The sequence below is a fragment of the Actinopolyspora mortivallis genome, assembly GCF_003001495.1.
GTDB classification, from domain to species: domain Bacteria; phylum Actinomycetota; class Actinomycetes; order Mycobacteriales; family Pseudonocardiaceae; genus Actinopolyspora; species Actinopolyspora mortivallis_A.
The window spans coordinates 1-48,843 of record NZ_PVSR01000032.1 but is presented as its reverse complement, the minus strand read 5'-3'; the positions used below and the strand labels follow the sequence as shown (position 1 = coordinate 48,843).

Sequence of the window (48,843 nt, the reverse complement as noted above, 5' to 3'; positions counted from 1 at the left end):
CCCCACGGGACCGCCGGCGCGCGGTGCGGGGGCGGCCTCGGAGGGCTGGGGCGCGGCCCACGCCTGGTGCATCGCCCCGGGCGTGGTCCGCGGATCCCCTCCGGAGGGAGCACCGCCCCGGCCGCCGACGGCGGGGATCGGTCCCGTGTCGGGATCGGCCTCGTCCCTCCCCTGTTCGGCCGCCTGCACGGTCTCCGGCGCCACCGGCCCCGTCGTCTCCCGAACGGGAGACTCCGGCGACCGGTCGAACCCGGCAGCGGGCGCCTGTTCGGCCGCCTCGGCCGGAGCGGGACGAGCCTGGTCGTCCCGTACGAGTGGCGGCTGGACCCCGGTTTCCTCCGCCGGGGACTCGGGGGAGGGCACCTCGGGCGGCGACCCGGCGGCCTCCCCGACCGTCCGCACGGCCGCCGCACCGGCGGGGTGGTCGGCCCCCGCCGAGGACGGAGCTTCGAGGTCGCCCCGAACCGCCTCGGGAACCCCCGGATCCGGGACACCGCCCTCGGCCCCCGCCCGTCCGGACAGCGGCGAGTCCACCGCCTCCACCGTCACCCCACCCTCACGGTCCACCGCTCGGACCAGGGTGTGGTTGAGTTCGGCGACGTTGGTGGCCGTGGCGTCGGTGAGCGCCCGCACCTCCGCCTCGGCCACCGGTCCCGCAGTCGTGTTCTCCGCGACGTCGAGGTGCTTGGCCAGCGCGACCAGCTCCCGCACGATCCGAACCTTGGCCGCACCCACCTGTCCCGCCGCGTGTTCCAGGCGGTCCGCTGCGGCGGTGCACTCGCGCACGCACACCGGCAGACGCCCGGAGTCCGGGTCCACGAAACCGTCCCACTCCCGGCGGGCCGCCCGACTCGCCTCACCCTCGAAGGCGGCCAGGGCCCGCTGGGCGGAGGCGTCCGAGGCCCGCGCCAGCGCCGCCAGCGACTCGGCCGCCGCGCGCCAGGCACGAGCGGCCTCCCGCATGGCGTCCTCGTCGGCCTCCGGCCAGTGCGTTCCGGTGCGCTCGGCGACCTCGCGCAGTTCGGCGGGCAGTTCGATCCCCAACCGGCTCACTCCCGTCCCCGCTGAGCGCCGTCCACGGCCCGCAGCCGGGCCGAGGCGTCCTCGTCGGCCCGGTCGTACTCCTCGGCGGTGTGGGCGAACTTCCCGCCCAGCGCACCGAGCCGTTCGGACAGCTCGTCCACAGTGTCCAGGGCACGTCGCGCTCCCGGAAGGTGGAGCTCGGCGAACCGGGTGCCCGCCTCGTCGGTTCCCCAACAGTCCCCGGTGCGTTCGAGCGCCTCGCGCAGTTCGGCCGCGATCCCGCGCGCGGTCGCCGCGTGTTCCTCGAAGGCCCCGGACTGCTCCGTGAGCCGCCGGAGATCGCCACGGAATCCGTTCATCACCGCTCCGTTCCGTTCTCGCTCAGTCCCGCAACCAGCTGCGCTGATGGTGCTCCTCCGGCTCCTCGGCGTCCTCGTCCCCGCCCGGCCGTGTGCTCCGCCGCTCCACGGGCGCGGCGGGGATCTCCGGGAGGTGTCCGCGCAGGGCCGCCGGATCGGATCCGGGGGGCAGTGTCTCGGCGACGACCTCGTCGGCACGGCGGGCCACCCGTTCCGCCGCCGTGCCGGACAGGCGCACGATCAGCTCGGCCAGTTCGGCGGGGCGGTGCTGCTGGTAGGCCCGGTCGGACAGCCACAGGTCACGCAACGCTCCACCGGAGCCGACGGTGACCGACACCGTGGCCCGCTCACTGCTCACCGTCTCCTCCAACGTGGCCAGTTCCGCCCTCAGCTCGGCGGCGCGTTCACGGCTCCTGCGGTAGTCGGCGACCAGCTCCTCGACCCGCGCCCGGTGCTCGGTGCTCACGGGCACTCACCTTCCTCCCACGACCCTGCCACCCGGTGGCGGCACGACGGGTGCGACGTGTCGCTTCTCGGACGTGCCCGAGGCCGCACGCGGTTCCACGGCTTCCCCGGGCCCGTCCGGAAAAGGGATTCGCTCAGCGTCCCCCGGGACCGTCGACACGCAGTCCCTCGCTCACCGCACGGTGCACGGCCCGCGCCAGCGGGGCTCCCACCGCCGAACGCGGACCTCCGTACGGTTCCGGGTCGCCGTCGGCCGGGCACACCACCACGGTGGCGTCGGTACAGGTTCCCGTGCCGGGGACCCCGGCCTCCACCAGCGCCTGGGTCTTGGCCTCGGCCACGGTGGACACCAGGTTGACCAGCGCCGACTCCTTCAGACGCACGGGGCAGAAACACACCGCGTTGATGGTGCCCGGCACGTGGACCTCGGAGGGCGTGTCCGCCCCCTCGTGGGCCGCCCAGACCGGCTGGCCCACGCCGGTGGTCACGCCGGCCCGGATCCCGGACTCCGTGGCCGTCACCTCGTGGCGCACGTCCACCGCGGTCAGCAGACCGCTGCCCACGCCGTCCAGTCCCAGTTCCCCGGCGAGCTCGGCCACGTGCCCCTCCGGGTCGGACCGGTCGTAACCGCTGGGCACGGTCGCGTTGAGCACCCAGTGCCGCGTTCCCAGCCCGCCGCCGTACACCGCCGAGGAGACCGCCAACAACGGAGCGGGAAACCGCCACAGCAGCAGCGGTGCCCCCTCAACCGTGTGCAGCGTCGCGGCGGGCGGGCGCGCCCGTCCCTCCGAACTCACAGCGCCAGTGCCCTGACCACGGCGGAAGGACTGGGTTTGCCGAGCCGTTCCGCCATCCACGTGCTGGTGTCCACCAGCATCTTCAGGTCGACACCGTGCTTGATACCCAGCCCGTCCAGCATCCACACCAGGTCTTCGGTGGCCAGGTTCCCGGTGGCCGAGGCGGCGTAGGGGCATCCGCCGAGACCGCCTGCCGAGGCGTCGACGGTGGACACCCCCTGGCGCAGCGCGGCGTAGGTGTTCGCCAGGGCCTGGCCGTAGGTGTCGTGGAAGTGCACCGCGAGCCGGTCGACGGACACGCCCGCAGCGACGAAGGCCCGCAGCACGGTCTCCACCTGGCCCGGGGTGGCCACCCCGATGGTGTCGCCGAGCGAGAGCTGGTCACACCCCATCTCCAGCAGCCGTCTGCCCGCGTTGACCACCTGGTCGACGGCCACGGGCCCCTCCCATGGGTCCCCGAAGACCATCGAGAGGTAGCCGCGCACGCGCAGTCCGGCCGAGACGGCCCTGCGGACGACGGGGTGGAACATCTCGAACTGCTCCTCGACCCGTCTGTTGAGGTTGCGGCGGGCGAAACTGTCGGTGGCCGAGGCGAAGATCGCCACGTCCTCCACACCCGCCTGCAGGGCCCGGTGCAGGCCGCGTTCGTTGGGGACCAGAACCGGGTAACGCACCCCCGGTTTGCGGGACAGTCCGTCGAGCACCTCGGCGGCGTCCGCCAGCTGCGGCACCCACTCCGGGTGGACGAAACTCGTGGTCTCGATGACCGGAAGCCCCGCCGCGTTGAGCCGGTTGAGGAATTCGAGCTTGGTCTCCGAGGGCACCACGTCGCTCTCGTTCTGCAACCCGTCCCTGGGACCGACCTCCCAGATGGTCACCCGTTCCGGAACACCGGGTTCCGGGGAGCGTGTGACCTCGGGAAGACCGATTTCGCGCACACCCATACAACTCTCCTTCCGCCGCCGGCAGTGCCCTGTCGGGCCGTGGGGTACTCGGGCGAACGGGCACCCGGCTGGTGTTCTTCGGCCTCTGCGCCCGCAGCGAGGGCCGGCTCGACCGGACCGGGGCGTTCAGCCACCGAACCGCTCGCCGTGGGACTCGTCGTCGACCGCGCCGTGGAGCAGGGACTGGAACCGGTCGATCCCGGGCACGTCCTCGAACTCCAGCGGTTCGTCCGAAGCCGACTCGACGATCAGCGTCCCGCTGCCCAGGATCCGGTCCAGCAGACTCCGGCGGGACTGCACGCTGTTGATCCGCGCCACCGGGATGTGCACCCCGGAGCGGGTGAGCACTCCCTCACGGATCATCAGCCGGTGGCTGGTGACGACGAAGTGGGTCGTCGCCCAGCGCAACAGCGGAGCCAGCACCAGCCAGAGCAGCAGCACCCCGCCGAGGCCGAGCACCACCCACGGCAGCGGGAACCACCACGAGCCGGGCGCGGCCGCCACGGCGAGCCATCCGCCCGCACCGACGAGGAGCACGAGCGCGGCGAGCGGGCCGCACAGTGTCTTCCAGTGCGGGTGCCGGTGCAGCAGCACGTGCTCCCCCTCGCCGAGGAGATCGTCGGGGTAGGCCATGGGTCCCCTCCCTGTCGGGTCCGCAGCGAGCACCGATCACCGTACCGGTCCTCCCCCGGGGTTCCCGAGTCGTACGGGTCTTCGCCACCGATCAGCTCTCCGCCGGGCGCAGGTGCACCACGTCACCGGCCGAGAGGGGGGTGCGCACTCCGTCCCTGCCGCGCACCACGAGCCTTCCGTGTTCGTCCACGTCCCGTGCCGTGCCTTCGAGCACCCGACTTCCTCCCAGTTCCACCCGCACCCGCATCCCGAGCGTGGAGCACAGTGCCCTGTAGCGTTCGAGCAGTCCGCGCTCCACTCCGTCGGTGGCCCCGGTCCGCCACTGGTACTCGGCCCGGGAGAGCCGTTCCAGCAGGGTGGCCAGCAGTTCCGTCCGGTCGACCTTCACGCCCTCGGCCGCCAGCGAGGTCGCGGGAAGCCCTCCCGCGCTCTCGGGCAGGTCGGCGGACTCGTGGTGCACGTTGACCCCCATGCCGAGCACCACGGCCATTCCGTCCATGGTGGACACGGCGTCGGCCAGGATGCCGGCGGCCTTGCGCTGGTGACCGAGCAGCAGGTCGTTGGGCCACTTGAGCACCGCGTCCAGCCCGGTGGTCTCGCGCACCGTCTCGGCCAGCGCCGTGCCCGCCAGCAGCGGCACCCAGGACAACGCCGAGTGGGCGGCCACCACCGGCCGCAGCAGCACACTCACGTGCAAGCCGTAGTGCCGCGGCGAGACCCAGGAGCGCCGCATCCTGCCCCGCCCGGCCTGCTGTTCCTCGGCGACCAGCACCGTCCGGTCGGCCGCGCCGGAGTTGGCCGCGGCGACCAGGTCAGTGTTGGTCGAACCGGTCACGGTCACCACGTCGAGCGCGGTGTACGGTCCGTTCTCGACCAGACGCGCGCGCAGCGCGTCGGCGTCCAGCGGGGGCGGGCTCGTCATGCGACCAGGTTAGGTGCTCGCGCAGCCTTCCCGAACGGGAGACCGCCCCGCCGCTCAGCACGGGTGACACGTGTCACCGGCCACCTCTTCGTGGGACGCCACCGCCCCTGGCTAGGCTGCCGGGCATGAGCAGTGCGACCGAACCGATCGGTGAACCGCCCACCGGCGAGCCGGACATCCACACCACGGCCGGGAAACTGGCCGACCTGTATCGACGCAACGTCGAGGCCGTACACGCCGGCTCCGAACGCGCGGTGGAGAAACAACACGCCAAAGGCAAGAAGACCGCGCGCGAACGGATCGACATGCTGCTCGACGAGGGTTCCTTCGTCGAGCTGGACGAGCACGCCAGGCACAGGTCGACGAACTTCGGAATGGACGCCTCCCGCCCCTACGGTGACGGGGTCGTGACCGGATACGGCACCGTGGACGGACGTCGGGTGTGCGTGTTCTCGCAGGACTTCACCGTGTTCGGCGGTTCGCTCGGCGAGGTCTTCGGCGAGAAGATCGTCAAGGTCATGGACCTCGCCCTCAAGACGGGGTGCCCCTTGATCGGGATCAACGACTCCGGAGGGGCCCGCATCCAGGAGGGGGTCGTCGCGCTGGGCCTCTACGCCGAGATCTTCAAGCGCAACACCCACGCCTCCGGGGTCATCCCGCAGATTTCGCTGATCATGGGCCCCTGCGCGGGCGGGGCGGTGTACTCACCGGCGATCACCGACTTCACCGTCATGGTCAACGAGACCTCGCACATGTTCATCACCGGTCCCGACGTGATCAAAACCGTCACCGGCGAGGACGTCAGCTTCGAGGAGCTCGGGGGCGCACACTCGCACAACTCCAAGTCCGGCAACGCGCACTACATGGCCTCCGACGAGGAGGACGCCATCTCCTACGTGCAGGAGCTGCTGTCCTTCCTGCCCTCCAACAACCTCACCGAGCCGCCGGTGCTGGACACCCCGGCCGAGCAGGGCTCGGTCACCGACGGGCTCACCGACTCCGACCACGAGCTGGACACCCTGATCCCCGACTCCCCGAACCAGCCCTACGACATCCACGAGGTCCTCACCCGGGTGTTGGACGACGGGGAGTTCTGCGAGGTGCACAAGCTGTTCGCCCCGAACATCGTGGTCGGCTACGGCCGCATCGAGGGCCACAGCGTGGGGATCGTCGCCAACCAGCCCACCCAGCTGGCGGGAACCCTGGACATCGACGCCAGCGAGAAGGCGGCCAGGTTCGTCCGCACCTGCGACTCCTTCAACATCCCCGTGGTGACCTTCGTCGACGTCCCGGGCTTCCTCCCTGGCACCGACCAGGAGTGGAACGGGATCATCCGTCGCGGCGCCAAGCTGCTGTACGCCTACGCCGAAGCCACCGTCCCGCTGGCCACCGTGATCACCCGCAAGGCCTACGGCGGGGCCTACGACGTGATGGGCTCCAAGCACCTGGGAGCCGACATCAACCTCGCCTGGCCCACCGCCGAGATCGCCGTGATGGGCGCGCAGGGAGCCACCAACATCCTCTACCGGCGTCAGCTCTCCGAGGCCGCCGAGCGCGGGGAGGACGTCGAGGCGGTGCGGGCGCGGTTGCAGCAGGAGTACGAGGACACCCTGTGCAACCCCTACGTGGCGGCCGAGCGCGGCTATGTGGACTCGGTCATCCCCCCTTCGCACACCAGGGGGTATCTGGCACGTTCGCTGCGGATGCTGCGTGACAAGCGGGAGTCGTTGCCCGCGAAGAAACACGGCAACATCCCGCTGTGAACCGCGGAGAATCCGCGACGCCCGTGACCGCCGGCGTGGCCCACGGGCGTCGCCGCTCCCCGTTCCCGGCGGGCGCGTCCGACGGGAGAACCCGCACACGGAGGTACGCGATGACAGAGGATGGTTCCGCCGCCCCGGAGATCGAGGGCGTCGCCGAGTCCCCGGAGCTCGGTGCGGCACGACCGTGGCTGCGGATCGAACGGGGCAACCCGGACGAGGCCGAACTCGCGGCGCTGACGGTGACGCTGGCGGGTCTGGCCGCTGCCGGACAACAGCGGCCCACTCGGGAGCCGGCCCGGATGTCGGTGTGGGCCGACCGGGCGAGCGCGCTGCGTTACCCGGGTGGGCGTCGCCCGCTGCGTCCGGGGCCGCACGCGTGGCGGGCCTCGGCACTGCCCGGCTGAGGAGTGTGCTCCCGGCCGGCGACACCGTTCCTCACGCGGGAGGGGTCAGCCCGTCCAACCGCCCCGAACCACGGCAGGCGGGGCAGGTTCTCCACTCCCCGAGGGTCATCCCCGCGCGGGTGTCCTCGGTCGCCTGGATCATGTACAGGCGGGGTGCGTTGACCTTCCGGAAGCCGCCGCACCGAAAGCACAGTGTGTTCGGACCGGAGGCCCGTCCCCCGGACGGATACTGCCGCATACCCACCTCGCGTCCGTGACGCCGTTCCCACGGGAACCGGCCGGTTCCGGGCGGAACGGTACACGCCCCGGTGGGGCGCCGCGCACTCGCGGGCCCCACCGGTTTCCGTGCGACACCGTCCGCCGTCACGCGCGCGGGCCGTCCCCTTCGCGTCGACTCACTCCTCGACCCAGCCGAAGGTCTTGGTGACGGCCTTCTGCCACTCGTGGTACTGCTGCTCACGCAGCTGCTCGGACATCTTCGGCTCCCAGACCTTGTCCTCGGCCCAGTTGGCCCGGATGTCCTTCTCCCCGGACCAGAAGCCCACGGCCAGTCCCGCCGCGTAGGCCGCTCCCAGCGCCGTGGTCTCGTTGACCTTCGGGCGGATGACCGAGACACCGAGGATGTCGGCCTGGAACTGCATCAGCAGCTCGTTGTTGACCATGCCGCCGTCGACCTTCAGCGCCTTCAGGTCCACGCCGGAGTCGACGTTCATCGCCTCGGCCACCTCGCGGGTCTGGAAGGCGGTGGCCTCCAGCACGGCCCGAGCCAGGTGTCCGCGGTTGACGAAGCGGGTCAGTCCGGCGATCACACCGCGGGCGTCCGAGCGCCAGTGCGGGGCGAACAGTCCGGAGAAGGCGGGCACGAAGTAGGCTCCCCCGTTGTCCTCGACCTCGGAGGCCAGCTGTTCGATCTCGGGGGCGCTGCCGATCAGCCCGATGTTGTCCCGCAGCCACTGCACCAGCGAGCCGGTCACGGCGATCGAGCCCTCCAGGCAGTACACGGTGGGCTTGTCGTCGATCTTGTACCCGACCGTGGTGACCAGCCCGTTCTCGCTGAGCACCGGCTCGGTCCCGGTGTTGAGCAGCAGGAAGTTGCCGGTTCCGTAGGTGTTCTTGGCCTCGCCGGGGGTCAGGCAGGCCTGGCCGAAGGTGGCGGCCTGCTGGTCGCCCAGGATTCCCGAGATCGGCAGCCCGCCGAGCACACCCCTGCTCCTGAAGTGGCCGTAGACCTCGGAGGAGGAGCGTATCTCCGGCAGCATCGACATGGGCACGCCGAACTCGGCGCAGATGTCCGGATCCCAGCTCAGGGTCCGCAGGTCCATGAGCATGGTGCGGGAGGCGTTGGTCGGGTCGGTGACGTGCAGCCCGCCGTCGGTGCCTCCGGTGCAGTTCCACAGCACCCAGGTGTCCATGGTGCCGAACATCAGCTCGCCCCGCTCGGCCCTGTCCCGGGCACCGTCCACGTTGTCCAGGATCCAGCGGATCTTGGGCCCGGAGAAGTAGGTGGCCAGCGGCAGGCCGGTCCGGGACTGGTAGCGGTTCTGCCCGCCCTCGCCCCGGGCCAGCTCGCTGACGATGCCGTCGGTGCGGGTGTCCTGCCACACGATCGCGTTGTAGACCGGTTCTCCGGTGTGACGGTCCCAGACCACGGTGGTCTCCCGCTGGTTGGTGATCCCGACGGCGGCTATGTCGGACAGCACCAGATCGGCCTTGGCCAGGGCGCCCGCGCACACCTGCCTGGTGTTGGTCCAGATCTCCATCGGATCGTGTTCGACCCATCCGGCCCGGGGCAGGATCTGCCGGTGTTCCACCTGGTCGACCGCGACCACCTGTCCGGCGTGGTCGAAGACGATGCACCGGGTCGAGGTGGTCCCCTGGTCGATGGCTGCGATGTAGGAGGCCATGCTCTTCACTACCTTCCAGACGCGTGTCGGACGGATACGACGGTGTCGGATCCGAGAATGCCCGTTCCTCGACGGGCGGGCAGAACGTGCTTCCGGGGTTCCCTGCCGGATCCCCGACCACCCGGAGCAGCGCGGTCTCCGGTGCCACCGGCTCCCGCGCTCGCGCGATCAGACGGCGGGCAGCGCCAGCGCCAGCCCTCCGGCCAGTGCCCCACCCACGAGGGGGCCGACGATCGGCACCCAGGCATAGCCCCAGTCCGCGGAGCCCTTGCCCCGGATGGGCAGCAGGGAGTAGGCCACGCGCGGTCCGAGATCCCGCGCGGGGTTGATCGCGTACCCGGTGGGTCCACCGAGCGAGCTTCCGATACCGATCACGATGAACGCCACGGCGGCGTAGCCCAGCGCGGCGTTGCCGAACTCGGGGATCCCGTTCGGTCCGGCGGAGGCACCGGGGCTGAGCAGGATCCAGAACACCAGCACGAAGGTGCCGATGATCTCGGTGACCAGGTTCCACGGACCGCTGCGGACCGTGGGGCCGGTGGAGAAGATGCCCAGCGTGTTCGCCGGGTCGTCGTGCGTGTCGAACTGCAGTTTGTAGGCCAGCCAGCAGACCACGGCACCGAGAGCACCACCGATCACCTGTGCCGCCAGGTAGACCGGCACGTCGGCCCAGTCGAGCTGCCCGTTCACGGCCAGTCCGAAGGTCACGGCCGGGTTGATGTGCGCCCCGGTGGGGGCGGCGATGCTCGCACCCGCGAACACGGCGAAGCCCCAGCCGAAGTTGACCAGCAGCCACCCCCCGCTGTTGCCGAGGGTGTTGCGCAGGGTCACGTTCGCGACGACCCCGCAGCCGAGCAGGGTCAACGTGGCGGTGCCGAGCAGCTCGTAGATGAAGATCGTGCCCGCGTTCATCTCGAACCTCCAACGCTGTCACCCGACACCCCGCCGGGTGCCGGTCTCCGCTCCCGCCGGGCGGGAGTTCCGTGTGTTTCGTACCACCGCACCGCTACTACCTCCTTCGGGTGATAACTGCGGGTGCAGCTTGACGGAAGATTGGGTCACACTAGACCTGTGAAAATAAACATTGCAATAACCTCTCATTGATGTTTTTATCGGTTCAGGTGATTCAATCGGGGTGTCCGGCGGAACTCCCCGGCCTCGGGCGGGTCGAGCCACACGGCGGAAGGGCACTTCGGAGGCGGTAGAGGATGGCAGCTGTCCGTGTAGCAGGAGTGGCACGAGAGGGATGACGATGGCCACGCAGGGCAGGCGACCGTCCGGACGCCAACAGGACCGCAGACGCAGGATCACCGAGCTGGTCATGGCCGAGGGAACCCTGCGCATCGACGACCTGATCACGACCGTGGACGCCAGCGCGATGACCGTGTACCGGGACCTGGCGGAACTGGAGTCCCAGGGACTCGTCCACCGCAACCGGGGATACGTCTCGGCCGCGTCCTCGCTGCTGTACGAGGCCGCCTCCGAGTACCGGATGCAGCAGAACGAAGCCGAGAAGACCGAACTCGCCAAAACCGCGATCGACCTCGTCGAACCCGGCCAGGCACTGATGCTCGACGACTCCACCACGGGCGTGTACCTGGCCAGGCTGCTTCCGGACCGCGCACCGCTGACCGTGGTGACCAACCACCGCGGAGTGTTCGGAGAGCTCGCCGGACAGCAGGGAATTCACCTGATCTGCGTCGGAGGCGACTTCCTGCCGTGGGCGGACGCCTTCGTCGGGGGCATGGCGCTGGACGCGCTCCGCGGAATGCGGGTGGATCTGGCGATCATGTCCGTCTCCGCCGTGACAGACGGTGTCTGTTTCTATCCGCAACAGGAAATGGTGCAGCTCAAAAAGGCCATGCTCGCCTCGGCAAGCCGGTGCGTGCTCTACGTCGACCACACCAAGTTCCGCAGACGCGCCCTGCACGCGGTGGCACCGGCGGAGCGCTTCGACACGGTGATCGTCGACTCGAAAACCCCGGAGGCCGAGGTCGAGGTGCTGCGCAACAGAGGGGCCACGGTGCGCCGAGCAGGCTGACCCCTCCGGCCGCCGGACGGCGCACACCACGCGCGCGGCGTGTTCATCCGGCATCATGACCGCTGTCGGGTGCACTCGCGGTGAGCCGTTCCGCCTTCCTCGGCGGTGGGCTGCGAAACGAGCGAGGAGGACACAGGTGTCCAGTGACAAACCGGAAACCGCCGGACAGCAGGGCAAGATCGGCCCCGAGGAGCACGAGGAGAACTGGCGCCGACTCGGCAACGAGGAGTTCGACGTCGTCGTCATCGGTGGCGGAGTCACCGGAGCCGGCGTCGCGCTGGACGCCGCCACGCGGGGACTGCGCGTGGCGCTGGTCGAAGCGCGCGACCTGGCCTCGGGAACGTCCAGCCGGTCCAGCAAACTCTTCCACGGCGGGCTGCGCTACCTGGAACAACTCGAGTTCTCCCTGGTGCGCGAGGCCCTGCACGAACGGGAACTGATGCTCAACCGGCTGGCGCCGCACCTGGTCAAACCGGTGAGCTTCCTCTACCCGCTGACCCACCGGATCTGGGAACGCCCCTACACCGCCGCCGGGCTGCTGCTCTACGACCGCATGGGCGGGGCGCGCTCCGTGCCCGGGCAGAAGCACCTCACCCGCGCCGGGGCACAGCGGATGGTGCCCGCGCTCAAGCGGGACGCCATGATCGGGGGGATCCGCTACTACGACGCCCAGGCCGACGACGCCAGGCACACCATGACCGTGGCCCGCACCGCCGCCCGCTACGGGGCCGTGGTCCGCACCTCGACCCAGGTGGTCGACTTCCTGCACGAGGCCGACCGGGTGGCCGGGGCGCGGCTGCGCGACGTCGATGACGGCAGGGAGACCGAGGTCCGCGCCCAGGCGGTGATCAACGCGACCGGGGTGTGGACCGACGAGCTGCAACGGCTCTCCGGAGGCCGGGGACGTTTCCGGGTGCGGGCCAGCAAGGGTGTGCACGTGGTCGTCTCCCGCGACCGCATCGTCTCCGACAGCGGCCTCATCCTGCGCACCGAGAAGTCCGTGCTGTTCGTCATCCCGTGGGGCAACCACTGGATCATCGGAACCACCGACACCGACTGGAACCTCGACCTGGCGCACCCGGCCGCCACCAAGAAGGACATCGACTACATACTCGAACACGTCAACACCGTGCTGGCCACGCCGCTGACTCACTCGGACATCGAGGGGGTCTACGCGGGCCTGCGTCCCCTGCTCGCCGGGGAGAGCGACGACACCTCGAAGCTCTCCAGGGAGCACGCCGTGGCCAGGGTGGTCCCCGGACTGGTCGCGATCGCGGGCGGCAAGTACACCACCTACCGGGTCATGGCCAAGGACGCGGTGGACGCCGTCGCCAACGACGTCTCGGGCCGGATGGCCGAGTCCATCACCGACAAGGTGCCGCTGCTGGGGGCCGACGGCTACCACGCGCTGGTCAACCAGATCGACCAGATCGCGGCCGCCCACGGTCTGCACCCCCACCGGGTGCGTCATCTGCTCGACCGGTACGGCTCGATGGTCCACGAGGTGCTCGCGCTGGGCGAGCAACGCCCCGAGCTGCTGAAGCCGATCGACGAGGCTCCCAACTACCTCAGGGCCGAGGTGGTCTACGCGGTGCGCAACGAGGCGGCGCTGCACCTGGAGGACGTGCTGACCCGTCGGACCCGGATCTCGTTCGAGTACCCACACCGGGGGACGGAGTGCGCCGAGCAGGTGGCGCGACTGATCGGGGAGGAGCTGGACTGGGACGAGCAGCGCGTCTCCGACGAGGTGCAGCGCTACTGCGCTCGGGTGCGGGCCGAGCGCGAGTCGCAGAACCAGCCCGACGACCAGGCCGCCGACGCCACCCGGGTCGCCGCACCCGAGGCACGGGAGGAACTCGTCGAGCCGGTGAGTTGATCCGTCCGACGGGCGCCCGCCCGGCGCGGAGTCGTCTTCGCGCCGGGTACGGGCCGCTCGGGGGCTCCTTCAGTGCCCGGCCAGGGCCCGCTCGGCCGTGGTCAGCAGCAGCTCCTCCACCCGAGCGAGCAGCCCCCGGTGCCCGACGGGTGTGATCGTGCTCCAGGGTTCCCCGGAGGGAGCCGGGGTGCGCAACTGGGCGTAGCGCCCCCCGGCGGAGTCGAAGAAGCCCACCACGTGGTCCCCCCGCCGCCTTCCGGAGCGTCCCCGGACGGCGACCCCGAACTGGCCCCGGTGGTTCACGCCGTCGAGCATCCCGGTCAGCATCTCCGCGTCCTCGGCACGCACCCCCCGCCGGTACAGCGCGTCCCGCAGGGCCATCGGATCGTCGGCGGCCTCCTCCGCCGCCGCGTCCAGCGCCTCGCTGGGCAGGGTGACCGAACGCCCCTCCCCGGCCGGGAGATCGGGAAGCACCGTCAGCGCCTCCCGGGGCATACCGGTGGTCGCCGCCGGGCGCACCCGCACCCGGTCCTCCTCCTTGACCACCAGCACGGCCTCGTCCGACTCGGAACACCCCGTTCCCGCGACGAGCACGCGGACACTCCGCCCCAACCAGCAGCGTCCGTCCACCTCGCGGCGGGGGGAGTCGAGCAGCCGCAGCACACGCCCCAGTTCCTCGTCCAGTTCGCCATTCGCCCCCAGCTTCCGTTCCTCGACACTCCGCCAGACGCCTTCGACGAGCTCACGGCGCTCGGTGTGGGTCCTGCCCGGCGAGGGTGTCCTGAGCACCAGGGGAACCGCGCCCAGGCCCAGGTGCTCGACGAGCACGTCGAACTCCAGCAGGGACAGTTCGACGGGTTCGCCGGTGGTGGCAGCGTCGAGCGGCACGCTCAACCGAGATCACCGCCGATCACGGGACGCACCGGGGCACGCGGTTCGTCGAAGGGACCGCTCCCGCCGGGCGCGTCCGTCACCTCCACGAACGACTCCTCCCGCTCGTCCTCCACATCCCGGGAGGACGTCTTCGCGCCGGTGTTCCGACCCGCGTTGCCGGTCCCGTGTCCGTGCGGGCCGCCGACGGCACCCGCCGGACGACCCGGCACCGTGGTACGCGCTCCGCCGGGGGAACGTGTCCCCGTGCCGGAGGTCGAGGCCCCCGGCACCGCGGAAGCCCCACCCCTGCCGGAGTGTCCCCAGGAGAGGGTGATCTCCCCGGTGGGAGCACTCCCGGAGGTGGTGCGCGGAACGTCCACGACCACCCCGGGCGGTTGTTCGAAGGAGGCCAGCGCGGTCGTGTTGGCTTCGGAGGAGTCCTGGTACTTCCGCATCACGTCGAAGGCGCGCTGCTCGGCCGCCTCCTGTTCGCGCTCCTGCTGTTCGTAGTCGGTCTGCCCACCGAACAGGTGAACCAGGGTGGAGGTGACCGGATTCGGCCTCTCGGTGGTGATCTCCACCGGTGCCGGCATCTCCGCACGTGCCCGGGCGACGAAGTCGGCCTGCTGTTCCGAGCAGAACCGCATCCACTCGGCCGCCTGCCGTGCGCGCTGCGCCCAGTTCTCCAGTGGGGTCAGCGCCCGGCGCGCGCTCTCGGCCGCCTCGCCCTGCCACTCCGCGCCGGAGCCGCGCAGGGCCGCGAGCAGGTCGTCGTCGATCTCCTCCAGTGCCCGGCCGAGCTCGCTCCATCGCCGGGCACAGGTCCCGGAAGCGGACGGGCCCGGCCCCTGGTGCAGCAGTTCGAACAGCTCGGCGTGGGTGTATCCCTGCCAGCGGTGGTCCGTCATTCCGCCTTCCCCGCCACGACTCAGCATCCGGTGTGCAACCGGGTCACATTGGACTCCTCGGTTCCCCGGTATTCGCGCTCCACCGAACGCAGGGCGTCCACAGCCTCCTGCAACCGGTCGCGATAGCCGCACAACGCCGTGAGCGCCGCCTGCTCTCCGCCGACCGAACGCTCGTTGAACTTCTCGGCGGTGCCGGTGCTGACGGGGTCGCCGGCCCAGGGACGTATGCGGAGCTCGGTGACGGCGTGTCCGATCTGGACTCCCACCGAGTCCAGCGAGGACTGCAGAGCTTCGATCAGGTTCGGAACGGCTGACGGCTCGACACTCATGGAACCGGCGCGTCCGGCAGCTTCCGTGGGCGGAAGTGCACCGGTCACACCGTCCCGAGGGGAACTGTCCGGCACGAACACCCTCCACTGTCGGGTACCTACCGTCCCACCTTAATGGCTCGGAAGGGCCGCAGGGAGTACTCCGATCGCGGGCATTATTGGTCACAGGCGGTGAAAAACCCGTTCGTGGGACGGTTGCCCGCCGGAGTCAGTCCGGAGGTGTCCCGGTGGAGACGGTGTACAGACTCCGCACGGCGGCCTCGGCGACACGACGGGCCCCGGCGCACAACCGGTCCAGCGGCGGTGGCGGGCTGGCCCCGTCGTCCCGGTAAAGCACGTCCAAGTGCTGCCCCTCGGCCACGTCGACGGCGACGTTGCAGGCCAGATCCAGCCCCGGTGTCCTGATGACCAGGGCGGGCATTCCCTCCACGGTCACCGGGCTCGCCCGCACCTGCGCGGTGTCACTGGTCCAGACGTGAACCCCCTCGCCGGTGACCAGAGCCAACCGCGCGCCCACCTTGGCCCTGCTGTTGCGGTAACTACAGGTTCCCGCGTCCGCGAACCCCCGCTCCACGCCGGGCAACGGGTCCCGGTCGAACCCCAACGCGGCACGCTGCCGCTGACTCAGCACACCGCACGGTTCCAGCCCCCGCAGGGACAGCTCCACCGGACGGGTGGGCAACGAGACCGTGCTCTCGGCGGGCACCGGAACCGGCTCGGGAGGCACGGGCCCCTCCTCGGCGCTCCGCTGGGGAGCCAGCACCGCACAGCCACCGAGCAGCAGAACTCCGAGCAGCCCCGGCAGACAACACCGGATGACCCTTGTCCGGGCACGCATGTGGTTCACCGTAGTGGAGAACACACGGCGGACGCGCCCCGGTCACTCCCGCGTGGCGAACCAGAAGAACCAGAACCCCACCAGCGGAAGCACGATCCAGACCTGCTTGGTGAACCACAGCAGAGCCAGCATGACCAGCAACACGGAGCCCGCCACCACACCCGCCCCCACGCGACGGCGGGCGGGCCTGCCGGACTCCGACGAACCGGTCGGGGCGGGAGAGGCGAGCACCTCCGGGTAGGGCTCGGGCAGATCGGCGAACAGGGCGGCTATCTCCGAGCGGTACCGTGCCCGTGCGGCACGCCCGCACCGCTCGTCGAACTCGTCGACCTCCAGACGCCCCGCGGAGAAGTGCTCGCCGAGCAGGGCGACCGCGCGGTCCCGGTCCCGGTCGCCGACACGAAACTCGTTGCCCTGCCCGGCCACGAACCTAGTCCTTGATCTCGCAGAGGGTGCTCTCCTGGCTGATGGAGTCACCCGGCTGCGCCTTCAGCCCGGTGACGGTCCCGCTCTTGTGGGCGGTAACCGGATTCTCCATCTTCATCGCCTCCAACACCAGGAGCTTGTCCCCGGCATCCACCCACTGGCCGTCCTCGACGGCCACGGTGACCACCGTGCCCTGCATCGGGGCGGTGACGGCGTCCCCGGAGGGAGCCGCTCCCCCGCCCGAGGCGCGGCGTTTGCGCGGCTTGCCCGCACCCTGTTTCTCACCGCCACCACCAGCGGCGGGGGCGGCGGTGGCGAAGGAGGCGGGCAACGAGACCTCCAGCCTACGTCCCCCGACCTCCACGGTGTACCGGTTGCGCTGTTCCTCCTCGGCGGGCTCGGTCCCGCCGGTGTGGGGCTCGATCGTGTTCTCGAACTCGGTCTCGATCCAGCGGGTGTGCACCGCGAAACCGTCGGTGCCGGTGAAGGCCGGATCACGCAGCACCACCCGGTGGAAGGGCAGCACCGTGGCGATGCCCTCCACCCGCATCTCGTCCAGGGCCCGGCGGGAACGCTGCACCGCCTCGGCCCGGTCGGCACCGGTGACGATCACCTTCGCCAACAGCGAGTCGAACTGTCCCCCGATGACACTGCCGCTGTCGACACCCCCGTCGACCCGGACACCGGGTCCGGCCGGCGGCACGAACTCGCTCACCGTGCCCGGGGTGGGCAGGAAGTTGCGCCCGGCGTCCTCCCCGTTGATCCGGAACTCGATGGAGTGTCCCCGGGGTTCCGGATCCGAGGTGATCTCCAGCGGCCTGCCCTCGGCGATCAGGAACTGCTGGCGCACCAGGTCGATCCCCGTGGTCTCCTCGGAGACCGGGTGCTCGACCTGCAGGCGCGTGTTGACCTCCAGGAAGGAGATGGTCCCGTCGGCGCCCACCAGGAACTCCACCGTTCCGGCACCGTGGTAGCCGGCCTCCGAGCAGATCCCCTTGGCGGCCTCGTGGATCCGGGCCCGCTGCTCCTCGGACAGGAACGGGGCGGGGGCCTCCTCGACCAGCTTCTGGTGCCGACGCTGCAACGAGCAGTCCCGCGTACCGACCACGATCACGTTGCCGTGCTGGTCGGCCAGCACCTGAGCCTCCACGTGGCGCGGCTTGTCCAGGTAGCGCTCCACGAAGCACTCGCCACGGCCGAAGGCCCCCTCGGCCTCCCGCACGGCCGAGTCGTACAGTTCGGGGATCTCCTCCAGGGTGCGGGCCACCTTGAGCCCACGTCCCCCGCCGCCGAAGGCTGCCTTGATCGCCACCGGCAGTCCGTGCTCCTCGGCGAAGGCCACCACCTCGTCCGAGCCGGACACCGGATCCTGGGTGCCGGGCACCAGCGGGGCGCCGGCCCTGGTGGCGATGTGCCTGGCGGTGACCTTGTCCCCGAGATCACGGATGGCGCGCGGGGACGGGCCGATCCACACCAGGCCCGCGTCGAGCACCGCCTGGGCGAAGTCGGCGTTCTCCGACAGGAAGCCGTATCCGGGGTGCACCGCGTCGGCGCCGCTGCGCCGGGCGGCCTCGATCACCTTGCCGATGTCGAGGTAGCTGTCGGCCGCCGTGGACCCACCCAACGCGAAGGCCTCGTCGGCGAGACGGACAAACGGGGCCTCGGCGTCCGGGGCGGCGTAGACCGCCACACTCGCGATCCCCGCATCGGCACACGCCCGCGCGACACGAACAGCGATCTCCCCGCGGTTCGCTATCAGTACCTTGCGCAACCGGTTCTGTGTGGTCGAGTCCTGCTCGGGCACCCCGTACCTCCTGTCACGACAACGTAGACCTTCAGAGAGTCTAGGAGCTTCCCCCTTCATCCGGACAGGTGGTGGCGAGTACGCGTCCCCATCCCCCGATTCCCACCGCCGGGGAAGCGCTCCGAGGACGAGCGGAACACGCGGTGCGGGGCCCCGGCTCGGCACCCCGCACCACAACGCTCTCCTCCCCCGGTGGGTTTCGCCCCGCCGGGGGAGTCCTCGTCACGCCTTGGCGAGAACGGGCTCCTCCCGGGAGCTCTGCCCGGCCTCCGGGTCCTCCGGACTCCCGTCCACCAGCAGCGGGGAGGAGGGAGCGTTGAGCACCTCGTCGTCCAGTATCCCCTCAGTCCGGGCCACGACGGTCGGAACCGTGATCTGCCCCGCGACGTTGGTCATCGTGCGCATCATGTCCATGATCGGGTCCACCGCGTAGGCGATCGCGATTCCCGTGGCGATAATGGCGGGCGGGAAGTCCAGCGCCCCCACCGTCAGGGTCAGCATGGTGAACCAGCCGGTGACCCCAGCGGTGGCGATCGCGCCGAACACCGCCACGGCCACGATCGTCAGGTACTGCACGAGTCCCATCTCGATCCCGAACAGGTTCGCGATGAACAGCGACCCCACTGCCGGGTACACGGCCGCGCAGCCGTCCATCTTCGTCGTCGTGGCCAGCGGGACGGCGAAACTCGCGTAGGAGCGGTCCACCCCGAGGTTGACGGCCGCCTGCCTGCTCAACGGCAGACTGGCCCCGGAGGACCGGGACACGAAGGCGAACTGCAGCACGGTCCAGGCCTTGCCGAAGAACCGGGCCGGGCTGACGCGGGCCACGAACCACAGCAGCAACGGGTAGAGACCGAACAGCACCAGCGCGCAGCCGAGGTAGGTGGCTCCGGTGAGTTTCAGCAACGGGGTGAAGAACTCGTTGCCGTAGGTGGCCACGGCGTTGCCGATCAGCCCCAGCGTGCCGAGCGGGGCGAGCCGGATGATCCAGCCCAGCACCCGCTGGATGATCTCGAAGACGGCCTTGTTGAACTCGACGAAGGGCTTGGCCTTGTCCCCCAGGCTGTAGGCCGCCGCACCCACCAGCAGCGACACGAAGACGACCTGGAGGGTCTCGCCCTCGGCGAAGGCCCCGACCAGGTGTTCCGGCACGAGCCCCTGCACGAGGTCGAGCCAGGAGCCACCGCTCATCTCACTGACCTCGTCCACCCGCTGTTGGTCGGGGGTGATGTCGACCCCCTGTCCCGGGCGCAGCAGGGAGGCCACTCCGATACCGATCAGCACGGACACCAGCGAGGTCAGCGCGAACCACAGGGCCGTCTTGCCCCCGAGCCTGGCCGCCGTACGCCCCCCACCGATGGTGCGCAGGCTGGTGATGCCGACCACGATGGCCGTGAAGATCAACGGCAGCACCGTGAAGGTGAGCAGTTTGGTGAACGTGGACCCGACGGTGTCCAGGGTCGTCACGAGCCATTCCGCCCCGGTGGAGTCGGCCACCCAACCGAGCAGGGCTCCGAGCAGGAGGGAGGCGATCACCGCCAGGGCGAACACCTTCGGGTTGAAACGTAAGAAGGAACCGCGTCGACGTGAGGATGCGACCTGTGTCTCGGACACTTGTTGTCTCCCGGAAAGCAGGTTTTACCGGGGCACGTCACCACGCGCCCCGATGGGCTCGAAATACGAGTACTGGGAATTTCGTCCGGGTGACGGGAGTCCGCTACTGCCCGAGTCGCAGGGCGACCACCCACGGTGGGCGGACTCTACCTGTCCCGGAGGTTCACCGGCGACAAATACAACTGGCCTGCCGTCGCAGATCGACGTGCAGGCGCTGCGTGAGATACCGGGCGGGGCTCCGGTTCGTTCGGGGTGTCATCGCGTCCGTGGTCAACAACCCCACGATCGGGTTTGTTCCCGTCTGCCCGACGGGGTGGTCACGATCACACGACGGAGCCGGAGTCGGCCCGGGAGGGAGCCTGCTCGACACTCTCCGCGCGGTTCCACAGCGAGACCACCTCGACGCCCACCCGGGCCAGCAGGGAACGGGTGAGCGGAAGGCTGATACCGATCACGCTGGAGGGATCCCCGTCCACCCCGTTGACGAACCAACCGCCGAGTCCGTCCAGGGTGAACCCCCCGGCCACCCGAAGTGGCTCCCCGGTGGCGATGTAGCGGTCCAGCTCGTGCGCGGAGGGCTCCCCGAAACGCACCCCGGTGGAGAGGTGGTCGCCGACGCGGTCGACGACGGTGCCCCCGCTCAGCCGCAGGACCGCGTGCCCGGTGAGCAGTTCACCGGAACCACCGGCCATCCGTTCCCAGCGCCGCGCCGCCAGCTCGGCGGTCGCCGGTTTGCCGACCAGCTCGTCCCCCTCCTCTCCGGGGACCCACAGCATCGAGTCACAACCGACGATCACCGCCTCGTCGAAGTCGGCGGCCACCCGCTCGACGACGGCCTCGGCCTTCGCCGTGGCCAGAGCCGTCACCAGCTCGGCCGGAGCGGGATCGGACAACGACTCCTGCACGGCTCGCTCGTCCACGCCGGAGACCCGGACGACCGGTTCGATCCCGGCGGCGCGCAGCACGGACAGCCGGGCGGGGGAGGCGGAAGCGAGTACGAAACGCACGCCCCCGACTGTAGCGGTGAGCGGGATTACTCGATTCGGGTGACCGGGCGGGGGAGCGGATCCGTCGCTGCATACTGGCGGTGTGCGACTGTTCACCCGGTCTCTCGAAGGAGACGCCACCGCCGCCGAGGTACTGCGTACGCTGCGCGAACGAGCGAGCCGTCGCGGGCTCGCCTCCCCGGCGGCCCTGACCGGAGAGTGGTTCGGCGGCGAGGCGGTGCTGGTCCCCTCGGTCCACGTCGAGGCCCACCGGCCGGACACGGCCTTGCGGTGCGTCGACGACCAGCCCACCGTTCTGCCCGACCCGGATGCTCCGCCGGAGGCGGTCGGCGGCGGCTGGATCGGCTACCTGGGCTACGGCCTGGCCGACCCGGCCGCCCGGGAACGACTGCCACGACAGCGGCTGCCGCCGGCGGCCTGGGGTTGGGCCGACCACGTGCTCCGCCGGGACACCACCGGCCGGTGGTGGTTCGAGGCGCTCGCGCACCGGGAGCCGAGGGAGTTGCTCGCCGAGCTCGGCGAGCTGGTCAAACACGCGGGCGCCACCCCCGCCGGGCACGTTCCCGCCTGCGAAGAGGTCCACCGCCCGGACCCGGCCCTGCACCGCAAGGCGGTACGCCGCTGCGTGGAGGAGATCGCCGCGGGCGAGATCTTCCAGGCGAACGTGTGCAGCAGGTTCACCCTGCCCTTCACCGGGGACCCGCTGGAGCTGTTCACCGCAGGCAGCGCCCGGTTCCACCCCGCCAGGGCCGCCTACGTGGCGGGCGACTGGGGCGCGGTGGCCTCGCTGTCCCCGGAACTGTTCCTCGCCCGTCACGGCCGAGTGGTGCGCAGCAGCCCCATCAAGGGAACCACGCCCCGGCGCGGACCCGAGGACGAGCACAACGCCGACGTGCTGCGCGGCTCGACCAAGGACATCGCCGAGAACGTGATGATCGTGGACATGGCCCGCAACGACCTCGGCAGAGTGGCCACCACCGGCACCGTCACCACCCCCGAACTGCTCCGCGTGCAGCCGCACCCGGGGGTCTGGCACCTCGTCTCCGAGGTGCGGGCCGAGCTGCCCCGGGGCCTGCCCGACGCGGAACTGCTGCGGGCGGCGTTCCCTCCCGCCTCGGTCACGGGGGCGCCGAAGGAACGGGCACTGGAGATCATCGCCGAGTTGGAGGACCAGCCCCGCGAGGTCTACTGCGGCTCGGTCGGCATGTCCTCACCGGTCGCCGGCACCGAACTCAACGTGGCCATCCGCACCCTGGAGTACGCCGCGGGCGAGGTGGCCTTCGGCGTGGGAGGCGGGATCACGGCCGACTCCGACCCCGAGGCCGAGTGGCGGGAGTGCCTGACCAAGGCGGCACCGCTGCTGTCCCTGCTGGGGCGGGACGGCTGACCCCGTCACCGGTCCCACCGCACCACGGTACGAACGGGTCCCCGCACCTTCCCGAGCTCGCCGGAGCAGGTCTATTCGGGAACCCGGCCCACCTCCGGCGCGGCCCTGTCCGCCAGCACGTGCCCCACGAACAGGTCGTAGACCACGGCGCCGAGCACGCCTCCGACCAGCGGTCCGACTATCGGGATCCAGAAGTACCAGGAGAACCACTCGTAGCTGCCGGGAAAAGCCAGCTCCTGCCACCCGGCCAGATAGGTCCACAACCGGGGGCCGAAGTCCCGCGCGGGGTTGATCGCGTACCCCGCTCCCGGGCCGAAGGTCAGCCCGACCACGGTGACGACCATCCCGATCAGGAACGGCCCGAGGTTGGAGGCGGGGGCCATGTTGCGTCGGTCGATCAGCGCGCAGATCAGCCCGACCAGCACAGCCGTCCCCACGATCTGGTCCAGCAACGGTCCCCACCATCCCCCGCCGAAGTACTCGGCGGGAAACGTCGCGAAGACCGAGAAGGTGTCCAGTGACTCCGCGCGCGACGTCCCCGAGGAGACCTCGAAGGCCCGCAGCGCCGGTGCGTAGACGGCGTGGACCACGGCGGCCGCCAGGAAGGCCCCCACCACCTGGGCGAACCAGTAGGGCACCACCTTGTACCGGGGGAAGCTCCTGCGCACGGCGAACGCCAGCGTCACCGCCGGGTTGATGTGGGCCCCACTGACCCCGCCGGCCACGTAGACCCCGAAGACGACCCCGAACCCCCATCCCCAGATGATGATCAGCCAGTTGGCGGGGCCGAACTCGGTCACCTGCCGACCGGACTCGGGCAGGGCGGCCACCGCGACGGCCACCGAACCACATCCCAGCAGGATCAGTACGAAGGTTCCGAGGACCTCGGCGAGCATCTCACCGCCGAGTCCCCGCCGATAACGCCAACGGGTGTGCGCGGAATCCGTCCCCCCGGTCATCGCCCCCTCCTCGACCGCAGCGGGCACCACTCACACGGAAAAACCCGGAGACGGACGCCCCCCGTTCCGCCTCCCCGGGACGCGAGCTGCTCTGACGGAGTCAGCGTAATCGAGCGACGGCGACAACGCCGGACGACGAGGGGCGGGGCACCGAGGCCCTCCCACCGGGGCGAAGCTCAGCGGGAGTGCCCCAAAGGCCGCTCCCTGCGCCAGACCATCTCGATCCCGCATCCCCCGGGCGCCACCGGCTGGGCGGGAGGCAGGGTTCCCACCTGCCGATAGCCGAGGCGCTCGGGAACACCGCGGCTGCGCACGTTGGCCAGATCGTGCGTGATCTCCACACGCAGCGCCCCGCGACGGAAGGCCTCGTCGGTCAGCACCGCCACCGCCGTGGTCATCACTCCCCGACCGGTGCGGGAGGGGTGCAGCCAGTACCCGACCTCCACTCCGGCACACGCCCGGGGCATCAGGCTCACGCTCCCGGCGAGTCCGTGCTCGTCGAGCACCGCGAAGTCGAACTGTTTCCCGGACCGCCACCCGGAGACGCTGTCACGCAGGAACCCGAGGGCGCTGTCACGGTCGTAGTGGCGGGCCCAGGGCATCCACGGGGCGAGGTGGCCGAGGGACTGGCGCACCGTCCGGACCAGTTCGTCGACGTCCTCGGGCCTCCAACGACGCAACCCCACCCCGGAGGAGGAGAAACGCTCGGCCGGTGTGTCCATCCCACGATGATGCGACAACGCGACTGCCGCGGTCACTCCTTTTTCCCGCCGTACCACCACGCCAGCGCGCCCCTCCGAAGGTGCTCGCGCCCTCACCGGACGGCGGACTCCGGGGCCGACCACGTGTCACAGGCTCCGGTGTTGCCCCGCCGGTAACCGGCCTCCCTCCAGCGCCGCTGGTTGTCCGGCGATCCGTGGGTGTTCGTCATCTTCGTACTGCCCGGAGCGGTCACGAGGCGCTCGACGACCGCGGCGTCACCCGCCGGGGTCTCGGCGAGGCGGGCCATGAACATCCCGGCAAAGCACTCGGCCTGCAGCTCCAACCTCCGGACGAGCCGGAGGGTCTTCGGGTCGTCGCCGGGGGCCCCACCCCGGCGCACGGCCGAGGCCCGCATGATCTCGGAGAGGTGCTGGACGTGGTGTCCGTACTCGTGGGCCAACAGCATCAGGTGGGACTCCTCCCTGGTGCCGAGGTCGGCCAGTACCCACTGCCTGGGCAGGTGAATCGTTCCGGAGCAGTAGAAGGCCGTGGGACGACCGCGCTCCTCCGACCTCTCCCGACAGTCGGGGGCCTGTGAGTCCAGGCTCACCCGAGGGGTGCGCCGCTGTACTCCCGCACCGGTGAGCACGTCGCTCCAGGCCCGGTCCAGGCACTCCACGGCCCGGCGGTAGTAGTCCAGCATCCGCTCCCGCGTCTCGGTGAGTTCCGGAAGCTCGCACTCCACCTCGGCCAAGCGGAGGGAGCGGTCGGTCACCGGGTTGTGCTCCAGCTTGCCCGCGGGTTCGATCCGTTGCGGGGCTCCGTCCCGTGCCCGCGGGGCGGCCGTGCTCGACCGTTCCGGCGGCTCGTCCGGGAACAGCCCCTCCGGTTTGGCCAGGGCGGTGACCAGTACGACACCGAAAACCAGCCCGAGAACCCCGAGAATCGCCCACGGCGAGTTCCGCTGTTCGCCGGGATCGTCCTCAGGGAAGGACGGCGTTTTCCTCCGGCGTCTGCTCCGAAACACTTCCCGAATCTCCTGCCCCGACCGTTCCGTGAGAACCACGAGTGGTTCCCCGAGCATTGTCCACGCTCGGTCGCACGACGCTCGCCGCCCCACGGCGGGTCCTCGGCACCGTCCCCGGCGGACTCGGCGCTACCGGTGGTTTCCGCCCTGCCCGGGCCTGCGTTCCGGGGGTAGCCGACAGGCCGGGGTCTCCCCCGGCAGTCGGTGCCTGTTGTCGGCCACCACCCGGTACACCCACTCGGCCACAGTGGCCACGCCCGGCAGGGCCAGCACTCCTCCCAGCAGTCGCAGTGGACCCCGGCAGCGCCGCAACAGTGCGGCCACCGCCGCCGCCCCGCCGTGGACCCGCCCCGAGGACGGTTCCACGAGCACAACCTCGTGTCGAGCACGTCCTTCGGTGACCCCGAGCCGGGCCAGGTCTGCCTCCTGCCAGGGGATCGCGCTCACCCGAACGGGAAGACGGTCCACCACGCGGACGCTGCGGGTGCAGAATCCGCAGTCACCGTCGTAGACGAGCACCGGCCTGTCACGCACGGATGATCCCCTCCGGCTCTCGGGTGGGGGTGGAGTCAGTCGAGGTCGTCGTGTCGCATCAGCTGGCGCCCCGCCTCGGTCAACGATCCGGACAGCGCGGGATACACCGAGAAGGTGTTCGCCAGGTCCTCCACCGTCACCTGGTTCTGCACCGACAGCGCCAGCGGGAGGATCAGCTCGCTGGCGTTGGGGGCCACCACCACACCACCGACCACCACGCCGGTGGCGGGACGGCAGAAGACCTTGAGGAAACCACGGCGCACGCCCTCCATCTTCGCCCTCGGGTTCCCCGACAGGGGCAGCACCACGCTGCGGGCGGGCACCTCGCCGGACTCGATGGCCTGCTGACTGATTCCCACGGTGGCGATCTCCGGGTGGGTGAACACGTTGGCCGCCACCGTCTTCAGCTTGATCGGGGACACTCCCTCCCCCAGGGCGTGCCACATGGCGATCCGACCCTGCATCGCCGCCACCGAGGCCAGCAGCAGCACTCCGGTGCAGTCCCCGGCGGCGTAGATCCCGGTCGCGCTGGTCCGCGAGACCCGGTCCACCGGGATGTAGCCGGAGCGGTCCACCTCGATGCCGACCCGTTCCAGACCGATGTCCGAGGTGTTGGGCACGGAACCGACGGTCATCAGGGCGTGACTGGCTTCGAGCTGCCTCCCGTCGGCCAGGTGGATGAGCACACCGGAGTCGGTGCGGTCGATCCGCTCCGCCCTGGCGTGCTTGACCACGCTGGCTCCCCGCTCGGAGAAGACCTCCTCCAGCACGGCGGCCGCGTCGGCGTCCTCGTGCGGCAGCACGCGGTCCCTGCTGGAGACCAGGGTGACCTTCACCCCCATCTCCGCGTAGGCGGAGGCGAACTCGACGCCGGTGACTCCGGAGCCGACCACGGCGAGGTGTTCGGGAAGCTCGGGCAGGTCGTAGAGCTGACGCCAGGTCAGGATCCGCTCCCCGTCGGGCTGGGCGCCGGGCAGGATGCGCGGGGTGGCGCCCGTGGAGATCAGCACGATGTCGGCGACCAGTTCCTCGTAACCGCCGTCGCCGAGGTCCACGCGGATGCGGTGGCGGGCCAGCCCCGGTGACTCGTCGACGAAGCGGGCGCGTCCCCCCAGAATGCGCACTCCCTCGCGGTGCACCCGGGAGCGTATGTCGGCGGACTGGGCCAGGGCCAGCCCCTTCACCCGGCCGTGGACCACGGAGGTGTCCACATCGGTGGCTCCCTCCTTGACACGGATCCCGAGTTCCTGGACGTCGCGGATGGAGGAGCGCGCACCCCCGGAGGCGATGAAGGTCTTCGACGGGACGCAGTCGTAGAGCACGCAGGAACCGCCCAGTCCTTCCGCCTCGACCAGCGTGACGTCCGCTCCGTTCTGCGCGGCCACGAGGGCTGCCTCGTATCCCGCGGGCCCGCCTCCCATGATTACGATGCGGGTCACTTCGCTCTCCTCCTAGGATCCGTCCGGGAGTTGGTCAGATGGTGGCCGAGCGGCCGCCGGCGGCGGCACGGCACACGATCACGAAACCGGTTCCGCGTTGTGCGCGCCCGATTCGTTCCTCGGCGGTACCGCGTGAGCCGGGTCCTCCGAGACTCCCTCGCGGGCGGAGGGGGGTGCATCCCACCGCAAAAAGGTATAGACCACTCGCACACCCCTTCGTCTCCGGGCTCACGCCCACCGGGTCAACGGTACGCCGCCGTGTCCGACGAACACGTCACCGGTACCGACCACGCCCCGTTCCGGAGTGACGACGCACCGCGCGACGGGCACCGAGGGCGGAACGAGCACGACCACGACCCACCCCCAGTCGTGTGTCCGGCGGTTTCACCGCAGCACGGAAACTCCGGCCGGGCACGGCACGAAACGTGACGCAATCCCAACACCACACGGTGAGGGACAACGGCCACCAGCACGGTTACCCTGTGAGCCGTGCCGCTATACGCAGCCTACGGATCCAACATGGATCCGGCTCGGATGGTCGAACGCGCCCCCCATTCCCCCGTGGCGGGGACAGGGTGGCTGATGGACTGGCGCCTCACCTTCGGAGGTGAGGACCTGGGCTGGGAAGGTGCGCTGGCCACCATCGTCGAAGAGCCCGGCTCGCACGTGTTCACCGTGCTCTACGACGTCAGCCCCGAGGACGAGCAACGACTCGACAGTTGGGAGGGGGCGGAACTCGGTCTCCACAAGAAGCTGCGGGTGCGTATCCACACCCTCGACGGCCCCACGCTCGCCTGGCTCTACGTCCTGGACGCCTACGAGGGGGGTCTGCCCTCGGCACGCTATCTCGGCCTGATCGCCGACGCCGCCGAGGCGGCGGGAGCCCCGGCGGACTACGTGGAGAAACTGCGTGCCAAGCCCTGCACCAACGTGGGGCCCTGACCGAACCGCCACGGCGGAACATCCTCAGCGGGAGGAGTCGGGGTGCTCCGCCGGCCGGGCGTGGCGGCGGAGCACTCCGGGAACGGTCCGCAACAGGGCACGCGCCCGCCGCGTCCCCCGACGGTCCCGCCGTACGCGGAGTCGCTGCTCCACCAGGGCCCACAGCCCCTCCGTTCCCGACGGCAGGGACGCGACCTGACGCAGACAGCTCACCGCACGCTGCTCCTCGGCCGTGCACAGCACCTCGGTCAGCGCCAGGTCGAGCACCTGTGTGGGCAACCCGTCGAGTTCCACCACCTCGCCCTCGCGAACGCCGTTCTGACGCACCACCAGCCCGGGGGCACGACGCACCTGCCGGTGGTACGGGACCGTCACGTACGTGACGCGGGAGAGCGCGGCCCGGCACCCGTGCACCGCCAGGGCGGTCAGGCCGGACAGCACGGCCTCGGGGCCGGCCCGCAGCAGAGCGGCCCGCGCCCTCGTGGCCGGATCGTCCACCTCCTCGGCCAGGACGACCACTCCCGGCCAGAGGTTCACCAGCGTTCCCGTGGACAGTGCACGGCGTAGTTCCTCCCGTCCCCCCAGACGGCGGCACGCCTCGGCGTGGGTCGCGGCGCCGCCCATCCGCTGTCGGAGCGTGGACTCGGCCCGGTTCCGTTCCGTTCGTTCCATACCCGTTCGTTCCATACCCGTAGGAGGGCGCGGCCCCCGCCACGGATACATCCCGAACGGGTGAGTTCTTCTCCGCCGTACTCGCGCTACCGGCTGAGGGCGGCCAGAGCGGTGTGCACCATGGTGCGCACCCCCACGGGCAGCGCGCGTTCGTCCAGCTCGAAGTCGGGCTGGTGCAGATCCGTACTACGGGTGTGTTCCCCGGCCACCCCCAGGCGTGCGAAGGAACCGGAGACGTGTTCCAGGTACCACCCGAAGTCCTCACCACCCGAGGACTGGGGAGTCCCGCTCTGCGCCTGCTCACCGAGCGCCTCCCCCACGGCGGCCCGCATCAGCCGGGTGCTCTCGGCGTCGTTGACCACCGGAGGAACCCCGCGCCGGTGCTGTAGGTCGAACTCCACCCCCAGCGGGGACAACAACCCCTGGACCAGCTCACGCACCAGCGGTCCCAGCTCGGCCCACGTGTCCCGGTCCCCGGTACGCAGCGTGCCACGCAGCGTCCCCTCCCTGGGGATGGCGTTGGCGGCCTGGCCCGCGTGCACGGCTCCCCAGGCGAGCACCGTGCCGGTACGCGGATCCACCCGGCGGGAGAGCAAGGTCGGCAGACCGGTGATCAGCGTTCCCAGCGCGTGCACCAGATCCCCGGTCAGGTGCGGCCGGGAGGTGTGTCCGCCCGGCGAGTCCAGTCGGATCTCGAGCAGGTCGCTGGCCGAGGTCAACGCACCGATCCGCGTGCCCACCGTGCCGACCGGCAGACGCGGGTCGCAGTGCAGACCGAAGACGCGTTCCACCCCATCGAGCCCGCCGGCGGCCAGCACGTCCAACGCTCCACCGGGCATGACCTCCTCGGCCGGTTGGAAGATCAACCGTACCCGGCCCGGAAGCCGGGGGGCCGTGGTCAGTGCCGAGGCCACGCCCAGCAGGATCGCGGTGTGCGCGTCGTGACCGCAGCAGTGGGCCACCCCCGCCTCGTTCGAGGCGAAGGACACCCCGCTCGTCTCCGTCAACGGAAGCGCGTCGATGTCGGCCCGCAACGCCACCGTACGGTCGCTGTCCGCACCGTTGTCCAGGTCACAGACCAGGCCGGTGCCGACCGGCAGCACGCGGGGGCGCAGCCCCAGTGCGGTGAGCCGCTCGGCGAGCCACGCGGTCGTGCGGTGCTCGGCGCGGGACAGTTCCGGCTCGGAGTGCAGCTTCCTGCGCCACTCCACGACACGTTCGGCATTGGCCGCGAGCCACTCGTCCAACCATCCGGGCCCACGGCCGGCACCGAGGTCCGTCACGCCGGAGCGCACGCCCCCCATGCTCTCCTCCCGAGCGGGTTCCGGCGCGGTGGACACGGACTCCCGCCGCACCGATCCGGTGTCGTCGAGCGCACCGGTGACCGAATCGGCCGTGTCGAGCACGGAACGGCTACCGTGGGTGTCCGGTCCACGAGAATCCAACGCGGTCACGAGACGCCTCCAGCATCGGAGAGCCGGTCCGGCGACCGCCGGACCGGGGAAGTGGTTCGATCCGCGGCGGCCGACAGCAGACGCTCGCGCTGCTCGGGGTGGGCGGACGCCCGCGCCGCCGTGCACGCCAACGCCGCCGCGCCGTCGAGCACGGCCCGATCCGCCGAGTCCGACACGCAGGCCGCCGCGAATTCAGCCTGGTGATTGACCGCTTCCCCGCACTCCAGCGCGATCATCGGGTGCACCGAGGGGACCCGGGCGCTCACGTTGCCCATGTCGGTGCTGCCGATGATGCCCTCGCGTTCCCGCTCCCGCTCAGCCACGTCCCGTCCCAGTTCCCGGGCCACGGCACGGTAGGTCTCGGTGAGCCACTCGTCGGTGTCGAGCTGGGTGTAGACCGGGGAGAGCCGCACGACCTCCACGGAACAGCCGGTGGCGGTGGCGCCCGCCTCGAAGCAGGCCCGCATCCGGCGTTCCAGACGGTCGAGGGACTCCCTGTCGGCCGCTCGGAGGTTGTACTCCAGAGAACTCCGTTCGGGAACGATGTTCGGTGCCGCTCCCCCGTCGGTCACGATCCCGTGCACCATCTGGTCGCTCTCCAGGTGCTGGCGTCGCAGCCCCACGGCCACCTGCGCGACCGTCGCCGCGTCCGCCGCGTTCACCCCGAGCTCCGGAGCCGCCGCCGCGTGCGCGGAACGTCCGGTGTAGGACACGCGCAGGTCGGTGATCGCCAACGAACGGGGGGCGCACACCTCGGTCGGTCCCGGATGCACCATCAGCGCCACGGCCAGCGGGTCGAACAGGCCCCTCTCCAGCATGTGGATCTTGCCGCCGCCGGTCTCCTCGGCGGGGGTACCGAGCACCCGGACGGTGATCCCCAGTTCCTCGGCGTACTCGGCCAGCGTCAGTGCCGCTCCCACCGAGGCCGCGGCGATGATGTTGTGTCCACAGGCGTGCCCGACCTCGGGGAGGGCGTCGTACTCGGCGCACAGACCGACGACGAACTCACCGGATCCGTACTCGGCGGTGAAGGCGGTTTCCAACTCGGCCACCGGGGCGGTGGTACGGAAGCCGTACTCGGCCAGTGCCGTGACGAGCAGCTCCGCACCACGGTGCTCGGCGAAGCTCGTTTCCGGATACGCGTGCAGCTCGTGCGAGATGCCGAGCAGCCGGTCACGGTGACGCGACACCGCCTGACGCCAGTGTTCGGCGGAGACCGGCGGTTCGGGACGCCCGTCGTGGGACCGCCCACCGTGGAATTCGGGAGAGTGCGGGGAATCGGTTCTCATTTGTCGCCCATAGTGCACCACCGGGGCGGGCGTCGCCGGTTCTGGAGAACACCGGATAGCTCACCGGTACGATCCGAGCGCCGAACGGGAGGAGGAATTCGCGGCGACCGAACTCCGGTGGGCGCCGAGCGGCACCCACCGGCTCCGCGCGGGATCGGGTGGATCGGCACCGGTCGGGGGGCTTCCCGGTGCCGACCCACATCTCCGGGCCTGGGCCCGAAGTCGAATGGTGACCGACGGAACTCAGGCGTCCGTGGGTCACCACACGTTCCGTCGACTGTGAAGCTCCCACACGTTTTTCTTCAGGTCTAGTCCACGTGACGGAAAATTCACACAAAACAGACCGCGAGTTCTGTTACCCACGCCACCACCGGCGGTCCCCACCTCGGCGAACCACGCGGCGAGGCACTCAGCTGCGTTTGCGCCACCGCGTCACCATGGACTCCTTGCCCCGCTGTCTGCGCACGAACAACACCAGCACCACCAGCCCCACGCCGACGGCACCGATGACGTAGCGCCGGTCCTGCTCGGAGGCGTTCTCCGGGGCCTCCTCCGCGTACACGACGGTCTCCGGGGGCTCGCGGCCGTCCGTGCTCCCGGAGACACCGGTCACACTCTCCTGTGCGGCAGTCGCGGCGGACCGCTCCACGGGCACGGTCGGGGCCCGCGTCGACCCCGCCGGGTGAGGCTCGGCCGCTGCCGCGGCCGGGAACAACGCGCACCAGGTGAGCACCAGTCCGGACAGGAGGGGACGGAGCAGGGGGCCGACGGGAGAACTCGCCCGCGCTCGGGCACCGCGCGGGACCGTCTCGTCCGGTGTCCGGGTATCTCGCATGGCTGACACCACGCCTCCACAAGAAGTCACGCCTAGGAGTGACCGTCGACGCACAATAAGTACCAAGAGTAACGGATCAATCGCGAAAAGACCCAAAACGGAGACCGAACACCATGACAGCGCCTCCTTTCAGGGGAAACACAAAAAGGTGGGGTCCGATGCTGCTGCACCGGACCCCACCGTGTCGACGGGACGGACGGTCACGCCAACCGTCCACCGAGGAGTCAGGAAGGACTCCTCCGCTCGGAGTCGGTCACTCCCGCACGGTCTCCTCGGCCCCCTCGGAGTCACCGCCGCGTGCTCCGGTTCCGGCCACGGCCCGCGCGGAACTCGTCCGCAGCCCCGGAAGCGGGCTGGGCTCACGCTGGGTCACCAGGTTGGGTCTTTCCTGGTTGAGCGCCTTGACGAGACTCACACACAGCAGCAGCAGCACGATGCAGAACGGCAACCCGGTGACGATGGAGGCTGTCTGCAACGCGCTCAGCGCGTTCGTGCCGGAGAGGGCACCGACGGCGAGCAGCACACAGGCGATCACACCCTCGGAGATCGCCCAGAACAACCGCTGCTGCCACTTCGGGTTGGGGTCACCGCCGTTGGTGAGGATGTCGACCACCAACGAACCGGAGTCCGAGGAGGTGGCGAAGAACAGCACCACCACGATGATGGCCAGCACCGAGGCCAGTGTGGCCACGATCGTGGCCACCGGAAGCTGTTCCAGCAACCTGAACATCGCCGTGTTCGAACTCGCCTCGGCGAGCTCCCCGGTGGTGGGGTCCTGCCTGCCCAGCAGGTGGCTCAGCGCGGTGTTGCCGAAGATGCTCAGCCACACGAAGGAGGCGCCCACGGGAGCGAACAGCGCACCGGCGATGAAGTTGCGGATGGTGCGCCCGTAGGAGATGCGGGCGATGAACATGCCCACGAAGGGGGACCAGGCGATCCACCAGCCCCAGTAGAACAACGTCCAGCCGGCCTGCCACTCCTGGGCGGTGCCGTTGCCGTTGTTCGGGAAGGTCTGGAAGCTCATCTCCGGCAGGTGCTGGAGGTAGTAGCCCACGTTGCTGGCGATCATGTTCAACAGGTTCAGGGAGTTCCCGAAGAAGAACACGAACAGCATCAGGATGAACGCCAGCCACAGGTTGATCAGCGACAGGTTCCGGATGCCCTTGTCGATGCCCAGCATCACCGAGACCACGGCGATCGCCGTGATCGCCAGGATCAGGATGACCTGCAACATGGTGGTGTTCTCCACACCGAACACCGCGTTCAGCCCGGCACCGACCTGGCTTCCGCCCAGCCCCAGCGAGGTGGCCAGACCGAACAGCGTGCCGAACACCGCCAGCACGTCCACGATGTAGCCCGGCCAGCGGTGCACCCACTCACCGATCAACGGGTAGAAGGCCGCGGAGGGACGCAGCGGCAGTCCCTTGCGGAAGGCGAAGTAGCCCAGCGCCAGCCCGAGGACGATGTAGATGGCCCACGGGTGCAGCCCCCAGTGGTAGAACGTGAAGTTCATCGCACGCTGGGCGGACTCCGGCGTACCGGGTTCCCCGACCGGCGGGCCGGTGAAGTGCGTGATCGGTTCGCTCACCGCGTAGAACACCAGCCCGATACCCATACCGGCGGTGAACAGCATCGCGAACCAGGCGAGGTTGCTGTATTCCGGCCGTGACTCGGGCGGGCCGAGGCGGATCGTGCCGAAGCGGCTGAACATGATCGCCAGCACGAAGACCACGAAGAAGGTGGCCGACAGGATGTAGAGCCACCCGAAGTTCGTCGTGATGAAGCTGTTGACGTTGCCGGCGACCTCGTCGAGATTGCCCGGAGCGAGCACGCCCCAGAGCACGAAAGCCACCACCACGACCGCCGAGGTCAGGAAGACCGGCGGATTCGTGTGCTCTTTCAGGTACTGTTTCATTACCGTACGTCACCTTTCCAGCGCACAGTGTCGGCACAATTGCCGACTGCGCCGCAAGCAACCAAAGATCGCAACGGACGCGTTCGGCCACGAGCGTGGCTACCCCAGTGCGAACCGCATGTCACAGCGAACCACGGTAAACACTCTTCCTTCGAATGTGAAACACCGCAGCCAAATGATATGCAGTTGAAACACGGAAATGTCGTCGCTCACAAACCGCGCCGACGTTCCCGCTCGATCCGGTGCGCGAGGTGATCAACGTCCAGTGTTTCCTCCCGAACACTACCCGCCCGATAAGCGGCACGTCCCACCAGTTGCGCCAAAACCGGCGCCGTCAGCGCCTGGAACAATCCCACAAGAATGAGCCCGGAAGCGTCACGCGCTTCCAACCGCACCGCACTGCCGATCAGTATCAGGATCAATCCGAGTGTTTGCGGTTTCGTGGCCGCCTGTAGTCGCGCGGCCACGTCGGGAAAAGTGAGCAATCCTATAGCACCGAACAGACAGGACGCCGCACCCGATATCAAACATATACCCGAGAACAGGTCCACCCAACTCATCGGTGCGACTCCTTCTTCTCCACCAGACGGGCCGCGCTGACCGAACCGATGAACGCCAGCAGCGCGAAAGCCGCCGCCAGCGCGATATTCGAACCGTCCCGGTTCATACCCATCCCGACACAGGTGGCGGCGACGATCAGGGTGACGAACACGTCCAGCGCCACGATGCGGTCCAGACTGGTGGCTCCCCACAGCAGTCGGACCAGACTCAACAGCGCCGCGAGGCACAGCAGCCCGAAGACCACCGCGAACACCACGCCCATCAGTCCACCTCCACACCACGGTGGGTGCGCTCCACCAGACGCACCTGCTCGGCGGTACCGACCGCGCGAACCACGCTGCGCTCCCAGGCGAGCACCTCACGACGCACCCGTTCGGAAGCGTCCCGGCCACAGCCGAGCGCGTAGACGTAGCAGATCCTGTTCGCCCGGTCCAACTGCAACACGAAGTTCCCCGGGGCCAACGACACCGCGTTCGCCACCATCGCCATCAGGTGGTCGGAGTCGGTGACCAGTCTCACCTCCACGATGGCCGCGCGCGCCCGGGGGCCCTGGACCACCGCGTGCCAGGCCACCCGGGCGGTGGAAACGACCAGGTCCCACGCCAGCCGCACCACCAGACGCACGATCCCCCAGGGACGCAGCCTGATGTCGGTGACTATCGGCGGGGCGGGGAAGAACCCCGTCACGAGCACTCCCACCAGCACCCCGAAGAGCGTCGTACCGAGATCGTAGGTGCCCCACAACAGCAGCCACACCAGCACCAACCACGCCAGCAGCGGAATTCTGCGCACCAACCGCCGCAGGGGGTGTCGTGCGCTGACGACGTGCTCCCCGCCCGGCCGGGAGCTCCGGGGCGGGATCGCGTGTTCAGCCACCGGAACCACCTCCCAGCACCGCGCTGCGGTAGGCCTGCCCGCTGAGCAGGTCGATCGCGGCGCGCTCGCTCACGGCGGAGAGCGGGCCCGCCAGCACGGCGACGAGCACGGTGGCCCCCACCAGCACCCCGGTGGCATAGACCATCCCCCGGGAGGTGTCACCCGTCCCGACGACGAGCTCGTCGGTGTGGTCGGGATCGCCCTCCGGTTCCCGTCGTTTCCCCCAGAACACCCTGGTCCACACCCGCGCCACCGCGTAGAGCGTGAGCAGACTGGTCAGCACCGCCCCCGCGGTGACCGCATAGCCCCAGGAGGTGCCGACCTCGATCCCGGAACGCAGCAGCGCCAGTTTCGCGACGAACCCCGAGAAGGGGGGAACACCGGCGAGGCTGAGCGCGGGCACGGCGAACAGCACCGCCACCAACGGGGAGATCCCGGCCAGTCCTCCCATCCTGCTCAGCGCGACCGTGCCGGTGTAGCGCGTGACCAGACCGCTGACCAGGAACAACGTCGCCTGCACCGTGATGTGGTGCACAATGTAGAGGATGACCCCGGTCAGGCCGGCCACGTCGTAGACCCCGAGGCCGAACAGCATGAACCCGATGTGGCTGACCAGCAGGAAGGACAGCAGCCGGTTGAGGTCGTTCTGCGCCAGCGCCCCCAACGCGCCGACGAGCATCGTGGCCAGCGCGAACACCAGCATCAGCGGCCAGCTCGGTTCCCGTTCGAAGACCAGGATCTGGGTGCGGATCATCGCGTAGATACCGACCTTGGTCAGTAGCGCGGCGAAGATCGCGGTGATCGGGGCCGGGGCGTTGGGATAGCTGTCCGGAAGCCAGAAGTGCAGCGGCACCATGGCCGACTTGACCCCGAACACGATGACCATCAACAGGGCGAGCGCGGTGGCCGGTCCCGGAGGGAGCCGGTCCGTCCGCTCCGCGAGATCGGCGAGGTTCACCGTGCCCGTGGCGGCGTAGACCAGCCCGATCAGCGTCAGGAAGAGCACCGAGGAGGACAGACTGACTATCGTGTAGGTCATCCCGGCCCGGACCCGGTTGGCCGTGGTTCTCCTGGTGATCAGGACGTAGGAGGACGCCAGCATGATCTCGAAGGCCACGAAGAGGTTGAACAGGTCCCCCGTGAGATAGGCCAGGGACACTCCCGCGCACAGCACCAGGTAGATCGGGTGGAAGGTGGTGCTCGCCGTGCCACGCCCGTAGTCGGTGATGCGCTGGCCGATCGAGTAGAGCAGCACGGAGAACATCACGATCACGCTGACCAGCAACAGCAGGGCGGCCAGCCGGTCGGCCACCAGGGCGATGCCCACCGGCGCGCGCCAGCCGCCCAGGTGCAGCACCACCGGACCGTGCACGTCGGCGACGTGGAGCAACACCGCCGCGTCCACCACGATCACCCCGAGCACCAGCAGGCCCAGCCAACGTTGGATGTCGGCGAAACGTCCGAACGCCATCGAGAGCCCCGCCGCCCCCAGCGGGAGCAGCACCGGAACCGCGACCAGCACACTCACCGGGTGGCCTCCGACTCCAACTCCCGTTCGGCCTCCTCGACGCTCTCCTCGGCCAACCTGCTCTCCAGTCTCCTGATCCGGCGGTCCTCCACGTCGTCCTGCACCTCGTCGTGCCCGAGCAACACCCACCCCCGGTAGGCCAGGGCGAGCAGGAACGTGGTCAGTGCGAAGGTGATGACGATGGCCGTCAACGCCATCGCCTGGGGAAAGGGGTCGGACATCTCCGACAGCGGGCTCTCCCCCAGCATCGGCGGCCGGCCCGCCCGCGCTCCCCCGGCGAGCTGCAACAGCAGGTTGGCACCGTGGCCGAGCACCACGATCCCCAGCAGCACACGCATCAGGGAGCGTTGCAACAACAGGTAGAAACCGGCCGCGTACAACCCTCCGAGCACGACGGCCATCGTCAGGTTCACGGTGGTCATCGGCGTCTCCCTTCTCCGGCGACCATGTCCGCCTCGATTCCGGAGCCCAACGTCCGCAGCAGCTCCAGCACCACGCCGACGAGCAGCAGGTACACCCCCACGTCCAACAGCAGACTGCTGACCAGCTTGACTTTGCCCAGCACCGGGACCATGAGCGTGACCGCACCGCTCTCCAGCACCGCCGCCCCGAACAGCACGGGCACGAAACCGGTGAGCACCGCGATGGTCAGCCCCACCCCGATCAGCACGGGAGGTCGTATGGAAAAGGGGGAACTGTCGTCCACACGCCCACCCGCGAGATAACGGAGCACGAAGGCCTGCCCGGCCACCAGGCCACCACTGAACCCTCCGCCCGCCCGGTAGTGCCCCGCGAAGAGCAGGTAGAGCGAGAAGACGAGCACGGTGGGAAACACCACCCGCACCAGCAGTTCGAGCAGGATGGTCCGTTCCCTGGTGTCACGGCTGTAGCCGGACAGCAGCCACCGCTCGGCCGGGGCGTCCGAGCGGAACCACGGTTCCGTGGACGCCGGGTCCCACGAACCGGGTCGGTGTTCGGTCATTCGGCCACCTCCGGATCACTGCCACCGACCACGCCTCCACCGGAGGCGGCCTGGGCACTTCCCCGCTCCACGGGGCGTCTGCGTCGACGACGCGCGCTCCGCGCGGTGAGCACCAGACTGGCCACACCGGTGGCCGCCACGGCGAGCACGGAGATCTCCCCGACCGTGTCGAAGGCCCGGAAGTCCACGATGATCGCGTTGACCACGTTGGTAGCCGAGGCCTCCTCCTCAGCACGTCGCAGGTACTCCTGACTGACCGGTGACGGGGCGTTCCTGGCCGAGCTGAACACCAGTGCGGAGAAGGCCACGAAAACACCCCCGGCCACGGAGAGCAGCACCTTCGGCAGCTGCACCCCCGGGGAGGACCTGGTCTCGGTGAACCGGGCGGGCAGTCTGCGCAGCACCAGCACGAAGGCCACCAGGGTCAGCGTCTCGACGAGGAACTGGGCCAGCGCCAGGTCGGGGCCTCCGCCGACCACGAACATGCCGCCGATGCCGTAGCCGATCACTCCCACGAGCAGCACCGCGGTCATGCGGCGCGTGGCGCGCACCACTCCGGCCGCCGCGATCAGGATCACCAGGGCCAGCGGAACCTGTAGCACCCTGTCCCAGCCCCGGAGCTGTTCGACCGGGGTGTCCCGGAACGCCATCACCGTCCCGGGAACCAGCAGCACCGTGAGCAGGATGATCGCGAGGTAGGTGGGCAGGGACCCCACCTGCACCCGTCCGGTCACCCCGACAGCCAACCGTTCCAGTCCCCCCATGACCCGCTCGTAGCCGCGCTGGGCGTCCGGCAGGTGGGTGGGCAGCAGCTCGCGGATCCCGAGCACCCTGTCGTTCAGCAGGAACAGCGTCAGCCCCCCGAGCAGGGTGAGCGCGGAGAACCACAGCGGCGGGGTGAGCCCGTGCCAGAGGGCGAGGTGGTACTCGGCGGGGTGGCCGAAGGTCTGCTCCGCGTAGGCGGCGGCCAGCGCGTCGGTCACCGGGTAGGCGATTCCCAGGACGAGCCCCCCGCAGGCGGTCACCGCGGCGGGCAGCCACAGCCCGATCGGCGCCGCGGAAGCCGTGCTGGTGGGAACTCCCGGTTTGCCGGCGAAACCTCCCCAGAGCAGTCGGACGCTGTAGGCCACGGTCAGCACCGAGCCGAGGACCAGTCCGATCCCGACGAGGAATCCTCCCTGCCCACCGAGGAAGGCCTCGAAGGCGGCCTCCTTGGCCACGAAGCCCACGGTCGGGGGCAGACCGGCCATGGACAGGGCCGCGACCACGGCCACGGTCGTCACCAGGGGGAGCCTGCCGGCCACCCCGGACAGTTCCCGCAGGTCCCGGGTACCCGTTTGGTGGTCCACAGTGCCCACCACGAGGAACAGCGTGGCCTTGAACAGGCCGTGGGCCAGCAGCATCGCGGCCACGGACAGCGCTCCCAGCGGGGTCGCGGCACCGGCCAGCACGGTCAGGAAGCCGAGCTGGCTGACCGTTCCATAGGCCAGCAGCAGCTTCAGGTCGTGCTCGCGCAGGGCCCGCCAACCACCCACGAGCATCGTGGCGATCCCGAACACGGCCGTGGTGGCGGGCAGGAAACCCACTCCGCCCAGCACCGGCGTCAGCCTCGCCAGCAGGAAGACCCCCGCCTTGACCATGGAGGCGGCGTGCAGGTAGGTGCTGATCGGCGTGGGTGCCACCATCGCCGCGGGCAGCCAGTTGTGGAAGGGCAACTGCGCGGACTTGGTGAACACTCCCACCAGGATCAGACCGGTGGCCACCGCCACCGGTGCGCCGGTGGGCGGCTGCTGGGCCAGTTCGGACACCCGGTAGGTGCCTCCGGCCTCGCCCAGCACGATGAAACCGAGCAGCATCACCAACCCGCCCAGGGCGGTGACCAGCAGGGCCTGCAGGGAGGCCCTGCGGGAGCTTCTGCTCACACCGGACTGTCCGACCAGCAGGAACGAGCAGATCGTGGTCAGTTCCCAGAACACGTAGATCGCGAGCAGGTCGTCCGACCACACCAGCCCGAGCATCACCCCCGCGAAGGCCAGCAGCAGCGGAGCCGACCGTGCGGCGTCGCCACCACCCGGTTCGAAGTAGCGGCCCGAGTACAGCAGCACCAGAGCCCCGACTCCCGAGACGAGCAGCGTCATCGTCAGGGCCAGCGCGTCCAGGCGGAAGGCGAACTCCAGGGCCAACGGGCCCGACCAGACGACCGACTCCTCCGGAGGACGACCCGCCAACGCCGGGATGGTGTGGGCGAGCGCCCAGCACAGCGCCGCTGCGGGGGGAAGCGCGGCCACCGCGAACGCGATGCGGGTGTGCCGACGGGTCGCCACGGGCAGCACCAGCGCCGCGAACAGGTGTGCGGCCACCAGTACGAGCACGACCACCTCCCCCGTGCGGCTCCTTGCGGTACGGACATCCGGGATTGTTCGTCACCCGGGACGGACTCACCACGACGAAACCCGTTCCGGCGTGTCGCGCTCCCGCCCACCTTCCGGTGTCCGGGCGGACCCGCTCGTGGGAAGGAGTTCGACCGTCCGGAACGCACCGGAATGCCCCGATCGGTGTCCAACCTATCCGCCACGGGAGCTACCCACCCGTCGATCCCGCGTGTCGGACACCGTGGCTGCCCCGACACGGGAACCGTTGTGGCAGCACACGGTCGTTGCGGAGCGGGGTTCGCCGGAACGGGACGAACGGGGCGGGGTAAGAAAGTTCACCCCTGTTAACGCCACCTCCCGCCGGATCCGGGCGACGACGTCGCCGGTGAGGCCACTGCCCACGTGCGACGGGACGTCTGCCGGTTGATGGACAATACGGGTGTGCCAGACGTTGAGCCCGAACCCGACGAGCCCGTGGCAGGCCGTCTGATCGGCGGCCGCTACCGGTTGCACACCAGGATCGGTGGCGGTGCCATGGGCTCCGTATGGTCCGGTACGGACGAGCTGCTGCGCAGACCGGTCGCCGTCAAGGCGGTGCGCCTCCCCAAGGGGATTCCCGACGAGGAGGCCGACGAGATACGGGAACGCACCCTGCGGGAGGCCCGGGCGATAGCCGTGGTCACCCATCCGAACGTGGTCACGCTCTACGACGTCGCCCGCGAAGGCGAGGAACCCTTCGTCGTCATGGAGCTGGTCCCCTCGCGGAGTCTGGCCGAGATCGTCCGCGAGAACGGCCCTCTCGACGACCAGCAGCTGGCCGTGGTGGCCGACGCGGTGGCCGCGGCTCTGGACACCGCGCACCGCTCCGGGGTGGTCCACCGGGACGTGAAACCGGGCAACGTGTTGTTGTCCTCCCACGGGCTCGTCAAGCTCAGCGACTTCGGCATCTCCCGCAACATCGCCGAACCGACCCTCACCAGAACCGGGATCATGCTGGGCACCCCGGCGTTCATCGCCCCCGAGGTGGCCGCGGGGGAACAGGTCACCTCGGCCGCCGACCTGTGGGGACTCGGAGCCACCCTGTTCGCGGCCGCGGAGGGACGACCTCCCTACGACAGCGACGACAACCCGGTGGAGACCATCACCGCGGTGGTGCACGGTCCCGTTCCCGCCCCCACCAGGGGCGGACCGGTGGCCGAGGTCGTCTCCGGACTGATGGTCAAGGACCCCCAGCGCAGGATGTCGCTGCGGGAGGTGCGCAGACACGTGCAGCCCCTGCTGCCCGAGCCGGGGGCGGAACCGTTCGCGCACCTGCTCCCGGACGAACCGCCCACCGAACGCACCCCGATGGTCGAACTCCCGGAGTCCCCGTCCCCGACCGCTGACGAGGGCTCGACGGAGTCCGGCTCCACGGAGGCGGCACCGGGGGGCAGTCGGGACGCCGCCGAACACACCCCCGGAGGGACCGAAGGTCCCGGAGCCCCGGAGGGGGAGCAGGAGCCCGCACCGCTGGCGGCGGACCCGGGGCCGCTGCCGTTCACCCCCTCCCCCGTTCCCCGACGGAGGCGTTCCCGACTGGGGGTCACGCTCCTCGCCGTCGGGGCGCTGGTGGTGTTCCTCTGCTCGGCGGGTGGGGCCTTCCTGGGAACCAGGGTCCTCACCGACCGTCCGCTGTTGCCGCAGAGCTCCCCCCAACAGGGAGCACCACGCCCGGAGCTGGTGCCGTTGCGATCGTTCGAGGGGCGGCTCACGCACCGCGGGGACGGGGGTGGGGGAAGCTACCGGATGCCCGTACCCGAGGAGTGGGCGTCCTTCCAGGGCTACAGCCAGGGACCGCCCACCAGGAGCATCACCGAGCACCGCATCTCCCCGAACGGCAGGCAGGAGATCGCCGTCCAACGCTTCGGCGACTACTACAAGCGGGGCTACACCGAGCAGGAGTATCTGGACGCCCTGTGGGCGAAGTACAACACTCCCTACGGGGAACTGCGAGTGTTCTCCGACGAACGGACGGCGTTGTCGCGGGAACACTCCCCCGAGCGGAGACTGGTGTACCGGACCACCTCGTACGGGGTGCGTGATCCGGGATCGGAGCCGCTCCGACGCTTCACCGCGGCACTCATGATCCCCCACAAGGGGGACCTGTGGATCGTCCGAGCCACGGCCCCGCAGCGATCCCAGGCCCGCAGGCTCCTCGAGCGGGTCGCGTCGAGCTTCCGGGCGCTGTGACCCCCGTGGCCGGTGAGCCGCGAGCTCCACACCGGATCGTTCGTTAGGCTGCCCACCGTGACTTCTTCCACAGCATCGGAGAACCCCGACCCGACGGCGGTGGCCGGCAGCGCGGCGGGTGTGCTCGCGGAACGCACCGGCGTCGCTCGGCACGACCTGGCGGTGGTGCTCGGATCCGGGTGGCAGCCGGCCGCCGAGGAGCTCGGCGCCGCCGAGGCCGAACTGGACATGTCCGAACTGCCCGGTTTCGAAGCCCCCGGGGCCGTCGGACACACCGGCAGGGTGCGCTCCGTGCCGATCGCCGACAAGCGTGTGCTGGTGCTGCTCGGCCGAACCCACCTCTACGAGGGGTGCGGGGTGGACAAGGTCGTCCACGGTGTACGCACGGCCGCGGCCGCGGGCTGCCGGACCGTGGTGCTGACGAACGCGGCGGGAGGGCTGCGCCCGGACATGAGCGTGGGCCAGCCGGTGCTGGTCAGCGACCACCTGAACATGACCGGCCGTTCTCCGCTGGTGGGGGCGCGTTTCGTCGATCTCACCGACCTGTACGCACAACGGCTGCGTGCGATCGCCCGCGAGATCGACCCCTCCCTCGCCGAAGGGGTCTACGCCTGTATGCCCGGCCCGCACTTCGAGACTCCGGCCGAGATCGGGATGCTGCGCACCCTCGGGGCCGACCTGGTCGGCATGTCCACCGTGCAGGAGGCGATAGCCGCACGCGCGGCCGGAGCCGAGGTGTTCGGCCTCTCCCTGGTCACCAACCTCGCCGCCGGTATGACCGGGGAACCGTTGAACCACCAGGAGGTCCTGGAGGCGGGACGGGCCTCCGCCTCCCGCATGGGAGGACTGCTGCGTTCACTGGCGGAACGGGCCTGACTCCGACCGTGCCGCCTCCCGGACGAAGGGCGAGTTGCCCATGACGAGGGACACCGAACTGCGCGAGAGCACGCTGCGCTGGGCCGACGACGACGTCGACGAACAGGACCGCGCGGAGCTGCGGGAACTGCTGGAGGCGGCCGAGTCCGAGGACGAGCGGGCCCTCACCGAACTCCGTGGCCGTATGGCCGGGCCGCCGGGCTTCGGCACGGCCGGGATACGGGCGCCGGTGCGTGCCGGTCCGAACGGGATGAACCGTGCCGTGGTGGTGCGCACCACGGCCGGACTGGCCGCCTGGCTGGCCGAGCGCGCGGGCCCGGGCACGGTGGTGGTCGGCCACGACGCCCGCCACGGGTCACCGAGGTTCGCCGAGGACGCGGCCGAGGTGTTCGCCGCGGCGGGGTTCCGGGTGCTGATGCTGCCCGAGGCGCTTCCCACCCCCGTGCTGGCCTTCGCCACCCGTTCCCAGGGGGCGGTGGCCGGGGTGCAGATCACCGCCTCGCACAACCCTCCCGCGGACAACGGATACAAGGTCTACCTCGCCGGCGGGGTCCCCCTGGTCTCCCCGTTCGACGAGGAGATCGAGCAACGGATCGCCGCGGTCGGCCCGGCGCGGGAGGTCGAGCGCTCCGCCGGCTGGAGCTACCACGACCGGGCACTCAACGACTACCTGGCCCGGGTGGAGACGTTGCCGAGGGGAGACGTCCGCGAGCTGCGGGTGGCCGCGACCGCCCTGCACGGTGTGGGGGCGGAACCACTGCGGTACGCGCTGCACCTGGCGGGTTTCACCGACGTGCACCTCGTCGCCGAACAACGCGAGCCCGACCCCGGGTTTCCGACCGTGCGGTTCCCGAATCCGGAGGAACCGGGAACCACCGACGCCGTGCTGGGGCTGGCCAGCCGGGTCGAGGCCGACCTGGCGGTGGCGCTCGACCCGGACGCCGACCGGTGTGCCCTCGGTGTGCGGGAGCCCAACGGGCGGTGGCGGATGCTGAGCGGGGACGAGACCGGCGTGCTGCTGGGCGAGCACGTGCTCGCCGGGCTGGGGCCGGAGAAGCGCGACCCGCTGGTGGCCACCACCATCGTCTCCTCGACGATGCTCGCGGCGATCGCCGCCGAGCACGGTGTCCGGTACGACGAAACGCTGACCGGGTTCAAGTGGCTGATGCGCGCGGGGGACGGAGCGGCCACCGGACTGGTCTACGCCTACGAGGAGGCCCTGGGGCACTGCGTGGACCCGGAGTGGGTGCGGGACAAGGACGGCCTGTCCACGGCGGTGCTGGCGTGCGACCTCGCGGCCACCCTCCGGTCGCGTGGACTGTCCCTGCTGGACCGCCTGGACGAGCTGGAGAGGCGGCACGGGGTGCACGAGACCGCGCAGTTGTCCGTGCGGGTGCGGCGGATCTCCGAAACCGCCGAGGTGATGCGACGACTCCGGGACGCCCCTCCCCGGGAACTGGCCGGAATCCCGGTGCACACGCGTGACCTGCTTCCCGAGGCCGACGTGCTGGTGCTGCGGAGTGCCGAGAGCGCGGCGGGGCTGCGGGTGGTGCTGCGCCCCTCGGGCACCGAGCCGAAACTCAAGTGCTACCTGCAGACGACGGAGCCGGTCGCCTCGCCGGCTTCCGGCGCGGAGTTGGCCTCCTCCCGGCGACGGGCCAGAACACGGATGTCCGCGCTCGACGCGGAGGTGCGCGCGCTGGTCGCGGGGTGAGCGGGCCCGCGACGGTGCCGCGTGGCACGGGGCCCGTTGCACCCCGAGGTCGCCGCCGGGCATCCTCGGGACCGTGTCAACTCTGCTGATCGTCCACCACACTCCCTCACCGGGGATGCAGGCCATGTTCGAGAAGGTGGTGGAGGGCGCCACCACCGACGAGATCGAGGGTGTCGAGGTGGTGCGCAAACCGGCGCTGGCCGCCACGGCGAACGACGTGCTCACCGCCGACGGCTACCTGCTCGGGACCCCGGCCAACCTCGGGTACATGTCCGGTGCGCTCAAGGACTTCTTCGACCGGGTCTACTACCCGTGCCTGGACGCCACCGGCGGCAGGCCGTTCGGCTGCTACGTGCACGGCAACGAGGGCACCGAGGGAGCGTTCAAGGCGATCCGCTCCATCACCACCGGCCTGGGGTGGAAGCAGGCCGCCGAACCGGTGGACGCCACGGGCCAACCCGGCCGGGAGACGCTGGAGGCGTGCTGGGAACTGGGAGCCACCGTGGCGGCCACCCTCATGGAGGAGTAGGTCGGGCCGTCGGGCTGAGGGTTTTCCCGAACGGCCCGGCGGACAGTTCGGACGCGGTCAGGGCAGGGATCTGCGCAGCACGGGGGCGCAGAACCCGGCGACCACGGCGATCGACAACGCCGCCACCACGATCACCGTGGCCGGGGAGGTGACCTCGGCCAGCGGCCCGGCCGCTGCCGCCCCCAACGGCATCAGCCCCCAGGCGAACACCCGGTAGGCGCTGGTGACCCGCCCCATCATCGGCCCCGGAGTCAGCCGCTGTCGGTTGGCCGAGGACAGCACGTTCCACGTCCCCGCCCCGAATCCCATGAGGAAGTAGGCCCCCCACGCGGCGCCGGGAAGCCGCACCAGTTCCAGCGCGGCCACTCCCCCGGCCAGCACGAGCAGCGCCCCTGTCATCACCGGGGCCCCGCCGAAACGGGTGGACAGTCCCGCCGTCGTCCGCGAGGCCACCAGCGTGCCGGCCGCCGTGCACACCAGCAGCGTGGGCACCGTCGAGGGGGCGAGCCCGAGGGACTCCAACACGAACAACACCGCGATGGCGTTGACGGCACTGGTCAGCAGCGCCACCAATCCCACCGTGCCCACCACCGCGCGCAGACCGGGGCTGCTCAGCACGAAAACCGCACCCTGACGGATCTCCCCGGCCATCGAACGCCTTTCCGCCGCGCGCACCGGTTCGACCTCGGGGGAGACCCGCAGTATCCACACGGCGGCGAAACCGAAGGCCAGCGCCGTCACCGCGAAACACAGCTCGGGCCGCCAGGCGAACAGCCCCGCCGCCGCCAACGGGCCGGCGATCTCCACCCCGATCGTCTCCGCCCCCACGAAACGTCCGTTGGCCCGTTCCAGTTCCCGCTCACCGGCTGCCGAGACCAGCAGGGACTGCGTCGCCGAGTCGGCGAACGTCTCCGCGCTGCTGAGCAGGAACGCACAGCCGAGCAGTACGAACGTTCCCGTTTGGCCACTGTGGACGAACCACACCAGCAGCAGGGTCACCACGGCACGGAAGGAGTGCGCCGCCACCAGCGTGCCGCGACACCGCATCCGGTCGACCAGCGCCCCGGCGGGCAGCGCGATCAGCAGCCACGGCACCACCTCGGCCGCCGCCACGGCCGAGACGGACACCGGGTCGCGGGTGCTGACCGCCGCGTACAACGGCAGGGCGGCGGCACGCACTCCGTCGGCCACCGACGTGGCTGTCCAGGTGGTCAGCAACCGCCGGAACGGTTCCCCACGCACTCCGTGAACAGGTCGCTCCGCGAGATCCTCCGGGGCACCGCTCACCGTTTCACGCCTTCCGCACTACTCACGACGGACGGTGGATCACACCGCCATCGCCGGTACCGGCCAGCGACGGACCCGCGCGGGGGCCCACCACTCCAGGGAGCCCAGCCGCACGAGGAGCCCACCGGCCGCGAACCGCTCCCGTGCCTCGGAAGCGATCCCGCTCGGGGCGGCTCCGTCCGCCAGCAGGCGCGCCGCACGGACGAGCTCCGGATCACTCACCGTGTAGCATTCCATGGCCGCGCCCCTCCTGTCCCGGATCTGGAGGAAACCCGGCCCCTCCCGCTGGACGCACCGACACGGGAACCAGGACTCGGCCCAGGTGGTGACGTCCACCCGGACCGCCCCCGAGGCCCGCTCCGGTGGAGGAAGATGGGACAGCACCGTCCAGTCGAAACCCGTCTCCTCGACGCGCAGTTCCCACCGGCAGGCGACCCCCCAGGCGCCGAGTTCCCGGAGCAGCGTCAGCGGCGCGGGATCGGCTCCCTCTCCGAGACGGACGGGATCCCGGAGGACCACACCGCGCACCCCGGCCCCGAACAGCTCGGCGGCCTGGGTGACCGGATCGCTGCCCACCACCTCGGTGCCGAGTGACCTGACGGCCACCGAGGAGCTCGCGGACTCGCGCAGCAGAACCCTCACGTACACCCTCCGGGGAGTCGACGGATCAACGAAGCTGAAGCAGTTCCTGGTTGTTGTCCTCGGCGACCACGTGCACGTACTCACCGGACTCGGTGAACACGAGTCCCGAGGCCGCCCATTCGTCGAGCTTGGTCGCCAGCTTCGCGTCCTGCCCGAAACGACGTCTCAGGTAGTCCGCCGAACGCGGACGAGCGAGGGTGCGGAAGAGCTCCGTCTCGAAGGAGCCCGTGAGCACCAGCTCCGTCTCGGGGAAACCGGGCCGGTCACCGAGGACCACGATCTCCTCGCCCGAGTCCACGTACTTCAGCCAGCTGCGCGAATGGGCCCGCGACCACTCCCCCACCGCGTGCAGCAGTTCCCGCTCCACTTGTCCGCCGATGCCCGCCGGGGGTGTCTCGAACAGGTAGGCGAGCTCGGCCAGCTCCTCCGGAGGCAGGTCGTAGGTGATGGCGTACTGCTCGTCGGGGGAGCGTTCCGGGAACCCCAGCTCCGGAACGTTGAAGTAGGGGCTGAACCTCTCCAGGGCTATGCGGCTCGCGCCGTCCATGGGGGGCAGGTGGGCCAGGGCGGGGAACTGGTCCAACAGGGGGAGATAGTCCTCCTCCTTCTCCCCGGGGAACCCGTACAGGAAGTTCCACATCACCGTCAGCCCCAGCGAGCGGGCGTCGCGCAGCATCCGCACGTTCTGGCAGCCACCCACGCCCTTCTTCATGATGTCCAGCACGCGCGAGCTCAGGTTCTCGATGCCCGGCTGCACCTGCACCACCCCGGCCCGTACGAGTTCCCGCAGCTGCTCGTAACGCATGTTGGACTTGATCTCGCACTGGATCCTGAAGTCGTGTCCCGAGTCGGCGATCCAGGGCAGCAGTGTGCGCAGGTACTCCATGTCCAGGATGTTGTCCACCAGGTACACGTCCAGCATCCGGTGTCGCCCGGCCAACGTGACCAGTTCCTCGTGGAAACGCTCCGGGCTCTTGCTGCGGAAGGTCATGAACGAACCGTTCAGCCCGCAGAAGGTGCAGTGGTGTTTCTCGCCCCACCAGCACCCCCGGGCCCCCTCCAGGACGAGTTTCGGTTCCACCCACGCCGAGGCCGCGCTGCGCTCGAAGCGTTCCGGGTATCCGTCGAAGTCGGGGGCAACGATCCGGGAGGGGTCCAGCGG

The 48,843-nt window shown here is 70.2% G+C and carries 49 protein-coding genes; 10 read left to right on the top strand and 39 right to left on the bottom strand.

Annotation, left to right across the window (positions count from 1 at the left end; translation table 11 throughout):
* From CEP50_RS15570 to CEP50_RS15540, 7 genes are all read right to left on the bottom strand, one after another.
* On the bottom strand, positions 1–1,053 hold a 1,053-nt coding region (locus CEP50_RS15570; RefSeq protein ID WP_219905507.1), incomplete at its 3' end, for a WXG100-like domain-containing protein.
* Complete coding sequence (locus CEP50_RS15565; protein WP_106114677.1) at positions 1,050–1,382, bottom strand: hypothetical protein; 333 nt, start codon at positions 1,380–1,382, stop codon at positions 1,050–1,052. The genes CEP50_RS15565 and CEP50_RS15570, both read right to left, overlap by 4 nt.
* Before the next feature lie 22 nt (positions 1,383–1,404).
* Complete coding sequence (locus CEP50_RS15560; protein WP_258175301.1) at positions 1,405–1,848, bottom strand: YbaB/EbfC family nucleoid-associated protein; 444 nt, start codon at positions 1,846–1,848, stop codon at positions 1,405–1,407.
* 133 nt (positions 1,849–1,981) lie between these two features.
* Entirely contained in the window at positions 1,982–2,644 is a 663-nt protein-coding gene (locus CEP50_RS15555; protein WP_106114675.1) for an adenosylcobinamide amidohydrolase, read from the bottom strand.
* Positions 2,641–3,588, bottom strand: a complete 948-nt coding sequence (locus tag CEP50_RS15550) for a hydroxymethylglutaryl-CoA lyase (protein WP_106114674.1) — start codon at positions 3,586–3,588, stop codon at positions 2,641–2,643. Before CEP50_RS15550 ends, CEP50_RS15555 begins: the two co-directional genes overlap by 4 nt.
* Before the next feature lie 126 nt (positions 3,589–3,714).
* On the bottom strand, positions 3,715–4,221 hold the full coding sequence (locus CEP50_RS15545) for a PH domain-containing protein (protein ID WP_106114673.1): 507 nt from the start codon (positions 4,219–4,221) through the stop codon (positions 3,715–3,717).
* Between the two features lie 91 nt (positions 4,222–4,312).
* On the bottom strand, positions 4,313–5,143 hold the full coding sequence (locus CEP50_RS15540; RefSeq protein WP_106114672.1) for a biotin--[acetyl-CoA-carboxylase] ligase: 831 nt from the start codon (positions 5,141–5,143) through the stop codon (positions 4,313–4,315).
* Positions 5,144–5,268: 125 nt separating this feature from the next.
* Here CEP50_RS15540 and CEP50_RS15535 point away from each other — a divergent pair, with 125 nt between their 5' ends.
* On the top strand, positions 5,269–6,906 hold the full coding sequence (locus CEP50_RS15535) for an acyl-CoA carboxylase subunit beta (RefSeq protein WP_106114671.1): 1,638 nt from the start codon (positions 5,269–5,271) through the stop codon (positions 6,904–6,906).
* Positions 6,907–7,016: 110 nt separating this feature from the next.
* A complete protein-coding gene (locus CEP50_RS15530; protein ID WP_258175300.1) occupies positions 7,017–7,310 on the top strand; it encodes an acyl-CoA carboxylase subunit epsilon in 294 nt (97 codons plus the stop codon).
* A 31-nt stretch (positions 7,311–7,341) separates the two neighbouring features.
* Here CEP50_RS15530 and CEP50_RS15525 read toward each other — a convergent pair whose 3' ends face one another.
* From CEP50_RS15525 to CEP50_RS15515, 3 genes are all read right to left on the bottom strand, one after another.
* On the bottom strand, positions 7,342–7,548 hold the full coding sequence (locus CEP50_RS15525; protein ID WP_106114683.1) for a hypothetical protein: 207 nt from the start codon (positions 7,546–7,548) through the stop codon (positions 7,342–7,344).
* A 157-nt stretch (positions 7,549–7,705) separates the two neighbouring features.
* Complete coding sequence (gene glpK, locus CEP50_RS15520) at positions 7,706–9,214, bottom strand: glycerol kinase GlpK (RefSeq protein WP_106114682.1); 1,509 nt, start codon at positions 9,212–9,214, stop codon at positions 7,706–7,708.
* Positions 9,215–9,382: 168 nt separating this feature from the next.
* Positions 9,383–10,126 (bottom strand): MIP/aquaporin family protein, encoded by a 744-nt coding sequence (locus CEP50_RS15515; RefSeq protein ID WP_106114670.1) that lies wholly within the window; start codon positions 10,124–10,126, stop codon positions 9,383–9,385.
* 334 nt (positions 10,127–10,460) lie between these two features.
* Between CEP50_RS15515 and CEP50_RS15510 the strand changes: the two genes are divergently transcribed.
* Entirely contained in the window at positions 10,461–11,255 is a 795-nt protein-coding gene (locus CEP50_RS15510) for a DeoR/GlpR family DNA-binding transcription regulator (protein ID WP_106114669.1), read from the top strand.
* Between the two features lie 136 nt (positions 11,256–11,391).
* Positions 11,392–13,131, top strand: a complete 1,740-nt coding sequence (gene glpD / locus CEP50_RS15505; protein ID WP_106114668.1) for a glycerol-3-phosphate dehydrogenase — start codon at positions 11,392–11,394, stop codon at positions 13,129–13,131.
* 69 nt (positions 13,132–13,200) lie between these two features.
* Here the strand turns inward: glpD and CEP50_RS15500 are convergent, their stop codons facing one another.
* From CEP50_RS15500 to CEP50_RS15465, 9 genes are all read right to left on the bottom strand, one after another.
* On the bottom strand, positions 13,201–14,019 hold the full coding sequence (locus tag CEP50_RS15500) for an ESX secretion-associated protein EspG (RefSeq protein WP_258175302.1): 819 nt from the start codon (positions 14,017–14,019) through the stop codon (positions 13,201–13,203).
* A 2-nt stretch (positions 14,020–14,021) separates the two neighbouring features.
* Positions 14,022–14,912 carry a PPE domain-containing protein gene (locus CEP50_RS15495; protein WP_106114666.1) on the bottom strand — a complete coding sequence of 297 codons (891 nt, stop codon included), beginning with the start codon at positions 14,910–14,912 and terminating at the stop codon, positions 14,022–14,024.
* A gap of 20 nt (positions 14,913–14,932) precedes the next feature.
* On the bottom strand, positions 14,933–15,241 hold the full coding sequence (locus CEP50_RS15490) for a hypothetical protein (protein WP_258175298.1): 309 nt from the start codon (positions 15,239–15,241) through the stop codon (positions 14,933–14,935).
* A 208-nt stretch (positions 15,242–15,449) separates the two neighbouring features.
* Entirely contained in the window at positions 15,450–16,079 is a 630-nt protein-coding gene (locus CEP50_RS15485; protein ID WP_181188410.1) for a DUF3558 domain-containing protein, read from the bottom strand.
* Positions 16,080–16,121: 42 nt separating this feature from the next.
* Positions 16,122–16,505, bottom strand: a complete 384-nt coding sequence (locus CEP50_RS15480; protein ID WP_106114664.1) for a DUF1707 SHOCT-like domain-containing protein — start codon at positions 16,503–16,505, stop codon at positions 16,122–16,124.
* A gap of 4 nt (positions 16,506–16,509) precedes the next feature.
* Positions 16,510–18,309 (bottom strand): acetyl-CoA carboxylase biotin carboxylase subunit, encoded by a 1,800-nt coding sequence (locus CEP50_RS15475; protein WP_106114663.1) that lies wholly within the window; start codon positions 18,307–18,309, stop codon positions 16,510–16,512.
* 222 nt (positions 18,310–18,531) lie between these two features.
* Positions 18,532–19,923 carry a dicarboxylate/amino acid:cation symporter gene (locus CEP50_RS15470; RefSeq protein ID WP_106114662.1) on the bottom strand — a complete coding sequence of 464 codons (1,392 nt, stop codon included), beginning with the start codon at positions 19,921–19,923 and terminating at the stop codon, positions 18,532–18,534.
* Positions 19,924–20,086: 163 nt separating this feature from the next.
* A complete protein-coding gene (locus CEP50_RS20920; protein WP_374957100.1) occupies positions 20,087–20,182 on the bottom strand; it encodes a putative leader peptide in 96 nt (31 codons plus the stop codon).
* A 64-nt stretch (positions 20,183–20,246) separates the two neighbouring features.
* Entirely contained in the window at positions 20,247–20,930 is a 684-nt protein-coding gene (locus CEP50_RS15465; protein WP_106114661.1) for a Maf family protein, read from the bottom strand.
* A gap of 82 nt (positions 20,931–21,012) precedes the next feature.
* On the opposite strand from CEP50_RS15465, the gene CEP50_RS15460 reads away from it, so the two are divergent.
* Complete coding sequence (locus CEP50_RS15460) at positions 21,013–22,317, top strand: aminodeoxychorismate synthase component I (RefSeq protein WP_106114660.1); 1,305 nt, start codon at positions 21,013–21,015, stop codon at positions 22,315–22,317.
* Between the two features lie 71 nt (positions 22,318–22,388).
* Here the strand turns inward: CEP50_RS15460 and CEP50_RS15455 are convergent, their stop codons facing one another.
* The 5 genes from CEP50_RS15455 to CEP50_RS15435 all read right to left on the bottom strand — a co-directional run bounded on the left by CEP50_RS15455 (position 22,389) and on the right by CEP50_RS15435 (position 26,978).
* The gene (locus CEP50_RS15455) at positions 22,389–23,276 is read right to left on the bottom strand and encodes an MIP/aquaporin family protein (protein WP_106114659.1); all 888 of its coding nucleotides are present in this window, start codon (positions 23,274–23,276) and stop codon (positions 22,389–22,391) included.
* 176 nt (positions 23,277–23,452) lie between these two features.
* A complete protein-coding gene (locus CEP50_RS15450) occupies positions 23,453–23,998 on the bottom strand; it encodes a GNAT family N-acetyltransferase (protein ID WP_106114658.1) in 546 nt (181 codons plus the stop codon).
* Positions 23,999–24,090: 92 nt separating this feature from the next.
* Entirely contained in the window at positions 24,091–25,005 is a 915-nt protein-coding gene (locus tag CEP50_RS15445) for a neutral zinc metallopeptidase (protein ID WP_106114680.1), read from the bottom strand.
* A gap of 129 nt (positions 25,006–25,134) precedes the next feature.
* Positions 25,135–25,539, bottom strand: coding sequence for a thiol-disulfide oxidoreductase DCC family protein (locus CEP50_RS15440; protein ID WP_106114657.1), 405 nt, complete (start codon positions 25,537–25,539; stop codon positions 25,135–25,137).
* 35 nt (positions 25,540–25,574) lie between these two features.
* On the bottom strand, positions 25,575–26,978 hold the full coding sequence (locus CEP50_RS15435) for an NAD(P)H-quinone dehydrogenase (protein ID WP_026449256.1): 1,404 nt from the start codon (positions 26,976–26,978) through the stop codon (positions 25,575–25,577).
* Positions 26,979–27,467: 489 nt separating this feature from the next.
* On the opposite strand from CEP50_RS15435, the gene CEP50_RS15430 reads away from it, so the two are divergent.
* A complete protein-coding gene (locus CEP50_RS15430; protein ID WP_026449257.1) occupies positions 27,468–27,920 on the top strand; it encodes a gamma-glutamylcyclotransferase in 453 nt (150 codons plus the stop codon).
* Between the two features lie 24 nt (positions 27,921–27,944).
* Here CEP50_RS15430 and CEP50_RS15425 read toward each other — a convergent pair whose 3' ends face one another.
* The 12 genes from CEP50_RS15425 to mbhE all read right to left on the bottom strand — a co-directional run bounded on the left by CEP50_RS15425 (position 27,945) and on the right by mbhE (position 40,404).
* Entirely contained in the window at positions 27,945–28,592 is a 648-nt protein-coding gene (locus CEP50_RS15425; protein ID WP_106114656.1) for a hypothetical protein, read from the bottom strand.
* Positions 28,593–28,678: 86 nt separating this feature from the next.
* Positions 28,679–30,046, bottom strand: coding sequence for an amidohydrolase (locus CEP50_RS15420; protein WP_106114655.1), 1,368 nt, complete (start codon positions 30,044–30,046; stop codon positions 28,679–28,681).
* Entirely contained in the window at positions 30,043–31,335 is a 1,293-nt protein-coding gene (locus CEP50_RS15415) for a M20 family metallopeptidase (protein ID WP_219905506.1), read from the bottom strand. The genes CEP50_RS15420 and CEP50_RS15415 overlap by 4 nt, the downstream gene beginning before the upstream one ends.
* Before the next feature lie 409 nt (positions 31,336–31,744).
* Complete coding sequence (locus tag CEP50_RS15410) at positions 31,745–32,170, bottom strand: hypothetical protein (RefSeq protein ID WP_106114654.1); 426 nt, start codon at positions 32,168–32,170, stop codon at positions 31,745–31,747.
* Positions 32,171–32,423: 253 nt separating this feature from the next.
* The gene (locus tag CEP50_RS15405; RefSeq protein WP_106114653.1) at positions 32,424–34,085 is read right to left on the bottom strand and encodes a BCCT family transporter; all 1,662 of its coding nucleotides are present in this window, start codon (positions 34,083–34,085) and stop codon (positions 32,424–32,426) included.
* Between the two features lie 209 nt (positions 34,086–34,294).
* The gene (mnhG, locus tag CEP50_RS15400) at positions 34,295–34,645 is read right to left on the bottom strand and encodes a monovalent cation/H(+) antiporter subunit G (protein WP_106114652.1); all 351 of its coding nucleotides are present in this window, start codon (positions 34,643–34,645) and stop codon (positions 34,295–34,297) included.
* Complete coding sequence (locus tag CEP50_RS15395; RefSeq protein WP_106114651.1) at positions 34,642–34,908, bottom strand: monovalent cation/H+ antiporter complex subunit F; 267 nt, start codon at positions 34,906–34,908, stop codon at positions 34,642–34,644. The genes mnhG and CEP50_RS15395 overlap by 4 nt, the downstream gene beginning before the upstream one ends.
* Complete coding sequence (locus CEP50_RS15390) at positions 34,908–35,522, bottom strand: Na+/H+ antiporter subunit E (protein WP_181188409.1); 615 nt, start codon at positions 35,520–35,522, stop codon at positions 34,908–34,910. The genes CEP50_RS15395 and CEP50_RS15390 overlap by 1 nt, the downstream gene beginning before the upstream one ends.
* Positions 35,515–37,050, bottom strand: a complete 1,536-nt coding sequence (locus CEP50_RS15385; protein WP_106114650.1) for a Na+/H+ antiporter subunit D — start codon at positions 37,048–37,050, stop codon at positions 35,515–35,517. Before CEP50_RS15385 ends, CEP50_RS15390 begins: the two co-directional genes overlap by 8 nt.
* Positions 37,047–37,472: a Na(+)/H(+) antiporter subunit C gene (locus tag CEP50_RS15380; protein WP_106114649.1), complete on the bottom strand. Its 426-nt coding sequence runs from the start codon at positions 37,470–37,472 to the stop codon at positions 37,047–37,049. Before CEP50_RS15380 ends, CEP50_RS15385 begins: the two co-directional genes overlap by 4 nt.
* Positions 37,469–38,032 carry an MnhB domain-containing protein gene (locus CEP50_RS15375; protein WP_106114648.1) on the bottom strand — a complete coding sequence of 188 codons (564 nt, stop codon included), beginning with the start codon at positions 38,030–38,032 and terminating at the stop codon, positions 37,469–37,471. Before CEP50_RS15375 ends, CEP50_RS15380 begins: the two co-directional genes overlap by 4 nt.
* Positions 38,029–40,404, bottom strand: a complete 2,376-nt coding sequence (gene mbhE, locus CEP50_RS15370) for a hydrogen gas-evolving membrane-bound hydrogenase subunit E (protein ID WP_106114647.1) — start codon at positions 40,402–40,404, stop codon at positions 38,029–38,031. The genes CEP50_RS15375 and mbhE overlap by 4 nt, the downstream gene beginning before the upstream one ends.
* Positions 40,405–40,845: 441 nt before the next feature.
* On the opposite strand from mbhE, the gene CEP50_RS15365 reads away from it, so the two are divergent.
* The 4 genes from CEP50_RS15365 to CEP50_RS15350 all read left to right on the top strand — a co-directional run bounded on the left by CEP50_RS15365 (position 40,846) and on the right by CEP50_RS15350 (position 45,752).
* Entirely contained in the window at positions 40,846–42,633 is a 1,788-nt protein-coding gene (locus tag CEP50_RS15365) for a serine/threonine-protein kinase (protein WP_258175295.1), read from the top strand.
* Positions 42,634–42,732: 99 nt separating this feature from the next.
* Positions 42,733–43,509 (top strand): purine-nucleoside phosphorylase, encoded by a 777-nt coding sequence (locus tag CEP50_RS15360; protein ID WP_106114645.1) that lies wholly within the window; start codon positions 42,733–42,735, stop codon positions 43,507–43,509.
* A gap of 40 nt (positions 43,510–43,549) precedes the next feature.
* Positions 43,550–45,223 (top strand): phospho-sugar mutase, encoded by a 1,674-nt coding sequence (locus CEP50_RS15355; RefSeq protein WP_106114644.1) that lies wholly within the window; start codon positions 43,550–43,552, stop codon positions 45,221–45,223.
* A gap of 73 nt (positions 45,224–45,296) precedes the next feature.
* Entirely contained in the window at positions 45,297–45,752 is a 456-nt protein-coding gene (locus tag CEP50_RS15350) for a flavodoxin family protein (protein WP_106114643.1), read from the top strand.
* A gap of 57 nt (positions 45,753–45,809) precedes the next feature.
* Here CEP50_RS15350 and CEP50_RS15345 read toward each other — a convergent pair whose 3' ends face one another.
* The 3 genes from CEP50_RS15345 to CEP50_RS15335 form a co-directional block, all read right to left on the bottom strand.
* A complete protein-coding gene (locus CEP50_RS15345) occupies positions 45,810–47,039 on the bottom strand; it encodes an MFS transporter (protein WP_106114642.1) in 1,230 nt (409 codons plus the stop codon).
* A 39-nt stretch (positions 47,040–47,078) separates the two neighbouring features.
* Positions 47,079–47,681, bottom strand: a complete 603-nt coding sequence (locus CEP50_RS15340) for a DUF5825 family protein (RefSeq protein WP_106114641.1) — start codon at positions 47,679–47,681, stop codon at positions 47,079–47,081.
* A gap of 25 nt (positions 47,682–47,706) precedes the next feature.
* A partial coding sequence (locus CEP50_RS15335) for a RiPP maturation radical SAM C-methyltransferase (RefSeq protein WP_146134816.1) occupies positions 47,707–48,843 on the bottom strand: 1,137 nt, incomplete at its 5' end.

Coding starts and splice junctions, on each gene's coding strand:
- CEP50_RS15565 (WP_106114677.1), bottom strand. CDS start 1,382: ATGAACGGATTCCGTGGCGATCTCCGGCGGCTCACGGAGCAGTCCGGG.
- CEP50_RS15550 (WP_106114674.1), bottom strand. CDS start 3,588: ATGGGTGTGCGCGAAATCGGTCTTCCCGAGGTCACACGCTCCCCGGAA.
- CEP50_RS15545 (WP_106114673.1), bottom strand. CDS start 4,221: ATGGCCTACCCCGACGATCTCCTCGGCGAGGGGGAGCACGTGCTGCTG.
- CEP50_RS15540 (WP_106114672.1), bottom strand. CDS start 5,143: ATGACGAGCCCGCCCCCGCTGGACGCCGACGCGCTGCGCGCGCGTCTG.
- CEP50_RS15535 (WP_106114671.1), top strand. CDS start 5,269: ATGAGCAGTGCGACCGAACCGATCGGTGAACCGCCCACCGGCGAGCCG.
- CEP50_RS15530 (WP_258175300.1), top strand. CDS start 7,017: ATGACAGAGGATGGTTCCGCCGCCCCGGAGATCGAGGGCGTCGCCGAG.
- CEP50_RS15525 (WP_106114683.1), bottom strand. CDS start 7,548: ATGCGGCAGTATCCGTCCGGGGGACGGGCCTCCGGTCCGAACACACTG.
- glpK (WP_106114682.1), bottom strand. CDS start 9,214: ATGGCCTCCTACATCGCAGCCATCGACCAGGGGACCACCTCGACCCGG.
- CEP50_RS15515 (WP_106114670.1), bottom strand. CDS start 10,126: ATGAACGCGGGCACGATCTTCATCTACGAGCTGCTCGGCACCGCCACG.
- CEP50_RS15510 (WP_106114669.1), top strand. CDS start 10,461: ATGACGATGGCCACGCAGGGCAGGCGACCGTCCGGACGCCAACAGGAC.
- CEP50_RS15495 (WP_106114666.1), bottom strand. CDS start 14,912: ATGACGGACCACCGCTGGCAGGGATACACCCACGCCGAGCTGTTCGAA.
- CEP50_RS15490 (WP_258175298.1), bottom strand. CDS start 15,241: ATGAGTGTCGAGCCGTCAGCCGTTCCGAACCTGATCGAAGCTCTGCAG.
- CEP50_RS15485 (WP_181188410.1), bottom strand. CDS start 16,079: ATGCGTGCCCGGACAAGGGTCATCCGGTGTTGTCTGCCGGGGCTGCTC.
- CEP50_RS20920 (WP_374957100.1), bottom strand. CDS start 20,182: ATGACACCCCGAACGAACCGGAGCCCCGCCCGGTATCTCACGCAGCGC.
- CEP50_RS15455 (WP_106114659.1), bottom strand. CDS start 23,276: ATGACCGGGGGGACGGATTCCGCGCACACCCGTTGGCGTTATCGGCGG.
- CEP50_RS15450 (WP_106114658.1), bottom strand. CDS start 23,998: ATGGACACACCGGCCGAGCGTTTCTCCTCCTCCGGGGTGGGGTTGCGT.
- CEP50_RS15425 (WP_106114656.1), bottom strand. CDS start 28,592: ATGGAACGAACGGAACGGAACCGGGCCGAGTCCACGCTCCGACAGCGG.
- CEP50_RS15415 (WP_219905506.1), bottom strand. CDS start 31,335: ATGAGAACCGATTCCCCGCACTCTCCCGAATTCCACGGTGGGCGGTCC.
- CEP50_RS15410 (WP_106114654.1), bottom strand. CDS start 32,170: ATGCGAGATACCCGGACACCGGACGAGACGGTCCCGCGCGGTGCCCGA.
- CEP50_RS15405 (WP_106114653.1), bottom strand. CDS start 34,085: ATGAAACAGTACCTGAAAGAGCACACGAATCCGCCGGTCTTCCTGACC.
- mnhG (WP_106114652.1), bottom strand. CDS start 34,645: ATGAGTTGGGTGGACCTGTTCTCGGGTATATGTTTGATATCGGGTGCG.
- CEP50_RS15395 (WP_106114651.1), bottom strand. CDS start 34,908: ATGGGCGTGGTGTTCGCGGTGGTCTTCGGGCTGCTGTGCCTCGCGGCG.
- CEP50_RS15380 (WP_106114649.1), bottom strand. CDS start 37,472: ATGACCACCGTGAACCTGACGATGGCCGTCGTGCTCGGAGGGTTGTAC.
- CEP50_RS15375 (WP_106114648.1), bottom strand. CDS start 38,032: ATGACCGAACACCGACCCGGTTCGTGGGACCCGGCGTCCACGGAACCG.
- CEP50_RS15355 (WP_106114644.1), top strand. CDS start 43,550: ATGACGAGGGACACCGAACTGCGCGAGAGCACGCTGCGCTGGGCCGAC.